Source organism: Micromonospora sp. NPDC005324 (assembly GCF_040607155.1).
GTDB classification, from domain to species: Bacteria; Actinomycetota; Actinomycetes; order Mycobacteriales; family Micromonosporaceae; genus Micromonospora; species Micromonospora trifolii.
This window is the reverse complement of record NZ_JBEXGE010000022.1, coordinates 1-57671: the sequence shown is the minus strand read 5'-3', so window position 1 is coordinate 57671 and position 57671 is coordinate 1. Positions and strand designations below refer to the sequence as shown.

The window sequence follows — 57671 nt, the reverse complement described above, 5'->3', positions numbered from 1 at the left end:
CCGGACGCCGAGCCGGGGCAGCGGGCCGAGGATCAGATCATCGCCGGCAACACCATCCTGTACGGGGCCACGGCGGGGGAGGTCTTCCTGCGTGGCCGGGTGGGGGAGCGGTTCGCGGTGCGTAACTCCGGCGCGATCGCCGTGGTCGAGGGCGTCGGCGACCATGGCTGCGAGTACATGACCGGCGGCACTGTGGTGGTGCTCGGCGCGACCGGCCGGAACTTCGCGGCCGGCATGTCCGGCGGTACGGCCTACGTGCACCACCTGGACCGGGCCCGGGTCAACGCGGAGCTGGTCGACCTGTTGCCGCTGGGCGAGCAGGAGCAGTCGCTGCTGCACGAGCTGGTCCAACGGCACGTGGCCGAGACCGGGTCGGCGGTCGCCGAGGAGCTGCTCAAGCGGTGGCCGGAGGCGGTGGCCGAGTTCACCGCTGTGGTACCCAGCGACTACCGCCGGGTGCTGGAGATCATGCGGGCCGCCGAAGCAGCCGGCCGCGACGTCGACGACGCGGTGATGGGCGCGCTCAGCGCCACCGCCGCGCCGGTGCCGCCCGCCCCGCGGGTGGCTGCCCAGGAGGTGGCACGTGCCTGACCCGAACGGTTTCCTGCGCTACGACCGGCAACTGCCGGCCCGCCGCCCGGTGCCGGTGCGGATCAGTGACTGGCGGGAGGTGTACCCGCCGGCCGGCGAGGAGTTGGTCCGTGAGCAGGCCACCCGATGCATGGACTGCGGCATCCCGTTCTGTCACGACGGCTGCCCGCTGGGCAACCGCATCCCGGACTGGAACGACCTGGTGCGTACCGGCAACTGGGACGCCGCTGTGGAGTCGCTGCACGCCACCAACAACTTCCCGGAGTTCACCGGCCGGCTCTGCCCGGCGCCCTGCGAGGCGGCCTGCGTGCTCGGCATCTCCGGCGGTCAACCGGTGACCATCAAGCAGGTCGAGGTGGAGATCGCCGACGCCGCCGCGGCGCGCGGGTTCACCCCCCGCCCGGTGCCGGCGCCGTCGGGCCGGTCGGTCGCCGTCGTCGGCTCCGGGCCCGCCGGCCTCGCCGCCGCGCAGCAGTTGGCCCGCGCCGGTCACGCGGTGACGGTGTACGAACGCGACGACGCGATCGGTGGCCTGCTCCGGTACGGCATTCCCGACTTCAAGTTGGAGAAGCGACACATCGACGCCCGGCTGACCCAGCTCACCGCCGAGGGGGTGCGCTTCCGCACCGGTGTGAACGTCGGGGTGGACGTCACCGCCGAGCAGTTGCGCGCCGAGCACGACGCGGTGCTGCTGGCCGCTGGGGCGTTGCAGGGCCGGGACACCCCGGAGACCCCGGGGCGGGCGCTTCGGGGCGTACACCAGGCGATGGCGCACCTGGTCGCGGCGAATCGCGCGGTCGCCACCGCGGCCACCGACCAGGCCGGCGTGGTGGCCACCGGTGAGCGCCGGCTGGCGCGGGCGGTGTTGCCGGACGGCACCCCGATCGACGCCGCCGGCAAGCACGTGCTGATCATCGGTGGCGGTGACACGGCGGCCGACTGTCTCGGCGTCGCGCACCGCCAGGGCGCCGCGGGCGTGCACCAGCTCGACCTGTACCCGCAGCCGCCGCAGGAGCGCGACGAGGCTCGGGACCCGTGGCCGACCTGGCCGTGGGTGCTGCGCAGCTACCCGGCGCACGAGGAGGGTGGCGAGCGGGTCTTCGCCGTGGCGGTGCAGGAGTTCGTGGACGACGGCACCGGCCAGGTGCGGGCGGTGCGGATCGCCGAGGTGACAGTGGAGAAGCGCGACGGCCGGCGGGTCGTCACTGTGGTGCCGGGCTCCGAGCGGGAGCTGCCGGCCGATCTGGTGCTGCTGGCGATCGGCTTCGAGGGCACCGAGCAGCAGCCGCTGCTGGCCCAGTTCGGCGTGGCCCGCAACCCTCGGGGCGCCATCGACGCCCGCGACGACTGGCAGACCGACGCCGACGGGGTGTTCGTGGCCGGTGACATGCACCGGGGCGCCTCGTTGATCGTCTGGGCCATCGCCGAGGGGCGGGCGGTCGCCGCCGCCATCCACGGCTATCTGGGCGGTGTTGGTGCGTTGCCGGCCCCGGTGGGCCCGGCCGCGCAGGCCCTCGCCGCTCGCTGAGGTGCGGGCGTCCGGGGTCCGGCTCCGGGAGCCCCGCCCCCGCGCGCCCCGCCGCCCCGCGCCGGTCGATCATGAAGTTGTGGTGGGCGGAAGCTGCGCCCTCGCCCGATATGTGGGGCACCACAACTCCATGATCGACGCGGGTGGGTGGGGGCTAGTGCGACATCAGGTCATGCGACTCGCGGATCTTGGCCCAGGACTTCGGCTCCGTTGGCGGGGCGGCCTTACGGGCGGCGCTGGCCACATCGGGTCGGCCGGCGGTGAACAGCCAGGTGGTGAAGAGGTCGTCCAGGTCCAGCCCGGAGATCCGCTCGGCCAGCGCCTGGAACTGCTCGATGGTGCCGTTGCCGTAGCGGCGCTCGGCAGTCCAGGTCGGCAGGATCTCGAAGAACGCGTCGTCGCCGACGGCCAGCCGCAGCTGGTGCAGGGTCATCGCGCCCCGGTCGTAGACGGCGTTGTCGAAGACCCGAGCGGCACCCGGGTCACCGGGCAGCACCTGCCAGAACTCGTCGTCAGCCGGGTAGCTGGCGTAGGTGAAGTCGAAGACCTCCTGGGCGGTGCCCTCGCCCTGCTCCTCCGACCAGAGCCACTCGGCGTACGAGGCGAAGCCCTCGTTGAGCCAGATGTTGCGCCAGTCGGCCACCGAGACCGAGTCGCCGAACCACTGGTGGGCAAGCTCGTGCGTCACCACGTAGGTGTTGGCGCCACGTCGCCAGAAGCCCGGCCCGTACACCGGTCGGGTCTGCGTCTCCAGGGCGAAGCCGATGCCGTCGATCGGCCCGGCCACGCCGCCCTGCGCCTCGAACGGGTACGGGCCGAAGATCCCGCTCTCCCAGTCGACGATCTCGGCGGTCCGCTCGATGCTGGCCCGCGCGGCCGGCCCGAGGGCGCCCAGCGAGGTGCTGTAAGCGTTGATCACCGGCTGGCCGCTCGGCGTGGTGTCGGTGACGATGTCGTACTGGCCGATGGCCATGAAGGCCAGGTAGGTGGCGGTGGGAGAGGTGGTCCGCCAGATCCACCGGGTGCGGTTGCCGGCCTCGGCCAGCGGCGGCCTCGGCTGCACACCGTTGCTGATCACCTCGACGCCGGTGGGCACCGACACCGAGATGTCGTAGGTGGCCTTGTCCAGTGGGTGGTCGTTGCTCGGGAACCACCACCACGCCGACTCGGGCTCGTTGACGGCGAGGGCGCCGTCGTCGGTACGCGTCCAGCCGGTGTAACCGTTGACCAGGGCCTCCGACGGGACACCGGAGTAGCGCACGACGATGGTGATCTGCTGGCCCCGGGTCACAGTGCGGGCCGGGGTGACCACCAACTCGTGCGCCCCCGCCGTGCTGGTGCTCGCCGCCCAACCGTTGACCCGCACCGACTCGACGTCGAGCAGGAAGTCCAGATTGAACGTCGAGAGGTCCTGGGTGGCGGTGGCGAGGATGGTGGTGGTGCCGGTGAGCAGGTCGGTGGCCGGTTCGTAGCGCAGCCGGACGTCGTAGTGCTCGACGTCGTAGCCGCCGTTGCCGTAGTCGGGGAAGTAACTGTCGCCCAGTCCGGGCGCGCCGGGTTGCGGCGCGGCGGAGACGACCGGACGGCCCCAGCCCGTCGGGGCGGCCTGGCCGGGGGTGCCGGCGAGCATGGTGCCGGCGGTGGTGAGGGTCAGGGCGGTGGTGGCCGCCGTGAGGACTCGTCGCACGGGGTGGACTCCCTCCATCGGGTGTTCGCCAGGCAAACCTAATCGACAACTGTGAACGTCGCCGGCCCGCCACACCCATCGGCGGTCGTCGCCCTCTGGCGCGCCTTGCACCGCAAGGTCACACTGTGTTGATCGGAGGTGACACGTGCGGCGCTCGGAGTTGCCCAAGCGGGAATTGATCGGCCAACGGCAGTCCACAGCGGGCCGGGAACGGCTACCGGCCGGCGGCTTGGAGTTGTTCGCGCTGCTCGCCCGGCTGCTGCGGCGACCCCGCCGCGGCGACCGCCGGCTGCCGCTGCTGTGGCTGGTCCGCTCCGACAGAGCGGATCTGATGGTGCCGCTGCGCCGGTTCCTCGGCCAGGGCCCCCGGCGGCGGGTCCCGCACGCCGTGCTCGACGCCGACCTGGCGCCCGGCGCCGGGGACGTGCCGGCGCTGCTGCGCGAACTGCACAGGCAGCTCTCCCTGGAGGCGTTCGGCGCCGCCCGACTGCGCTTCCGGCACTACCCGCTCGCCGACTGGCTGATGCAGCAGAGCCTCAGCCCTGGCGTCGACGCCGACGACAGCCGCGCCGCCCTGGTCCGCCGGCTGCGTGACCGCAAGGGCCCACGCACGCCGGAGGCGTTGCCGTCCGGCGGCGACGCGGTGAGCATCGTCTCGCAGGTGCTGCTCTGGCTGGTCCGTCGCGCGGTGCCGGGGGTGGTCTTCCGGGCTGCCGTCTCCGGTCGGGTGCCGGTGCTCGGGCGGCACTACAACTGGTTCATGCGTCAGCAGTATCTGGCGCCCCGGCAGTCGGTCACCTTCCTCGGCTTCGCCGAGCGCCTCACCGCGGGCTGGCGCGACGGGGAACAACCCGACCAGGTCAACAAGCTGCTGCTGCACGCGTTCCTGGAGGACCTGCGGCAGGCGTACCGGCGTCGGCCGTGGCGTCCGTCGGACTGGCGGCGCACCGCGTATCCGGCGCTGCTGATCGATCACGTCGCCCCCGGCAACGTCGGCGGTGAACTGGTCCGCCTGATCGGCGACGTCCGCACCGAGACCGGCCGCAACGACCCGCTGCTCATCATCGCGTCCGGCGTGCAGCCCCCGCCGGAACTGCCCGAACCGCACCCGTTGACCGAGGCCGACGAGGCGTTCGACGAGTGGGTTGAGGCGTTGCCGGAGATGCGCCGCCTGCGCCGCCCGGCCGCCTGGCTCGTGGCGCTGCGCCCCGACGACACCGACACCGGCCCACCCTCCCGTGCCGGTGTGCGGCCGTTCTCCGCGCCCGACCCGCCCTGGTGGTCGCGGCGCTTCCTGCCGACCGCGCTGTGCCTGGTGCTGGTGGCGACGCTCGGCCTGTGGGTGGCGAGCCGGTGGGGGCCGGGCTGTCACCCCTCGCTCACCGGCCAGGTGTCGGTCGAGGTGGCCGCGAGCGGCGAGTGTGTCGGCTACAGCGACAGCGCCGCGCAGGTGTTCAACAACGACCCCGGCCAGGAGGGGCTGCGGACCGTCCAGCGGCGCATCTTCGCCCAGAACCGCGCCGCCGAGGAGGTCTGGCAGCGCAGCGACCGACGTCGGCCCTTCCTCACACTGGTCTACCTCGGCACCCTCACCGGCAACCTGACCCGCGCGGACGAGGAGTCGTACGTCTCCGAGCGGGAGGAACTGGAAGGCATGGCCACCGCCCAGTACGCGCTGCTGAAGGAGTCGGCCGGCGCCAACGGCGCGGCGCTGCTGCGGATCGTGGTGGCCAACGGCGGTAAACAGATGATCTACGCTGACCGGGCCGTGGCGATGCTGGCCGAGCTGGCCCGGGAGGACCCCACGGTGCTCGGGGTGGTCGGGCTGGTGGAGAGCCGCACCAGCACCGCCCGCGCGCTGCGCGAGCTGAACCAGGTCGGGCTGCCGGTGCTGGCGCCCACCCTCTCCGCCGACAAGATGGACGCCAACTCCCGCCTCTACCTCCAGATCTCCGCCCCGAACAAGGACCAGGTGAAGCTGGTCGACGCGTACGCCAAACAGGTGCTGAAGGTCAACGAGGCACACGTCTTCTACACCACACTGGAGGGCAGCTCGCTCACCGAGGATCTCTACGTGGGCACCCTCGTCGACGGGCTCCGACAACAGTTCGGCCCCCGGATCACCCGCCTCGACGAGTGGCGCAACGGGCAGCGGCTGGTCGACGAGTGCGGCTACACCGGGATGCTCTTCTACGCCGGCCGTTGGTCGGAGTTCGACGGTTTCCTGCGGGCGCTGCGCGAGTGTGGCGGCAACCCGCCCCGACACCTCGTCGCCGACGACTCGGCCAACCGGTACATGGCCAACCCGGGGCTGCGCGCCGCCGCGCCCGGCAACCTGCCCGTCACGTACGTCTCCAAGGCGGCCCTGGCCACCTGCGCGGCGCTGCGGGCCGCCCAGGACCGGCGCGACGACGCACGGGCCAGCTTCCTGTCCTGGATCCAGGCCGACGACCTGCTCGACCCGCCGCGCTGCCGGCCCGGCTCGGAGGAGCAGGTCGGCGAGCGGGTCAGCCTCGCCTACGACGCGTCGATGATGCTGGTCCGGGCGGTGGAGAGCCTCGCCGCCCGGCTGCACCACGCCGACCCCCGGCAACGCTGGGAGCCGAATTCGGTCAACCCGGTGGGCGTGCACGCGGAGGTGCTCCGGCAGAACGCCGGACAGGGCTACCCGGGAGTGGCCGGGCTGATCCGCTTCACGCCCGACTCGGGGGAGCCGGTCGACAAGCGGCTGGCCCTGATGCGGGTGGAGCAGGTGCCCGACGTGGCGAGGGCGCCGGTGGAGGTGTTCCGCTGCGGGGCGGCCGACGCGTCCGGCCCGGCGGCGTGCGGCCCCGCCTGACCGGTCCGGCGTGACACGTCCTCGCAGGACTGTCCGGGTGCCGTCGGTGTCCGTTAGGGTTCCTGGGACCAGGCGGCCGTGGCGTTGGGGGCAGAGGGTGGGCAGGCTCGCGTCGGCGTACGGGCAGGCGGTCAACTCCCACCGGGCGGCTCGGGCGCATCTGGACAGTGCCCGCAGCGTCCTGGGGGCGGCGCCGACCTTCGTCGCGCCTTTCGGCGCCGACGACCTGGTGGCCCGCCTCGCCCGCGTCGGCGGCGCCCTGGCCACCCCCGCCCCGGGCGTCACGCCGCTGACCGACGAGCCGGCCGCGGTGCGGATCGGCGAGGCGTCCACAGCGGACGGCACCTTTCCGGTGCTGGTTCCGCTGGGCGGCGGCCACCACCTCGCAGTGGACACCGACGCCCGGGACCCGCAGGTCGCCGGGCTGCTGCGGGCGCTGGTGCTACGGCTGGTCGCCACCGCGCCGCCCGGTCAGGTCCGCGTCGCCGGCATCGACACCGCAGCGCTCGGCGCCACCTTCGGCCCGCTGCGACCACTGCTCGACGCCGGGGTGCTCGACCCGCCGGCCACCGGCGAGGCCGAGGTGGCCGCGCTGCTGGACTCCGCCGAGCAGCACGCCCGCGCGGCGCAGCACGGTCAGCCCGCCGCCCGCCGCCTGCTGGTGGTGGTCGCCACCGCCGCGCCACCGCCGCGCGAGCTGGCCCGGCTCGCCGCGCTCACCCACGCCGGCCCGGCCGCCGCCGTGTGCGTGCTGCTCGCCGGCCACCCGTCCCGGCTGCCCGGCGAGACCGCGCCTCCGCTGGGCGGCACCACAGCGGTGCGGCTCAGCCAGGGGTACGCGCACGTCGGCGACCCACCCGGCGCCCCGTTCAGCGCCGACGGCAGCGGGCTCGCCGCACCCGTCCTGCTCGACGGCGACCCGCCGCCCGCCTCGGTACGCGCGCTCGCCGAGCACCTCGGCACCGTCACCCGCCGCGCCGACGCGCTGCCCTTCACCGATCTGCTGCCCGAACGGCGCTGGGCCGAGTCCGCCGGCAACGGCCTGCGTACGGTGATCGGCCGGGCCGGCGGCGGCGCAGCCCTCGGCGCCGCGCTGACGCTCGCCTTCGACGACGCCACCCCGCACTGGCTGGTCGGCGGGCGCACCGGCGCCGGCAAGACCGTCTTCCTCCTCGACGTCCTCTACGGGCTGGCCGCCCGCTACCCGCCGGCCGAGTTGCAGCTCTACCTGCTCGACTTCAAGGAGGGCGTGAGCTTCACCGAGTTCGTGCCCACCGGCCGGGACCCGTCCTGGCTGCCGCACGCCCGCGCCGTCGGCATCGAATCCGACCGCGAGTACGGTCTCGCCGTGCTGCGCGAGCTGCGCCGGGAGGCGCAGCGCCGGGCCACAGCACTCAAACGGCACGGCGTCACCAAGCTCGCCGACCTGCCCCCTGACAATCCGCTGCCGCGCATCGTGACGGTCATCGACGAGTTCCACGTGCTGCTCGCCGGTAACGACGCGCTGGCCCGCGAATCCGTCGACCTGCTGGAGGAGTTGGCCCGCAAGGGCCGCTCGTACGGCATCCACCTGGTGCTCGCCAGCCAGAGCATGACCGGCATCGAAGCCCTCTACGGGCGGGCCGAGGCGATCTTCGGGCAGTTCGCGTTGCGGGTGGCGCTGCCCGGCGGCGGTGGGGTGCTCGACCAGCTCAACGACGCCGCCGCGGCCCTGCCGGTCGGCTCCGCCGTGGTCAACACCGCCGCCGGCGCGGTCGGCGCCGACACAGTGCTGCGCTTCCCCGACGCGCACGCCGCCGCGGCGGACCTCGCCGCCCTGCGCCACGACCTGTGGCAGGCCCGCCCGCCGGGCTCGCGGGCGCCTGCGGTCTTCAAGGGGTACGAAGCCGCGCGGATCGAGGACGACCCGACGTTCGCCGGGTTGCGCCCCGGTGGTCGACGCCCGATGGCCCTGGTCGGCCGAACCGTCGACGTGCACGGCACCACAGCACTGTTCCTGATGGACACCACCCCCGGTCGGCACCTCGCCGTGGTGGGCACCGCACCGACCGGCGCGGACGTGCTGCGCGCCGCGACGCTCAGCCTGGCCCGCCAGCACACCCCCGGCGACGCCCGCTTCCACCTGGCCTGCCTGGTCACCGTCGCCGACCCGGTCGCCGACGACACCGAGGCGATTCTGCGGGCCGCCAGCCACCCGGTGCGGCGCCTCGACGCGGCCGGGCTGCGCGACCGGATCGCCGCGCTGGCCGCCGAGCCCACCGGCCGCGAATACGTGGTGGTGTTCGGCATGGACGCCGCCGCGCCCGTCCTCGGGGCCAGCGACCCCGGCACGTTCCGCTCCGGCCTGGACGACCTGCGTACCGTCCTGCGTCAGGGCCCCGGGCAGGGCGTGCACCTGCTCGGCTGGTGGCGGGGGCTACGTCGGCTCGCCGACGACCTCGGCGGCACCCAGAACCGCGACGACGTCGCCTGCCTGGTCGCGCTCAACGTGCCCGGCGCCGAACTGGCCCTGCACCTCGGAGCGCACGACCTGGCCTACACGCCCCGCCCCGACCGGGCGCTGCTCATCGACCGGCACGACCAGCGCACCCGGCTGATCGTCCCGTTCGTCGGCGACGGGCACGAGCCGGACGGGGAGCGGTGACAGTGTCCTTCGAGGAGTTCGCCGCGCTGGCCCGACAACTCTCCGCCCAGCACCGTGCGGGGGAACAGCACGCCGCCGCCGAGTCCGCCCGCCGCCGGGACCTGCACGCCGCCGTCGACTACCTCCAGCAGCGGCTGAACGCCCAGGGGCAGCGCCTCGACCAGCTCGGCCGAGCCATCGGCGTCGACCAGCCACCCCCTGCCACTACTGCTGCCCCCGACTCAGGCCCAGTGGCGCAGGGTGAGACCGCCGCCTGGCCCGGCCCACCGTCCGGCGCCGGGTCGCCCTCGGCTCCCGGCTCCGGCTCGCCCTCCGTTCCCGGCGCACCTACCGCACCCGGAACCGGGGACGGGGAATCTGTCGGCGCAGCCGGCGCGCCGGGGCGGGCGGGGGTCGGGGCGTACCCCCAGCTGCCGGCGGGGGAGGCGCGGCTGGCGCTGCCGACGGCGGTGAGCCCGGCGGGCGGCGGTGTGCCCGCGCAGCGCGCGGCGGCGGCCGACCCGGCGGTGGAGTTGGAGCTGGCCCGGCGGATGGCCGACGAGGCCGACCGGCACGGGCAGCAGGCGGAGTTGCTGGCCCAGCGGCCGGCGCTGCTGCCGACGTGGTCGCCGCTGGCCCGGGCGGTCGCCGTCTACGCCGGGTGCGGCGCGGCGGCCGGGGTGCTCGTGCTGATGCTGGTGCTCGCCTCCGGGGTCGGTCTGGTGGACGGGTTCACCCTCGGCGCGTGGATCTGCGCGGGGTTGCCGGCGGTGGCGTTCTTCGGCGGGTACCTGGTGCTGGGCCGGTGGGGGCGGCCCGCGATGGTCGCCGGCACCCCGCCGCGGTACCTGCCGCTCGGGTTCCTGATCTGTTTCCTGGTGGTGCCGATGGCCTACTGCGCCTACCTGCTGATGGTCCGCGGCCTGCGCTGACTGTGTGGTTGGCCGGGTCGGCTGCGACGGCTCCTCCCGCGTGATCCACTCCGCCGTCGACTGGCTAGTCCAGGTGGTAGGTGATGCTGCCGGCGTCGCTGAACCTCTGCTCGGCGCCGCTGTTCGACGGGCTGAAGACGCGGCAGGAACAGCCGTCGGCGGGCTGCCCCGCTGACGCCTCGGCGTAGTACCAGACCTGACCCAGCTGGGCCTTGAACGTGCGACTGGTTCGCGCCGGCACCTCGATCGCCCGGTGCGGTTCACACTGAGCGTCGAAGAGCCACAGCACGTACGGCTCACTGGCCGTCGAGGCGGTGCCCCGCAGCGGTTCTCCCCACCGGCCCTCGGGGATGTCCCGTTGGAAGTACGCCACCGCATCCTGGCCCTTGGTCTTGGCGATGCAGGCCCGGTCGGCGGGTGCCCGAGATTCCGGGGTCGGACTGGGCGCGCCTGGTGCCGACGACGATGACTGGAGGCTGCTGAGGATGCTCTGCCCGTCACCGGTCGCGACGGTGACGACGAGCAGGAGAGCGAGGATCCCGAGGAGACCGCCGGACAGCCCGATGAGATGGGCCCGGCGACCACGGCCGGCCGTGTCTGTGCCTGTCTGCCGAGACGTCAACCCGCATCACTCCCTCAGCCACCTGGCCGGCCCCTGTCAAATGGTTGAGGAGGTCGGTACCACTCCTTTTCCGACCAACGAGTCTATGAGGTTTCGTGCTCGGGCATTGCCCCCAAACCTGCCGTGGTGGCCTGCACCCGACCACTCCACTCCGTGCCACATTGCCGGGAGCGCCTCGGTCTCTCCGGCCACCTGGACGCAGGAGATGCCGCCATCCATTGTGTTCGCCTCGGTGCCGTAGTCTCGCGCCCCGAGCGCTGTCGGTACGCAATCCGCTCGCCGGGGCTCCGGATCGTCACACCTCGGCGTCTCCTGAGCGGTAGGTCGGTCGAAAGGTTGGTCAGGGAATTGCAGGGACACACGTCCACCCAGGTTGAGCCGATGCGGGCAGGGGGCGGGCTTGCCGTTTCGTCGCCGGTCAACGCCGATGCGGCGACGCCTCGCTCCGAACAGGAGTCAGGGCTGTCGGTCGTCGCGGCATTACAGCAGGCCGGTCCGAGCGTGGTGGTCGCCGGCTTCGGGCTGATCGCCGTCGGCGCGGTCGGGGGTTGGCTGATCTGGCGCAGCGGCGCCTCCGCGGCGAAGATCCAGCCCGAGGACACCACCGGTGTCTTCCTCACCCTGTTGGTCTTCGCCGCAGCGGTCGAGCGGATCCTGGAACCGTTCTCGCGGTGGCTGCCCGGACGCGCCGCCGAGGCCGCGCTGTCCCGAACGGTGGCCGACGTGACCAGCCGGGTCGACGGCCCCACCGAGTCTGACCGCGCGGCGGTCGCCGTGGCCACCGCCAAGGTCGCGCGGGCGAAGGCGATCCGCACCATCGTCGCGTGGGGTCTCGCCAGCGGGTTGGCCACCGTGGCGTCCAGCGCCGGCGGGTTCTACGTGCTGCACGCGGTCGCCGGCGGCGACTGGAACGGAGTGGCAGTCTGGGTCGATGCCGTAGTGACCGGTGTGATGGTCGGCAGCGGCACCAAGCCGCTGCACGATCTGATCACCCGGGCCCAGAACGGCCCGCCGTCCCCGTAGCGCGCCGCCGGGCGGGCCGAGCTCCCCGACGGGCATGATCCACTCGGTTTCACGGAAGTCGGGGTATCCGTGCCAGCGGGATACCCCGACTTCAGCAACCTCGTGTCGATCTTAGGCTGGCTCAGCGTCGGTCGGACTCGAGTGGTGCGCCTACCTGCTGGGGATCCGCGCCGTGCGCCGAGTCGTCGGCGGTGTGTGCGGCGGCCACCAGAATTTCGTCGAGTTCGCGGTCGGTGAGACCTTCGTCTTCGAGCAGGCCGAGCAGCAGCACCGTCCGCGCGACGATCGCCGCCACGTTGTGGGGCACGGGCGGACGCTCACCGAGCGCCGCCCACACCAGCGCCTCGGCCAGCACCGGGTCAACGTCGCGCCCGGTCGCGTCGTAGCGTTCCCGAGCGGACGCCACGAACCGGATCACCGGCGCGCGATCCTGCCCCGCGACGAACCGCCGCCGTACCGCCACCAACAGCGCACCGGCGAGCAGATCCGCGTACCGCAGCCAGTCCGACTCGGCGAACCGGCCCAGCCGGCGCTCGTGGCCGCGCAGCCGCCCGGTCAGCAGGCCGCGCAGCGCCGCGTGCGGATCGGTCACCATCGTCGCTCCTTGATCATCGTGAATGCCCTCCGGTGTGCGCGTTGCCTGGTCAGTCGATGCCGCCTGGTAACCAGCGCGCTCGCCGCCCGGCAACCGCGGGCGATCACTTCGGCACTGCCGGCGTCGCTGGCCCTGTCGGCGCCGCTGGCCCTGTCGTGGTCGGCGTCGTTGTCGTTGTCGTGGTCGGCGGGCCGGGGCGGTGCTGCGGGCTCTCCGTCCGGTGCTGCCACCGAATGGCAGGCAGGTGCTGCCATTGAGTGGCCCGTCAGTGCCGCCACCGAACGCTCGATCCGGCAGCCGCCGACCGCGAGCCGGGCGACGACCAGGTCCAACCGGGTGATCGCCGCCGCGAAGTGCCGGGCCGCGACCACGTCCGCCACCTTCCGGGTACGCCGCAGCCGGTCCTCGGTCGCGATCAACCGCCAACGGACACGGGCAGCCAGCGCGGCGGCCCGGTCCGCGTCGATCCGAGCAGCGTGCAGACCGACGAGCAGGTCCCCGACCGAGCCTCCCGGTGACTGCCGATCGGCGGCCAAGCCGGCGTAGACCAGGCTCAACGCCCGCCAGCACTCCGTGACCGCGTCCTGCCAGGGCAGCCGCCGGCCGGGTGGACCTGTCCCGTGCAACTGCGCACCGGCCCGGTCGGCAGCGGAGATGGTCGCCAGCCAGGCGGCACGTAGATCGTCCAGACTGTCGGTGCTCATTCGTCCGCCTCGGCATTGGATTTGACCAGGAGAGCGAAGCGAACCTCGGCACAGGGGTAGTCGACGCCGCACTCGCAGAGCCAGCGACGCACCACGCGGGGCGGATGGGCGAAGAGAACATCGTCGGCGTCCTCGACGTCCTGATCGGACATAAGGCGGTGGCGTTGCTCGGCTGGGGCTGGGGCTGGGGCTGGGGCTGGGGCTGGTGGATCGGTGGGGGATTCGTCAGGTCGATCGGGCATCCAGGGCTCCCGTCGCGTCGTCCTAGCTGCTCACGGCTCTTGCGTCGGGGCGGCGTGCGGGCACGCCCCGGCACGCCCGGCCGAACGGGGGGACCGACCGACCGGGCGCTTCCTGCGCGGTGGGAACGAGCCAGCTCCTCGGGTGCTGACCAGGGAACTCGCTCAGTTCGGAGCCTAGGATAACAAGCTATCGCAGTCAAGCTATCACTTGCGATAACAAGGTGAAGAGTGGTCGAATGGCGGTGCTGACCAGGGAGTACCGCCATGCCACCAAGCCCCAAGTGGGTTGAGCTTGCCGAGCACATCCGCAAGCAGATCGCCTCGGGCGAGTTGTCGCCCGGCGACAAGCTGCCCTCGACCACGCAGCTCTGTCAGATTCACGGCGTCTCCGCGATCGTCGTGCGCAATGCGATGCTCACCCTGAAGGCTGAAGGACTCGTGGTTGGTGTGCCCGGCGTGGGCGTGTACGTCGCGGAGCGTTGAGTAGCTAGGGCCAATCCGCATTCCACGCCTCTCGGCGGCCGAAGCTGCAAGATCGGCCCAGCGGCGCGTTCCTGGAGTAGCGAACCTGGTGCCGGGAGCGATCACGCGGTCGCGCTGGGTGCGCGAATCTCGTACGCTCCCATGTGGTCTCTGCCGGTGCGATGGCGGAGGCGATGGTCCATCACGGGGAGGTGCGCGTGAGCGCAGCACAGATCATCGCGAGGTTGGCGGCGGCGTCGCAGAAGCTGGACGAGGCGAAGGCCAAGACCGCAGCGGCAGCACAGGACGCGGCCGAGGCGCGGGCACTCGTCGCCGGTGCGCTGGAGGGTGTAGCCGCCGGTCCGCTGGTCGGCATGATCGATTCGTACCGTCAGGCGCTCGCGCAGGCGTCCCAGGGTGGCGACCCTGCCAAGCAGCACGTGCAGGAGACGATCGCCAAGGTTCGAGCGCTGGGAAACTGACCACGGGTGGTGGTAGCACAACCCGCCATCCACCCGTGCGACCTGCGGTTCCACCGCGCGAGCCGGCGGTTGATCGGCCAGCTCGCCCTGCGCCTGAGGCTCTTCAACCACGCGAGCGGGAATCGGAAGCGCCCCGATGGGAGCGCCGCGTGGACGCTCTTGTCGCCTATTCACCGCAGGGGGTTGGGTTGACCAGCGGCGTGCTTGGTGTCTTGGTGGCACCGAACAAGATCGTGGGTGTTGGACTCGTGATACTCGGCTCCACTGTTGACACGGTTACGACATGGTGGGACAGGCGCCAGAGACGGAGGGACAGCAATGCGGGTTGACGGACGCGTGGAGGAGGCGGTGCGGGAGGCTTACCGAGCCGTCATTGCGAAGGATGGTGATCGCCTTGTGGCAGCGCTCGCCGGACTCGACGAGCGCGAAGCCGAGACGGCCTTTCGCTACTCGGTTTTCGTCGTCGGCTTCATTGTCAAAGACGTGTTCCGCAATGGTGCGGCCGAAGCCGAGCTACTGGGACTGGCCGACAAAATCGTTGCCAGCGAGTCCTCCTGGGTAAATCTCGGTCCTCGTGAGGACTTGGGCAGGCTGCTGGCGGCAGCGGCCAGCGGTGATATCGCCGCCAGTTCGACCGACCGCGCTGATGTCGTGGGTAACACCTTCGTGGTCGGTGGCTTCTTGCTCACTAGCTTCCGACTCAATGACCAGCGCTGGTGGAACTACCTCGACGAGATCTGGACCGCCATGGAGTCGGCGGGGTGACCGGCGTGCCACACCCGGTAGTCCGGGACGGCGGCGAGCTGGACGGTTTCCGCATCGGCTATCTACCGCCGGACGTTGGTGACCTGGTTTCGGACTTCGCCTCCGAGTGGGAGGACGTCAGTTTCGCCACCCGCGTCTGGGAACGCCAGGTCGAGGAGGGCGACCAAGTGGACCTGCGGGTGCACGTGCTCCGAGGCGATCGGCTGGGCGCCCTCGCCGAGCTACGCGACTTCCTGGCCGAGTATCACGAGCACGATCTCGACGACTGGGCCTTCAGCGATTTCCAGCACGTCGAGGGCCCTGGGCTGATCGGTGCCGTCGAGGCGTTTTGGCTGGTCGCACCCGGTGTGGCCGTGAATGTGTTGACGGGCCCGGAGGGCTTGACCGGGGACAGCCTGCGGGCGGTTGCGCGGAAAGTCACTGCGACACAGACAGGCAATCCCGCCTTTCCGGATGCAGGTCATGAACTCACCTGCGGCTGAGGTACGGACCTCGCGTCCCTTCGCTTCGGGATGAGCTTTCAGATCGGCGCGAGGCCGCAGAAGAGCGCCTTCTACCACCGGCGGCGTCAACTCAACCGGCGGACGACCGGACGCAGGACCGTCACAAGCATGCTCTTGTCTGTGGTGGCCAGGTGTTCGTGGCACGCTGCGATGTTGTCAGCTTCGTTCAGCTCCGACCAGTCAAGCAAAAAGCCCGCGGCGGCGCCGAGTTGCCGGAGGAACGATCGGACCGTTCGGCCGTTGCCCTCACGGAAGGGGTGACAGACGTTCAACTCGCCGTAGTAGTGAGCGAGTGTCTCGACGAACGCTTCGTGCTTCAGGCCAAGAAGAAAGCCGTCCTTGCTGAGCCCGCTAAGGATCGTGCTCACTTGGTCGTCGATGTATCGCCAGTGACAGAAGCGTGCTCCTGGCTTACTGATGTCGACGGTCCTGGTCTGCCCGGCCCAGTCGTAAAGATCGCCGAACAGCTTCCGATGGAACGCCTGTAGGTGGTCAAGGCCATAGCTGCCCGGGATCATCATTCGGGATGCTTGAACCTCACGAATCGAGGTCAAGCGGAACTCCGCCTCCCGAAGGATGTCGGGATCCGTGATTCCTAACTTGTTCTTGAGGCAGGCGATCCCTGGCCAACAGTACGGATCATGCACCCTTGAGGCGAGCAATCTCTTGAGAGACCAGCTCGTCCGCGCTGATCAGACCCGATGCCACATCGCGGAGCTTGTCCTGCCAGTCCTGGTCGAACTCTTTGCCTTCCAGGGCGGCGTTCGCAGTGGCTAGACCGACAGCAGTCTCCGTATTCGCGATCTGCCGCGCATAGTACGTCCGCATGAGGTCGGTGCTTATCCTTGCCGATGAGCTGGCTGACTCGGGGAGCGCACCTCGGGCGGCTCTCCAGGGCAGCTCGTTGTGCGTCATGAGGGACAGCTCGCTTGCCGAGAACTTGCCGTACTCATCAGTGACCCACTGGACGGTCCTGTGTTGATCTGGCGTCAGGTGTGAGGCCTCCCCGTGTGGCCACTCGGACACGGTGAGCTGCCTACGGTGGTGACGGTAGAGGGGTGGGACGACGGGGCCCTCCCGCCAAGCTTCGATCGGCTCGGGGAACAACAAGGCTCCCTCGCGTGCCAGATGCCACCCCTGGCAGTAGTACACGAGCTTTTCCAGCTTCATCGCGGTGACACTGCCGAGTTTGCTGAGCACTGCCGCTGCGACATCGTGAGCGGTAGCCATCTGGTAACACCCCCTGCCCTGGCCTGGCTTCGAGACTAGCGATCGGCCGGAGATTTCGCTGACTCTGGGCTGGTGTCGAGTCGACTTCGATCCTATCTGCCGTGGCGAACCAGGCGGTAGAACGTATGTTCGAGAAGGGTTGTTGCTGCTGTCGGAAAGCTGTCACCGCGCGTGGTGCGGGCTGTGCAAAGCGGTGATCGTCCCTATCCTGACGTGTTCACCGCAGGCTAGCCACGTGGAGTGTCGTGGATCCTCGACAGGTACGACGTCTGGCAGAGCAGTCTGCCAACTTCGGGTTCCTCAAGGAACATTCGCTACTGGTTTGGTACGGCGCGGGCGCTGAGCTGCTCGTCTATGTCGATGCCCAGGCCGCGATGTTCAAGATCCGCGCCTTCGGCGACGAGATGGCCAAGGATCTCGTCAGGCGCACCGGTGCGAAGCCGCAGAAGAACGACTTCTACCACCGGGTTCAGGCCCTGTATGGCGATGGCACGCTCGTGGCGGAGACCTACCACGCCTTCGACCGTCTCCGGGATCAGGGCAACAAGGCCGTACACGATCACCTGGGTGAGGTGCGTGCGGCGCTGGACATGCTGCGGACCTGCTTCGAGCTTGGGGTCTGGTTTCACAGGGCGCTGACGGGCGACCGCACCCCGCTCGGCTTCGTGCCACCGTCCCCGCCGCCTCAGCAGGTGTCGCAGAGCAATGCCGACGGGCTCCAGGCCGAGATCCAGCGCTACAAGGACGAGCTGGCGCAGACCAAGCTCTTGCTCGAAGGCAAGGCGTCGCTGGCGCAGGCCCAGGCGGATGCGATGGTCGCCGCGGATCGCGCCGTTCGCGATGCCGACGCTCGCCGCGATCAGGCCGCTGCGCTGGTAGCGAGCCTCAAGTCAGCGGCCGAGGCCGAGCAGGCTGCGTTGGACAGCAAGGCGACGGCCAAGGTCTCGGCCGCTCGACGCGAGGAGTTCATCGCCCGCGCCCGTCGTGCCTCCCACGAACCGCTCAACGAGATCCAGACCCGAGTCGAGATCGACCGGCAGTTGCGCGCGGCCGGCTGGGTCGTCCAGGACGAGAGCCAGATCAACCTCTGGGCCGGCACCGGCATCGCCGTGCGGGAGGTGACCCTGGCGACCGGCCGGGCCGACTACCTGCTCTACGTCAACCAGCGGCTGATCGGCGTGATCGAAGCCAAACGGGAGGGGACCGCGCCGCGCGGGGTCGAGGCGCAGCTCGACCGCTACCTTAATGGGCTCACCGCCGAGCAGAAGCTCGCCGCATGGCGCCGGGACGATCCGCTGCCCTTCGGCTACGTCGCCACGGGCACCGAGACCGCCTTCGTCAACCGGCTCGACCCGTTCCCGCGTACCCGCGAGGTCTTTGCCTTCCATCGGCCCGAGACGTTCGCGCGGTGGATGCGGGAGGCCGACGACGACCGGTCGGCGCCGACGTTGCGGGCCCGGCTGCGGCGGATGCCGGCGCTGGACCGGCTCGGCCTGCGGCCCGCCCAGGTGGACGCTATCGACGGGCTGGAACGCTCACTCGCCGAGGACCGCCCGCGGTCGCTGATCCAGATGGCCACCGGCGCTGGCAAGACGTTCACGGCGGTCACCAGTAGCTACCGGCTGCTGAAGCACGCCCGCGCCGCGCGGATCCTGTTCCTGGTCGACCGCAACAACCTCGGCAAGCAGACCCTGCGGGAGTACGCGGGCTACCAGACCCCGGACGACGGGCGGAAGTTCACCGAGCTGTACAACGTCGACCGGCTTTCCGGTGCCGGGATGCTCGACTCCTCGAACGTGGTCATCTCCACGATCCAGCGCCTCCACGGCGCGCTGCGCGGCGACGACTTGCCGGACGTGGATCTCGACGACCGCGCGTACGACGATTACGAGTTGGACCAGCCGGCCGAAGTTGCCTACAACCGGCACCTTCCGCCGGAGACGTTCGACCTGATTGTGGTCGACGAGTGCCACCGCTCGATCTATGGCAAGTGGCGGGCCGTCATCGAGTACTTCGACGCGTTCGTGGTCGGGCTGACGGCCACGCCTGTCAAGCAGACGCTGGGCTTCTTTCAGCAGAACCTGGTCTCCGAGTACACCTACGAGCAGGCGGTCGCCGACGGCGTGAACGTCAGCTTCGACGTGTACCGGATCAAGACGGAGATCACCGAGAAGGGCGCTGACATCGAGGCCGGCACCGTCGTGCCGCTGCGAGACCGCCGCACCCGGGCCGAGCGCTACCAGGAGCTGGAAGACGACTTTACGTACGGCGGCAGCCAAGTCGGCCGGTCGGTCATCTCGAAGGGGCAGCTCAAACTGGTGCTCGAGACGTTCCGGGAAAAGCTCTTCACCGAGATCTTCCCCGGTCGGTCGACCGTGCCGAAGACGCTGATCTTCGCGCGGGACGACAACCACGCCGAAGAGATCGTGCAGATGGTCCGGGTCGTCTTCGGGCGGGGCAACGACTTCGCCGCGAAGATCACCTACGCCTCCCGCAAAGGTGGCGACAACCCGGACACCCTCATCCAGGCGTTCCGCAACAGCCCCGAGCTGCGGATCGCGGTGACCGTCGACATGATCGCTACCGGCACCGACGTCCGGCCTCTGGAGTGTGTGTTCTTCCTGCGGCCGGTGCGCAGCGCCACGTACTTCGAGCAGATGAAGGGCCGTGGCGCCCGCACCATCGACGCGGCGGAGTTCCAGGCCGTCACGCCCGACGCCGAGGTCAAGGACCGGTTCGTCATCGTAGATGCAGTCGGCGTCACCGAAGCCGACCTGGACGAGGCCGTGCCCCTGCAACGACACACCGAACGGCAGATCTCGCTGCGCGACCTGCTCAAAAAGGCCGGCACGTTGACCGCCGACTCCGACGAGGTGGCCACGCTCGCCGCCCGGCTGGCCAGGCTGGAGCAGCAGCTGACCGACGACGAGCGCGCCGAACTGGCCGACCTTGCCGACCAGCCGCTGACCGGCATCGTGCGGGGCCTGGTCGACGCGGTCGCCCCCGAACAGCTCAATCCGGCCAAGGAAGCTGGCCCAGACGCCGTACGCGACCTGTTGGCCGGCGCGCTGCGCCCGCTCGCCGCGAACCCGGCGCTGCGCGAACGCATCCTGGAGATCAGGCGGGCGCACGACATCACCATCGACGAGGTGAACGCCGACAAGCTGATCTCGGCAGCCGGCGTGCCGCCCGAGGAACGCGCCCAGGTCACCGTGAAGAGTTGGCACGACTATCTGGAGGAGCACCGCGACGAGATCACCGCGTTGCAGGTCTTCTTCGAGGGGCGGGGTCGGGTGGGCTACGACCAGCTCAACGAACTCGCGAAGCGGATTGCTCGGCCGCCGCAGGCGTGGACGCCGGAGTCGCTGTGGAAGTCCTACGTGCTGCTCGGCCGCACCGCGGAGGCACCCGGCAGCAGGGGAGTGACCGATCTTGTCAGCCTCATCCGGTATGAGTTGGGGCTCGATCAGGAGCTGCGCCCGTACCGCAGTCTCGTCGAGGAGCGCTTCCGTGGGTGGCTGCTCCAGCAGGAACAGGCGGGCGCTACGTTCACTGCCGATCAGGCGTGGTGGCTGGAGAGGATCAAGGACGTGATAGCGGTCAGCGTGGAGATCACCCCAGACGACCTGGAGGGGGCACCATTCAGCGAGCGCGGCGGCATCGACGGGTTCGCGGGCGTGTTCGGCAAGCGCGCCGAGCCGCTGCTCAACGAACTGAACCAGGAGCTGTGCGCGTGACCGACTTGCCCCCCGGTTGGGCCGTTGCAACTCTTGCCGAACTGGTAGACCCCGATGGCGTCTTCGTCGACGGCGACTGGGTCGAGAGTAAGGATCAAGACCCTGACGGCGAGGTGCGCCTTGTTCAACTCGCGGATGTCGGTGAGGGGGAGTTCCGTGATCGGAGTAACCGATCACTCACCCAGTCGAAGGCCACAGAACTCAGGTGTACCTTCCTGGCACCTGGTGACGTGCTGATTGCGCGGATGCCAGATCCGCTTGGGCGGGCATGCATCTATCCGGGCACGGGCAGGCCGGCAGTGACAGTCGTGGACGTTTGCATTATTCGGGCTACAACTATTGACCACCAATGGTTGATGTGGGCACTTAACTCACCGCAAGTGCGCGGGCAGATTCTCGAATTCCAATCAGGTACCACTCGGAAACGAATTTCACGGGGAAATCTCGCAAAAGTGAAACTGTTCGTTCCCCCACTCGCTGAGCAACTCCGCATCGTGGCCTCGCTTGACGAAGGCTTGGCTGGGGTGGCAAGGGCGAGCGTGGCTGCGGGTCGAGCGGAGGTGCTGGCCCGGCATCTGGACAAGTCGTTGCTTGAGGCGGTAGCGGACGGATCTTTAATGCCTGGATCGTCCACCTGGCCAGTTGTGAGCATCGGAGAACATGCCCTAGTTCAGGGCGGTATCCAGAAGCAGCCCAAACGTCGACCGGTGCTCAATAAGTTCCCCTTCCTTCGAGTCGCCAACGTCCTGCGCGGGACTCTCAACCTCTCAGAAATTCAAGAAACGGAACTTTTCGAGGGTGAACTCGAGAGGTATTCTCTTTCTGATGGAGATCTGTTGGTGGTCGAGGGGAACGGAAGCTTTGAGCAGATCGGTCGGGCTGCGCGTTGGCGCGGCGAAGTTGTTGATTGTGTTCATCAAAACCACTTGATTAGAGTCAGGCCCTCGACAACGCTTGACCCTGCCTTCCTTGAACTTGTTTGGAATTCGCCAGTCGTTATTCGGCAGCTTCGGCAGGTTGCGAGTTCCACGAGCGGGCTTCACACCTTGAACACCGCCAAAATTAGAGCGATACGGATCCCATTGCCGCCGCTGCCCCTGCAGGCGTCACTTGTCAAGGAGGCGGAGCAATTGCGTAGTCATCTGGAGGCGGCTGTAGTCAGCGCCAAGTCAGCGATGATCAGATCCGCGAGACTGCGTAGGCGATTGCTCTCTGATGCTTCTGCAGGTCGGCTTGTGGAGCAGGATCCGAACGATGAGCCGGCGTCGGAACTGTTGGTCCGAATCGCAGCCAAACGGGCAGCCGCCTTGCCGAAGCAGCAGGCGCGGTCCCGGCGTGCACAAGAAGAGCTGGCGGCTCCGCTGACCAGGGTGACCGGCGACAACTACCAGCAGGAGGCACTGCCGCTGTGAGCACTGTGGATTCGCGCCGGTTGGTGCAGAAGCTGTGGAACTACTGCGACGTGCTGCGCGACGACGGCGTCTCGACCATCGACTACGTCGAGCAGTTGACGTTCCTGCTCTTCCTCAAGATGGCCGACGAGCGGGCCAATCGGTCGATTCGACCTGAGCAGATCGTGCCCGACGAGCTGAGCTGGCAGACGCTGCTCAACGCCGAGGGTGATGCCCTGGAGGTGCAGTACCGGCACATCCTCACCGGCCTGGCCCGGGAGGGCGGCACCCTGGGCACGATCTTCCGTAAGGCGCAGAACAAGATCCAGGATCCGGCAAAGCTCAAGCGGCTGATCGTCGACCTGATTGACAAGGAGCAGTGGTCGCAGGCCGGCGTCGACGTCAAGGGTGACGCCTATGAGGAGCTGCTCGCCAAGGGTGCCGAAGACGCCAAGTCCGGTGCCGGCCAGTACTTCACCCCGCGAGCGTTGACCGCCGCGATGGTCGATTGCATGCAGCCCAACCCCGATGACACCATCACCGACCCGGCCTGCGGCACGGGCGGCTTCCTGCTCGCCGCGTTCGACCACATTCAGCGGCACCACGGCAGTGACCTGACCCCGGATCAGCGACGCCGCCTCGCCAACGGTGCGATCACCGGCACTGAGCTGGTCGACGGCACTGCCCGGCTGGCCGCAATGAACATGCTGCTGCACGGCATCGGCACGCCCAGCGGTGACTCCCTGATCGCGATCAGGGACGCGCTCGGCAAGGAGCCGGACCGCCGCTACAGCCTGGTCCTCGCGAACCCGCCGTTCGGCCGCAGCTCCTCAATCCGGATGGTCGGCGAAGACGGCCGCTCCACCCGCGAGGAGCGGGAGATCGAGCGGAACGACTTTTGGGCCACCACCGCCAACAAGCAGCTCAACTTCGTCCAGCACATCGCCTCGCTGCTGGAGATCGACGGCCGGGCCGCGGTCGTCCTGCCGGACAACGTGCTCTTCGAGGGCGGCGCGGGGGAGACGATCCGCCGCCGGCTGCTCAAGCAGTACGACCTGCACACCATGCTGCGCCTGCCCACCGGCATCTTCTATGCCGGTGGGGTGAAGGCCAACGTGCTCTTCTTCGAGCGCAAGCGCGCCCGCGAGGAGCCGTGGACCCAAAAACTCTGGGTGTACGACTTCCGCACCAACCAGCACTTCACGCTCAAGCAGAACCCGCTGCGTCGCGAACACCTCCAGGATTTCGTCGACTGCTACCTGCCGGGCAAGGACCGCGCCGAGCGGGTGGAGACCGAACGGTTCCGGCCCTTCTCCTACGAGGAGCTGATCGCCCGAGACAAGGTGAACCTCGACATCACTTGGCTCAAGGACGCCTCCCTGGAGGACGCCGACGCGCTGCTGCCGCCGGAAGTCATCGCGCAGGAGATCGTCGAGGACCTGGAGGCGGCGCTGCGCGAATTCGCCGCCATCGCGGACGCCTTGTCATCCCGTGCCGCCCAGCCCAAGGACACCTGAGGGGAGGTGACTCCGCGTGTCGCGTCGGATCGGTGGTGCGATCCGATAGGCTCTCTGGTATGACCGGATCGGTGAGCAAGAAGTCGTTCTCGCTTCCGCAGGACGTGGCGGAGCGCTTGGAGCGTGAGCCCAACGCCAGCGCGTACGTAGTCGACACGATCCGGGCACGGATGCGTGCCGAGGATCTCGACGCCGAGTTGGCCCGCCGGGGCATGACCGTGACGGCGGCGGGGCAGGCTCGCGCCAGGGCTCAGCGCGCGCAGGTCGAGCAGGAATGGTCGCCTGGTCGACGTGCCGCGTTGCGGGACCGTTCCCGCCGTGCGGCAGCGGAAATGCTCGACGGCTCCGGCAGCCAGGCTCCGGCGGCATGACGACTCCCGACGCGCCGTCGGTCCGGCTGATACTGGACCGCTCAGCGCTGCTCGCCTACGTGGCCGGTTCCATGGATGTCGCCGAACCCATCCACGAGGTGGCCCACGACGGGGTCCGTTTCGGTGTGCCGGCCGTTGTCGCGGCCGAGGTGCTGGCTGTTGTGGACGATCCGGGCGATCGAGCGATGCTGCACCGACTGCTCGAACGTCCCGCCTGCGCGGTGCTGCCGACCTGGGGTGAGGACTGGCAGGAGTTGGCGTACTGGCGCGTCGTCACCGGTCGGGTTGACCTCGCCGCGGCCGTGATAGCGGTTCTTGAGCACGACGCCTCGGTGCTGACCAGCGAGGGTAAGGCGTACGGCGATGGCGGCGACCTTCCGGTCATCCGCTTTCCTGGCTAGAGCGCTCGACGGCTCAGCGGACGCGGACCGTGTTGTTGAAGTCCAGGTAGTTATCAATCGATGGCGGGTTCGCGTTCGATGACGACGACCGGGATCTCGCGGTCGGTCTCCTTTGCGTAGCGGGCGTACGTCGGGAAGACCTTCGTCATGACCGGCCACAGCCGGACACGCTCCTCGCCGGTCGCGGTCCGGGCCCGCCCGACGATCCGCTCCGCGCCGACCTGGATCTCGACCGCCGGGTCGGCGCTCAGGTTGAGGTACCAGGCGGGGTGTTTGGCCGCGCCGCCGTTGGACGCCACCAGCAGGTAGTTGTCGCCGTCGCGGCCGTACATGAGGGCCGTGCGGCGCAGCTGGCCCGATCGGCGTCCGCGGGTGGTGAGCAGCAGCGAGGGTACGCCGTGGAAGGTGCCCCCGTCCGCGCCGTCGGTCCGCACGTAGCGCCGGATGTGGCTGGCGACCCAGCCGACCGGACTGTCCTCGACCGTCTCGTCCTGCTCGTGTGTGGTCACGCCATCGCCTTCATCGTCGAGTCGAACGGTCGAGTGGGGTGTCGATCATACGCGGGGCTTACGCGGTGGCCGGGGCTGAGGAGGGTGCCGGCGGTTGTGGTCGAACGTGATGCCTGTGAGTCATCGTGATGACTCACAGGCATCAGGCTCCCAAGGGATATGGCTTCCCGGGGCCGTGGGACCAGGCCGGCGGGGAACGATCAGGCGCGCGAGCGCGGCAGACAGCACTTCTTGTACTTGGCGCCGGACCCGCACCAGCAGGTGTCGTTGCGGCCGGGCGGCCAGGCTGTCACGCCCGACTCGTCGAGGCTGTCGGCGTACTCGTCGAGGGTCTCCTCGCTGGTGGGGTCGCTGCCGGTGCGTTCGACGAAGGCCGCCAGGTCGGCGACCGTACCGACGACCACGCCCAGGTCGACGCCGCCCATTCCGGAGGCGTCGACGAGGGCGCGTTCGGACTGGGCGCGGTGCTCGTCCCAGGTGACGGGGTAGCTGTCGACGAGAGCTGGCCACCGCAGCAGCAGCGCGTCGAACTCCGCCTTCGGCCAGAACAGCAGCGTCGCCGGGCCGTCGTCGACGGCGTCGAGCGCGTGGGTGCTGGCGGCGCGCAGCCGGTCGGCGAGGTCGTCGAACTCGTCGTGGGGTAGGCCCATCTCCTCGCGCAGGTTGTGCCGCCGCTGGGCCAGGCCGTAGATCATGGCCGCGGCCTCGTCCTGGGCGTCCTCGGATTCGTGCTGCTGGGCGCGGGTCCGCTCCAGGATGGCGTCCAGTGCCCCGGTGAGCCACTCCAACGCCGTGTCGGTGTGGCCGGACTCGGCCAGCTCGTCGATCAGGTACGTGGCCGCGGGGTCGGTCTCCAGCAGCGGACGCAGGGCGGTCAGCTCGGCCATGCCGTCGTCCGAGCGGTCGAGGCGCAGCAGCAGACCGCCGCGCACCGCTCGGGCGTACGCGTTGTCGTCCGGCTGCTCGGCGATGGCGCGGGTGGCCAGGGCGAGCGCGTCGGCCAGGTCACCGGCCTGTTCCAGGATGTCCGCGGCGACCAGCAGGGCGTAGCCGGTGTCGGCGGGGTCTTCGACCCGCCCCTCGTCGACGGCGCCCACCAGCTCGGCGACGAACGCGGCCGGGTCGGGGCTCTTGAGGCCGAGGGCGCCGATCTCGTCGATGCGGTCGGCGGTCAGCAACTCGGACATGGGCGCATCCTGAGGAACGACGGACAGGGAGCGGCCAGCGTACTCCGGAATGCGCCGCAGCCCGGGCGGCGAACCGCCCGGGCTGCGACACGTTCCCTCAGCGGGTTGCCGGCATGGTGGCGAACTCGCCGGCTAGCTCCGACTCGACGATCGTCGCGGCGGACGGCCGGCGACCGGCCGACGCCCGCCGGGCGGACGGGACGGCGAGGGCCGCGAGCGCGGCGGCCAGGGCGATCGCCGTGAGGACGAGAAACCCCATCGTGAAGCCGGCTTCCCGGGGCAGGCCGTTGGCCTGCGGGTTGGCGGTGATCACGCCGCTGACCACTGCGGCGCCGATCGCGCCGCCGATGGTGCGGATGTTGGCGTTCATGCCGGTCGCCACGCCGGTCTGGCTGGCGGGCACGCTGGCGACGATCAGGTTGGCCATCGACGCGAAGGCCAGGCCGATGCCGAGGCCGACCAGGCCACCGGCGATGGCGACCTCCCAACGGGTGTCGTGAGCGAGGGCCAGCATGGCGGACGCGGCCACGTTGAACGTGGCACCGGTGGCGAGCTGCGCCTTGGCGCTGAAGACGGCCTGGAGTCGCCCGGCGATGATGCCGGCGACGAACATCGCGCTGACCATCGGGAGCATGAGCAGACCGGCCTGGCTGATGCTGGCGCCGAAGCCGTAACCGGCGGCGGTCGGGGTCTGCAGGAACTGCGGGAGGAACGCGTACACGGAGAACATCGACGCGCCGTAGAGCAGGGCGACCAGGTTGGTGGTCCAGACTCCGGGCAGGCGCATCATCCGCATGTCGATCAGCGGGTTGCTGGACCGCAGTTCGGTGACCAGCCAGCCGACCAGCAGCACCACGGCGAGCGCCAGCAGACCGAGCACCCGGCCGGAGGTCCAGCCCCAGGTGGCGCCCTGGCTGATCGGCAGCAGCAACGCGACCAGCCAGCCGGAGAGCAGCAGTGTGGCGCGCCAGTCGATGCGACCGGGGGTGCGGACCGGTGACTCGGGCACGAACAGGTGCGCGGCCACGGCGGTCAGCCCGACCACGACCATCGGGATCCAGAACAGCCAGCGGTAGTCCAGCGTGCTGACGATCGGGCCGGCCAGCACGATGCCCAGGCCACCGCCGACGGCGACGATCGCCGAGATGGCGGCCACCGCGGTGGAGACCCGTGCGGCCGGGAACTCGTCGCGGATGATGCCGAACGACAGCGGGAAGACCGCTCCGCCGATGCCCTGCACGACCCGGGCGAGGATGAGGACGCCGATGTTCGGCGCGATGGCGGCCAGCAGGCAGCCGAGGGCGAGGGCGGCGAGCGAGACGACGAGCATCCGCTCCTTGCCGACCATGTCGCCGACGCGTCCGAGGATCGGCGTGAAGATCGACGCGCTGAGCAGGTAGGCGGTCAGGACCCAGGTCACGGTGTTCTGGGAGGTGTGCAGGTCCTGCTGGATGGTCGGCAGCACCGGGGTGATGAGCGACTGGAGCATCGCGAAGAACCCGGCGCCGGCCGCGAGCACGGTGAAGGTGAGCCGACGCGAGCTGCGTCGGGAGGTCACTGCCACGAGAGAAAACTCCCTGATTACGTACGGGAAGGAAGGCTTGTCGCCCGTCGTCTGTGACGGGAGGTCTGTCGGGGTCCGGGCGATCGGGGTGGCCAGGCGACGATCGGGCGGGTCCCGAGGTAGAGTAACCGGAGGCAGGCCTCCGGGATTCCGGAGGGGTGCCTCCACTAAGCTAGCGGAGGGCTTCCTCCGGATGCAACCAGGGTGAGGTGACGCACGTCATGACCAGCGCGGGGCAGGCGCCCGAGGTCTTCGCCCAGCGGCCCAAGCGGGCCGACGCGCGGCGTAACTACGACGCCCTGATCACGGCGGCGCGCGAGGCGTTCGCCGAGAACGGCGCCGCCGCCTCGCTGGAGGACGTGGCCCGCCGGGCCGGCGTGGGCATCGGCACGCTCTACCGCAACTTCCCGACCCGGCGGCACCTCTTCGAGGCCGTCTACGTCGAGGAGGTCCGGGCGCTGTGTCACTCCGCCGAGGGTCTGGCCGAGCTGCCACCCTGGGACGCGCTGGTCGCCTGGCTGCACCGCTTCGTCGCGTACGTCGCCACCAAGCGGGCGCTCGCCGAGCAGTTGCTGCACGACTCGGAGATCTTCGCCAGTTGCCGGACGGAGATCTTCTCCGCCGGTGAGCCGCTGATGCGTCGCGCGCAGGCCGCCGGTGTGGTCCGGAACGACATCGGCTTCGACGACGTGGTGCGCCTGATCAGCGGTCTCACCATGGCCCAGTTCCCGTCACCCGAGCAGCGCGACCGCGTGCTCGGCGTGGCCCTGGACGGCCTGCGCCCGCCAGCCGCGTCGCGCTGACGACCCAGCCCGCCGCGTCGCGTCGGCGCCCATCCGACCGGTCAGCGGTCGACCAGCAGCAGCCACTCGTCGTCGAGGCGTTCCACAGTCGTGCCGGCGGGCCACGCGTGATTGCCGCTGGCCGCTGCTCGCGCCTGGTCGACCTGCGGCGGTTGGCTGAACTCGGCACCGTCGAACCTGCCCGCACCCTGGAACCGGGCCCGGCCGAAGTTTGACGGGCCTTCGAAGCGGGTCTGTTCGAAGCACGCCTCGGTGGCGAACACCGCCCAGCGAAAGAGCGCCATGTCCGCGAAGCGGACCGAGCGGAACCCGGCGTACCCGGCGAACTCGGTGCGCTCCATCGACAGGCCACTGAGGAAGGTGGCTGCCCGGAACCTGGTCCCGTCACCGAAGTGGGTCGCGTCGAAGCTGGTGGGCTGATCGAAGACCGCCCGGTGGAATGACGTCGGGCCGGCGAAGCGCGACCGCCGGCAGGACAGGCCGCCGGCGAATCCGGCTCTGTCGAAGCTAACCTGACCCTCGAAGCGGGCGTCGTTGAGGACGACCTCCGCCTCGGCGGTGACGTCGTCGAAGACCACCTCGTCGAAGGTCGCCGCCCCGAGTAGGAGCCGCCCCCGCGCCGTCGCGCCCGCGAAGGTGGTCGTGCCGGTGAACACCGCCTCGGTGAAGTTCGCGTCGACGAGCGTGCAGCCGGCCGCGTCGAAGTCGACAAGCGTGGCGCCGGCCAGGTCGAGCGTCAGTTCCGGCCAGTGGGCCGCGTCGTCCGCACGCAGGTGCCGGGTGAGCACACGCTGCGCGCTGCGTCGGACCTCCGTCTCGCGCGGCTCGCCGTCCGGCGCCGGCATTCGCAGGTACGCGCAGAGCACCGCCGCGATTGTCAGGCGCTGCCCCGGGTTGTCCTGACCGAGGCGCTCCAGCGCGTGCAGGCCGCCGAGGCGTACCGCCGCGCTGTCGTTGCCGAGCAGTTCGACCGCCCTGGTGTAGAGCTCGGTCAGTCGACGCTCCGCCGCGTCGTGCTCGGCGGCCCCGGACTGCCGCTCCTGGTGGCGCTGCGCGGCCTCGGCCACCGCCTCGGCGTGCGCCTGCACCCGGTCGCGGTGCACCTGGTCCCGCGCGGCGACGCCTTCCTGGTGCCGCTGCGCGCGTTCGGCGATCCACTGGCGCCGGGCGGCGAGCAGGAGCGCGAGCCCTCCGCCGGTGCCGGCGACGACGGTCAGGCCGGTGCGGATCGCGTCGATGCGCAGCGTGGCGCGGGTGTCCGGTTGGCTGGCGCGGTCGGCCTCGGTGAGCAGCAGGTCCAGCACCAGCCAGCCCAGGGCGATGGCGACCAGCAGGCCGATCAGGACCAGCCACCACGGCATCACCCGCAGCTCGCGCTCGGTGGGTTTGTCGGCAGCCACGGCAACAGCATGCCAGCCACCTTCGGCGTCCGATATGGAGCGCGGCGGTTTGACCGTTTGCACCCCCGCCGGAACAACTGGTTACCGGCGCGTAACAAGTCATTGACGTTTCTGAATTGTTGCGGGGATGATCGTCGCACGGTCGACCGGACAACCCCCCACCCACCTGCCCGGTTCGCCGGGTGCCTCCCCCGGAGGTGCAGCGATGCTGCTCCGAAAGACCGCCCTCGTCCTGGCCCTCGCCACCGCCGCGCTGCTCGCGTCCGCCGCCACGGCGACGGCCGCCCCCGCCCCGGCCGCCGCCGCTCCCACGACACCCTTCGCCGCCGCCGCGGCGGCCAACCCCGTCATCGTGGTCGGCGGGCTCAGCGGCGTCGCCGTCGCGTACGAGCCGATCGCCGCCCGCCTGCGCGCCGACGGCTACCGCACCTTCATCTACCAACTGCCCGGGCTGGGCCTCGGCGACATCCCCACCTCGGCCCGCGCGTTGGCCGGCTACGTGAACCAGGTACGCGCCAGCACCGGCGCGGCGGCGGTGGACGTCGTCGCCCACTCCGAAGGGGGGCTGGTCAGCCGGTACTACCTCAAGCGGCTCGGCGGCACCGCCACCGTCGGCCGGTACGTCAGCCTGGGCACACCGCAGTACGGCACGTACGTCGCCAACATCGTGGCGTTCCTGGGCCTGGGCAGCTGCGCCGGCGTCGTGGCCTGCCAACAGATGACCATCGGCTCAACGTTCCTGGCCGACCTCAACGCCGGCGACGACACGCCGGGCGCGGTGCGCTACACCACCATCCGCACGTTGCAGGACGAGCTGGTCCGGCCGACCGGAAACGCCGCCGTCAACGACGGTGCGACGAACGTGCTGGTCCAGGCGTACTGCCCGCTGCGGGTGGTGGGGCACCTCGGTCTGGTGCTCGACGGCACTGCGTACACCATCGTGCGTGGCGCCCTCGTCGACGGCCCGGTGCGACCCAACTGCCTCGCGCTCTGACCAGATCGCCGGGGGTGGTCCCGTGCGAGCCACCCCCGGCGTGTGCGACGGAGTTTGACCGGTGGGTCAGCTCGCCTTGGCGAGCGCCTCGAACTCGTCGTCGGTGAGCCGCACGTCGGCCGCGCCCACGTTCTCCTCCAGGTGCGCCACCGAGGACGTGCCGGGGATCGGCAGCATCACCGGCGAGCGGCGCAGCAGCCAGGCCAGCGCGAGCTGCGCGGGCGACGCGCCGTGCGCGCTGGAGATGGCGTCCAGCGGGCCGCCCGGGCGGGCCAGCTCACCGGTCGCGATCGGGTACCACGGGATGAACGCGAGGTCGTTGCGCTCGCAGAACTCCAGCACGTCCTCGGCGCTGCGGTTGGCGAGGTTGTACAGGTTCTGCACCGACGCGATAGTGGTGATCGCCCGGGACTCCTCGATCTGCGCGACGCTCACCTCGGACAGCCCGATGTGCTGGATCTTGCCCTCCTCCCGCAGCAGCGCCAGCTCACCGAGCTGGTCGGCGAGCGGCACCTTCGGGTCGATCCGGTGCAGCTGGTACAGCGGGATGCTGTCCAGGCCGAGGTGGCGCAGGCTCAGCTCGCACTGCTGGCGCAGGTACTCCGGGCGGCCCACCGCGCGCCAGTCGCCCGGCCCGGAGCGGGTGAACCCACCCTTCGTCGCGATCACCAGGTCGTCGGCGTACGGGTGCAGCGCCTCCCGGATCAGCAGCTCCGAGACGAACGGCCCGTACGAGTCGGCGGTGTCGATGAACGTCACGCCCAGCTCGACCGCACGGCGCAGCACACGAACCGCCTCGGCCGGGTCCTTCGGGTCACCCCAGACACCCGGGCCGGTGATCTGCATGGCCCCGTAGCCGAGCCGGTTGACGGTGACGTCGCCACCGATCCGGTACGTGCCGGACGCCTTCGCGGGCTGCTCACTGATATTTGTCGACATTGCCCGATCCCCAATCGTCTCGTCGTGGCGGGCGTGGACAGCGCGGGCGTGAAGAGCCCACCCGCCACCGATGGATCATCCCCCGGAACCCCGCCGACATGCCGCCGGTCGGCCGAGTGTGGGCGCGGACACGCCGTCAACGCGCCGAGCCGAGTTGCCGGGAAGCGCCCGGTACGACAGGGGTGTCCGTGCGACGCTGGCCGGAGCCGGTGCGTTCCGGCGCGACGGCGGAGGGAGCACCCATGGGAGTGCCGCAGGTCAACTTCGCGCTCGACACGTACGAGTGCATCGTGATCTATCCCGGCGCGGCCGGGCGGGCCCTGCCCGCGGAGACCGTGCAGCGGTTGCAGGCCGAGCACGCCGAACACATGCAGGCGTTGCAGCGAAGCGGCATCGTCCTGGTCGCCGGCTCAGTGGACGGGCCGGCGCGCGAGCCGGATCCGCCGATCGGCTTCGGGCTGGCCCGCACCGGCAGCGTCGACGACGTCCGCAGCGTGCTGGAGGCCGACCCGGCGGTGCAGGCCGGGCTCTACCGGGTGGAGGTGCTGACCTTCCTCTGCCCGGCCGGTTCCCTGGAGTTCCCGCTGGTCAAGACGGACAGCTGAGCCTCCGTCCATCGGTGGCTGTCGTGATGGTGACGGCGCTCGCCCGCCAGGCGGTGCTACGGTCGCGCCCAGCGCGGGCCGCCGCCGGGGCGTACCCGGTGTCGTGGGTCGGCCCCGGTCGAGGAGTCGCCATGATCTCCGCCGCCACCCCCGATGTCGCGTCGGCCACCGCCCGACTGCGCGCCCTGCTCGGCGACCGGCTGCACGAGCCGGGCGATCCCGGTTACGCCGCCACCACCCGACTCTGGAACGGCGCTGTGGCGCGCACTCCCGCGCTGGTGGCCCAGTGTGCGGACGCCGACGAGGTGGCCGAGGCGGTCCGCGTCGCCACCCGCTGCCACCTGCCCCTCTCGGTCCGCTCCGGAGGGCACGACTGGGCCGGCCGGGCACTGCGCGACGGCGCCCTGGTGCTCGACCTGACCGGGCTGCGCGCCGTGCGGGTCGACCCGGAGGCGGCCACGGTGACCATCGGCGGCGGCGCCACGGCGGCTGAGCTGCTCGCCGCCGCCCGCCCGTACGACCTGGTGGTCCCCACCGGCGTCGTCGACGCCGTGGGGATGGCCGGGCTCACCCTCGCCGGCGGGTACGGCCCGCTGTGCGGCCGGTTCGGTCTGGCAGTGGACAGCCTGCTCGGCGCTGAGGTGGTTCTCGCCGACGGTCGCCGGGTCACCGCCGACCCCCGGCACGACGCCGAGCTGTACTGGGCGCTGCGCGGCGGCGGTGGGAACCTCGGCATCGTCACCGAGCTGCGTTTCCGCGCGCACCGGCTGCCCGGCGTACTGGCCGGCATGATCATGTTTGCGCTCTCCGAGGCGCCGGCCGTGTTGCGCGGCTACGGCGCGCTGGTCGCCGAGGCACCGGACGAGCTGACCGTGATGGCCGGTTTCCTGCCCGGCCCGGCGGGCGAGCCGGTGATCTTCGTCTGCCCGTTCTACAGCGGCCCGGACCTGGCCGCCGGGGCGCCGTGGCTGGACCGGCTGCGCGCGCTGGGCACTCCGCTGGTCGACCAGATCGGCCCGATGCCGTACGCGGACGCGCTGCGGATGTTCGACGGCGGGATGGTCGACGGCAACCACTACCTGCTGCGGACCCGGTGGTTGCCAGCGCTCACCGACGGCACCGTGGACACGCTCGTCGACGCCGCCCGGCAGGTCACCTCGCCGTTCTCCGCGCTGGCCGTGCACCACTTCCACGGCGCGGCCACCCGGGTCCGCCCCGCCGACACGGCGTTCGGGCTGCGCACCGATCACCTGATGACCGAGATCATCGCGGTCTGGGCGCCCGGCGACCAGGCCGGCCCGCACCGCGAGTGGGCCGAGCGAACCTCGGCGGCACTCGCCCCGCACGCCCTGCCCGGCGGTTACCCCAACCTGCTCGCCCCGGAGGAGACCGACCGGGTCCGGCTCGCCTACGGCGCGAACTGGGCGCGGCTGCGCCACGCCAAGCGCCGCTACGACCCCCGCGACCTGCTGCACGCGGTGCCCACCCTGCCGCCCTCCGAGCGCCCGCGGTGAGTCGCCGCCGGGAGCACCCCGACAGCGCACGCCAACAGAGGCGTACGATTCCCGGCGCGCGGTCGCTGATGCCCGTCGCCACAACGTTCCCGGTGTGGTTCCGCCCGCCGGCCCGACGCGCGCCGCGCGTCGTTGGACAACTGTTCCGCTGCCTGCAAGGGGTCGGCCCCGAGTCCGACCTGAAGGAGAGACTAGCCTGATGGGCGTGACACGCCGCGTAAAGATCGTCTGCACTCTGGGTCCCGCCACCTCGTCCCCGGAGCGCATCCGGGGTCTTGTCGAGGCCGGCATGAACGTGGCGAGGCTCAACTTCAGCCACGGCAGCCACGCCGACCACGAGGCGGTCTACCGACTGGTCCGGGAGGCGTCGGAGGCAACGGGTAAGCCGGTCGCCGTGCTTGCCGACCTGCAGGGCCCCAAGATCCGGCTCGGTCGGTTCGCCGACGGCCCGCACGAGTGGCGCACCGGTGACTCGGTCGTGATCACCGGCGACGACGTCATCGGCACCAAGGAGCGGGTCTCCTGCACCTACACAAAGCTGCCGCACGAGGTGAAGCCCGGCGACCGGCTGCTGATCGACGACGGTCGAGTCGCCGTCGAGGTCACCGACGTCACCGGCAACGACATCCGCTGCCTCGTCACCGAGGGCGGCCCGGTCTCCAACAACAAGGGCGTGTCGCTGCCCAACGTGGCGGTCAGCGTGCCCGCCATGTCGGACAAGGACGCCGAGGACCTGCGCTTCTCCCTGGGTCTGGGCGTCGACCTGGTGGCGCTCTCCTTCGTCCGCTCCGCCGAGGACATCAAGCTCGTTCACAACATCATGGCCGAGGAGGGCGTGTTCCGGCCGGTGCTCGCCAAGGTCGAGAAGCCGGAGGCCGTGGAGCACCTGGAGGCCATCGTGCTGGCCTTCGACGGCGTCATGGTCGCCCGCGGTGACCTCGGTGTCGAGATGCCGCTGGACGAGGTCCCGCTGGTGCAGAAGCGCGCTGTGCAGCTGTGCCGGGAGAACGCCAAGCCCGTCATCGTGGCCACCCAGATGCTCGACTCCATGATCGAGAATTCCCGCCCCACCCGGGCGGAGGCCTCCGACGTCGCCAACGCGGTGCTCGACGGCGCCGACGCGGTGATGCTCTCCGGCGAGACCAGCGTCGGCAAGTATCCGGTGCTCACCGTCAGCACCATGGCCAAGATCGTGACGACCACCGAGGCCGGTTCCATCGGGGTGCCGCGGTTGCAGCACGACCCGCGTACCCACGGTGGCGCCCTCACCGTCGCCGCCTCGTCGATCGCCCGGGCCATCAACGCCAAGGCGCTCGTCGCGTTCTCACAGACCGGTGACACCGTGCGACGGCTGTCCCGCCTGCACTGCGACCTGCCGCTGCTGGCCTTCACGCCGGTCCCCGAGGTGCGCGACCAGCTCGCCCTCACCTGGGGCGTGGAGACCTTCCTGATGCCGTTCGTGCAGCACACCGACGACATGTTCCGCCAGGTCGACCAGGCGCTGCTCGGCCTCGACCGGGCCAACCCCGGTGACTACGTGGTGATCGTCGCGGGTAGCCCGCCCGGCACCCCCGGCTCGACCAACACGCTGCGCGTACACCAGCTCGGCTCGCTGGTCGACGCCGCGTCGGCGCGGGCCCTGCAGTGAGCGACGGTCGGGTCGCGGTCGGCCAGGCGGCGGTGGACCAGCTGCTCGAAGTGCTCGACCTCGACCCGACCGGGGAGATGACCTTCCGGGGGATGAGCCCCCCGGTCGGCCCACAACGGGTGTACGGCGGCCAGGTTGCCGGTCAGGCCCTGGTCGCCGCCGGCCGCACCGTCGACCCGGAGCGGTTCGTGCACTCGCTGCACGGCTACTTCGTCCGCCCCGGCGACCCGGTCGAGCCGATCGTGTACCAGGTGGAGAACATCCGCGACGGCCGGTCCTTCTCGGTCCGCCGCGCGGTCGCCCTCCAGCACGACAAGCCGATCTTCTTCATGTCGGCGTCGTTCCAGCGGGCCGAGGAGGGGCTGGACCACCAGGCCACGTCCCCGCTGGACGTGCCCCCGCCGCAGGACGTGCCGACGATGACCGACCGGCTCTCCCGCTACCCGGAGCGGCTGGGCATCTGGGGTCAGATCCCGCGACCGATCGACGTGCGCTACGTGGGTGAGCCCGGCTGGGTCCGCCCCGGCGACCGGCCCGCCGACCCGCACCAGCGCGTCTGGATGCGCATCGACGGCAAACTGCCCGACGACCCCCTGCTGCACGCCTGCGCGCTCACCTACGCCTCGGACCTCACCCTGCTGGACTCGGTGCTCTCCGCGCACGGCGAGGTGTGGGGGCCGGGCGGGTTGGTCGGCGCGAGCCTGGACCACGCGCTCTGGTTCCACCGGCCGTTCCGGGCCGACGAGTGGTTCCTCTACGACTGCCTGAGCCCGTCGGCGTCCGGCGCGCGTGGGCTGGCCACCGGCCGGATGTTCACCACAGACGGCCGGCAGATCGCCAGCGCCGTCCAGGAGGGTCTGCTGCGCCGCGTGGGCGCCTGACGCTCTGGCGGCTCATCCCCGCCGGGTAGTTGTCGCTCATCCCCGCCAGGCAACTGGCGGGATGATGTGGTTCAGGCCTGGTAGATGGCCTCGCCGGCGATCTCGATCTGCACCGTCTTGCCGACCAACACCCCGCCGCTCTCCAGGACCACATTCCAGAGCAGGCCGTAGTCCTCGCGGTTCATCTCGGCCGTCGCGCTGAATCCGAAGATGTTCTGCCCGTACGGATCCTGACGAGCACCACCAAAATTCACCTCCAGGTCCACGGCCCGGGTGATCCCCTTCACTGTCAACTCACCGGTGAGGACGAATCGTCCGGGAATACCGTCGGACTGCGGCGGAACAATGTGACTCCGGCCTCGTCCGCCCAACCGGTGGTTGCGCAGACGCGCCCACTGGAATATGGGGTCCTCGTTGCCCTGCCAGGTGATACCGGTGCTTCGATATTCGATTGTGGGAAAACGCTCCACGTCGAGGAAGTCGGCACTCTTCAGATGCGTGTCCCGATCGGCACTCCCGGTGGTGATGCTGGCCGACATGATGGTGGCCGTCACCGAGGAGAGCAGCGGGTCCTCCGCCACGAAGATCTGCGCTGTCGCCTCGGCGAACTCGCCGCGCACCGGGCTCACCATCATGTGCCGGGACAGGAAACCGATCCGCTTGTGCGCCTGATCGAGAAGATAGGTGCCGGCCACCGGGATGGTCATGCCGTCCCAGGTGCGTGTGGCGATATCGGTCATCGTGTTGCCTTCCCCCCGAGCACACCCGGGTGTTTATCAATATGTTGCTGGCGGCCGCGTAAACGGCCAGACATTCGTACTCCCGCCCAGCATAGGGACGCTCCGAATCGGCATTTCCGCCGCCACCATACGGTGGATCATGACGTACTTCACCGGTCCCTACCGGCGACCCGGACGCGCGCCAGCGGCGCTACTTTCCATCGATGCGTGGCCGATCGGCCGAGGGTCGCCCGCCCGCCCGGTTGACCAGCGACTAACCTTGCCGACATGCGCCTCTCCGCCCGGGTCGACTATGCCCTCCGCGCGGCCGCCGAGCTTGCCGCGACGGCCAGCGGCCCCGGGCGCGGCCGGCCGGTCACGGCCGACCAGATCGCCCGCGCCCAGGAGATCCCGCCGAAGTTCCTGGAGAGCATCCTTCTCCAGCTGCGCCGGGGCGGCATCGTGCACGCCCAGCGCGGCCCGGAGGGCGGCTACTGGCTGGCCCGCCCCGCCGAGGAGATCTCGCTCGCCGAGGTCATCCGGGTGATCGACGGGCCCCTCGCCCACGTACGCGGGCAACGCCCCGAGCAGCTCGGCTACCACGGCCCGGCGCACGCCCTCCAGGAAGTCTGGATCGCGCTACGGGCAAGCGAGCGGGAGATCCTGGAGCTGGTCAGCATCGCCGATGTGGCCGCCGGCACGCTGCCCGCGCGGGTCACCGAGCTGGCCGCCGACCCACGCGCCTGGATCTGAGCGCCGGCTCGCCTCCAGCTTCATGCGATCGGGGGCTTGACCCTGGCTGCCCCATCCCGCATTGTCGACCAAGTCGATAGGAGATGCCGAAAAGTCTGGGGGCGCTCGTGCGCAAGCTGTTGGTCCTCGCTCTGGTCGGGCTCGTCGCGCAACTGATCGATGGTTCGCTCGGCATGGCGTACGGCTTGACATCGTCCACTCTGCTGCTGGTCGCCGGGGTCGCCCCGGCCGCCGCCTCGGCCTCGGTGCACCTGGCCGAGATCGGCACGACGCTCGCCGCCGGGGTCGCGCACTGGCGGTTCGGCAACGTCGACTGGCGGGTGGTGACCCGTATCGCCCTGCCCGGCGCGATCGGCGCCTTCGCCGGCGCCACACTGCTCAGCTCAATCTCCACAGAGGCCGCCGCACCGTGGATGGCCGGCATTCTCTTCACGCTCGGCGCGTACCTCCTGATCCGCTTCGCCCGACCACTGCGCACCGACCGGATCGGCGGACGGCTCCGCGGTCGTTTCCTCGGCCCCCTGGGCCTGGTCGCCGGCTTCGTCGACGCGACCGGCGGCGGCGGGTGGGGCCCGGTGGCCACCCCCGCGCTGCTGGTCTCCGGCCGCATGGAGCCCCGCAAGGTGATCGGTTCCGTGGACACCGCCGAGTTCGTCGTGGCCGGCGCGGCCAGCATCGGCTTCCTGATCGGGCTGGGCTCGGAGGGATTCCTGCTCCCCACCGTCGCCGCACTGCTCATCGGCGGGCTCATCGCCGCCCCGCTGGCCGCCTGGCTGGTGCGAATCGTGCCCGCCCAACTGCTCGGCGCGGCAGTCGGCGGCGTGATCGTGCTGACCAACGCCCGCACCCTGATGCGTTCCGCCGAACTGGACGGTCCGGCCCGCCCTGCCCTGTACGCCCTGCTCGCCGCCGGCTGGCTGGCCGCGCTGGTGTTGGCCGTGCGCGCCCTACGCCGTACCCGCCGCGCCCGCGCCGAAGCCGCGAGCGCTTCACCCACGGCCGCTGCCGTCGCGCCCGCTGAGGCCCCCGACGCTGCATCCGCCGGCGAGGTCCCGGCCGATCTGGCCGCAACGGGTACGCCCAACCCGCGCTGAACCCCGCCCCGCCCGCCCGCCGGCCCGCGGGATGCGGGGCGACGGGCGGGTCAGGGGGTGAGCAGGGTGTTGGCTGCCGCGGAGAGCAGGGTCCAGGCTTCGTCGATGTGCCCTTCGGTGGTCTGGGGTGAGCCGACCGCCAGTCGCAGCGTGTAGCGGCCGGCGACCCGGGTGTGCGTGAGGTGCACCCGTCCGGTGGCGTTCGCCGAGGCCAGCAGCGCCGCGTTGGTGTCGTCGTCGGCGCGCAGTCGGAAGCAGACCAGTGAGAACGGGTGCGCCGCCACCACCTCGAACCGGTCGTCGGTGCGGACCCGCTCGGCGAACCGTTCGGCCAGCGCCACCCCGGAGCGGATGTGCGCCCGCAGCCCTTCGACGCCGTACCAGCGCAGCACGAACCACAGCTTGAGGGACCGGAACCGCCGACCCAGCGGCACCTGCCAGTCCCGGTAGTCGATCACCGCGCCGGATTCGGAGGCCGCGTTGCGGAGAAACTCCGGCAGGACGGTCAGCGCCTCGATCAGTTCGGCCCGGTCGGCCACCCAGAACGCGTCGCAGTCGAAGCCGGTGAGCAGCCACTTGTGCGGGTCGAAGCAGTAGGAATCGGCGTACTCCAGGCCGGCGTGCGTCCACCGCAGCTCGGGGCAGACGGCGGCGGCGCCCGCGTACGCGGCGTCCACGTGCAGCCAGATCCCGTACTCGGCGCAGATGGCCCCGATTTCCGGCAGCGGGTCGACGGCGGTGGTGGAGGTGGTGCCGATGGTCGCCACCACGATGGCCGGTACGTCACCGACGGCCAGGTCGGCCTCGATGGCGGCCCGCAGCGCGTCCGGCAGCATCGCCTGGGTGTCCGGGTCCACGTCGATGGACCGGATTCCGTCGCTGCCCAGCCCGGCGATCCGTACCGCCTTCTCGATGGACGAGTGCCCGTGGATGGAGGTGTAGGCGCGGTAGCGCCGGTCGATGCCGGTGTGCCGCCAGCTCCCGCCGCTGGCCCGGTGCAGTGCGGCCAGGGTGGCCACCAGCGTCGCCGAGGACGCCGAGTCCTGGATGACCCCACCGCCGGCGCCGGTGGAGCGGAACCGCTGTGGCAGGTCCAGCAGGTGGGCCAACCAGTCCATCATCACCGTCTCCAGCTCGGTGCAGGCCGGGCTGGAGGCCCAGAGCATGCCCTGGACGCCGAGACCGGAGCTGACCAGGTCGCCGAGCACGCTCGGGCCGGAGGTGTTGCCGGGGAAGTAGCCGAAGAAGCCCGGGTGCTGCCAGTGGGTCAGCCCCGGTAGGACGATCGAGTCCAGGTCGGTGAGGATCGCCTCGACCGGTTCGCCGCCGGTGGTGGGCGGTTCGGTGGGCAGGGCGTCGGCCACGGTGCCGGGCGGGTCGGCCGGGGCGACCGGTCGTTGCTCCACTGTCGCCCAGTAGTCGGCAATCCAGTCGACGACGGCGTGGCCGGCGCGACGGAATTCGGCGGGGTCCATGTGGTGAGCGCTCACCCGGACGAGTTGATCAGGCATCGATCACCGAGGCAAGAGCGGGATCCGCAAGCAAGCGATGGTGGTCGATGTTGCGTAGCGGAAAGCGCTTGCCTTACGATGCGCGGTGAGTCGGATCCGTGAGTTCCAGGGCGTTTCACCCCCGATCAGATCGCCGTCCGCCGCCGTCGCGGTGGGTTCGGTCCACCGTGCTTCCCGGGCAGGGCAGGTGGGTCGTAGCGATCATCACCGGATCCCCGGAGGCAGTGCATGCACCCGTCCAGACATCGGCTGATCCTGCTCGCCGCCACGACGGCGGCCACCGTCGTGGCCGGCACCCTCGGCACGGTCGTCGCCTCGGCCGCCGCCGTCGGCTGCCGGGTCGACTATCAGATCACCAACCAGTGGCAGGGCGGCTTCGGCGCCAACATCGCAGTCACCAACCTCGGCGACCCGGTCAGTGGGTGGGCGCTCACCTGGTCGTACGCAGCGGGCCAGCAGGTCACCCAGGCGTGGAACGCCGTCGTCGCCCAGTCCGGCGCCCAGGTGACCGCGCGCAACGTCGACCACAACGTCGCCATCGCCACGAACGGCAGCGCCTCGTTCGGCTTCAACGGTTCGTGGACCGGCAGCAACCCGGTGCCGGGTGGCTTCGCCCTCAACGGCACCACCTGCACCGGCGCCCCACCCACCGACGGGCCGACCACCCCGCCACCCACCACCCCGCCCCCGACGTCGGCCGGGGTGGTGCAGATGGAGGACCTGGACCGAGGGCTGGTCAGCGTCCGTTCCGGCAGCGGCAACCTGGTCTCCTGGCGGCTGCTCGGCACCGAGACCTCCGGGGTGGCGTTCAACCTCTACCGGGGATCCACCAGGGTCAACGCCAGCCCGATCACCGGCGCCACCAACCACCTCGACAGCGGCGCGGCGGCCGGCTCGGCGTACACGGTGCGGGCCGTGGTGGGCGGCGCCGAGCAGGCGGCGTCGGCGCCGGCGTTGCAGTTCGGCGCGGGCTACCTGGACGTGCCGTTGCAGGTCCCGGCCGGGGGCAGCACCCCCAGCGGCGAGAGCTACTCGTACAGCGCCAGCGACGCCTCCGTCGGTGACCTCAACGGCGACGGCAGCTACGAGATCGTGCTCAAGTGGGAACCGTCGAACGCCAAGGACAACTCGCAGTCCGGCTACACCGGCAACGTCTACGTCGACGCGTACACCCTCACCGGCACCCGGTTGTGGCGGGTCGACCTGGGCCGCAACATCCGGGCGGGCGCCCACTACACCCAGTTCCAGGTGTACGACTACGACGGCGACGGCCGCGCCGAGGTGGCCATGAAGACCGCCGACGGCACCCGCTCCGGCACCGGTCAGCTCATCGGTTCGTCGTCGGCGGACCACCGCAACTCCAGCGGTTACGTGTTGTCCGGCCCGGAGTACCTGACCATGTTCAACGGGCAGACCGGCGCGATCGCCTCCACCGTCACCTACGACCCGCCGCGCGGCACCGTGTCGTCCTGGGGCGACTCGTACGGCAACCGGGTGGACCGGTTCCTCGCCGGCACCGCGTACCTGGACGGGCAGCGCCCCTCGCTGATCATGGCCCGGGGCTACTACACCCGCGCGGTGATCGCCGCCTGGGACTTCCGCAACGGCACGCTGACCAGGCGCTGGACGTTCGACTCGAACTCCTCTGGCAACGGCGCCGCCGCCGGTCAGGGCAACCACCAGCTCTCCGTGGCCGACGTCGACGCCGACGGTCGCCAGGAGATCGTGTACGGGGCCGCCACCATCGACGACAACGGCCGGCTGCTCCACTCGACGGGCAACGGCCACGGCGACGCCCTGCACGTGGGGGACCTGGACCCGGGCCGCGCCGGCCTGGAGGTGTTCAAGGTCGACGAGGACGCCAGCAGGCCCAGCTCGTACTTCGCCGACGCCCGTACCGGTCAGGTCCTCTGGTCCACGCCGGCGTCCGGCGACAACGGCCGGGGTGTCTCCGCGGACATCTGGGCGGGCAGCCCCGGCGCGGAGTCGTGGTCGTCAGCGGTCGCCGGACTGGCCAACACCAGGGGGCAGAACGTGGGCCGCAAGCCGTCCTCGGCCAACTTCCTCGCCTGGTGGGACGGCGACCCGGTGCGGGAACTGCTCGACGGCACGAAGATCGACAAGTACGGCACCGGCGGTGAGACCCGGCTGCTCGACGGCAGCGGGGTGGCGTCCAACAACGGCACCAAGTCCACGCCGGCGCTCTCCGGCGACATCCTGGGCGACTGGCGCGAGGAGGTGATCTGGCGGACCACCGACAGCCGGGCGCTGCGCATCTACAGCACACCCACCCCGACCAGCACCCGGATCTACACCCTGATGCACGACCCGCAGTATCGGGTGGCGATCGCGTGGCAGAACACCGCCTACAACCAACCGCCACACCCGGGGTTCTTCATCGGCAGTGCAATGGGCACCCCACCCACGCCGGACATCCATCTACGTTGATGCAACCCCTGGCGGTCCCGAGCGGGGTCGCCTAGGGTGGCAGGCACCGGGCCGCAGCCGCGGAATCCGCTCAGCTCCGGCCCGGTGCGCCACACCGCGGCATTCCCAACCCGTCCCGACCGGGAATGCCGTACCACCACCGGCACCAACATTAGGCACCGTCCGGGTCGGCGGGGTGACGCTGACGTGAAGATCGTGTTTCACGCGCTCTGGCGTAGACCGCCCACCACCTGCTCGGCGATCAATTCGTACGACCGCACCCGGTCCTGCACGTCGTACACCAGCGTGGTCAGCATCAGCTCGTCCGCGCCGGTGCGCTCCAGCAGCTCGGTCAGCTGTCGACGCACCGTCTCCGGCGAGCCCATCGCCTGACCGTCACGGCGCGCCACGACGAACTCCCGCTCGATCTCCGAGTACGGGTACGCCGCCGCCTCGTCGGGCGTCGACAGCGGCTCCGGCCGCCCGGAGCGCAACTTCAAAAACGACAGGGCGCTCGGCCCGGCCAACCATTCGGCCCGCTCGTCGGTCTCCGCGCACACCGCGTTGACCGCCACCATCGCGTACGGCTCGTCCAGCCACTGCGACGGCCGGAAGTTCTGCCGGTACAGGGCCAGCGCCGGCAACGTGTTCTGCGAGCTGAAGTGGTGCGCGAACGAGAACGGCAGACCGAGCAGACCGGCGAGCTGGGCGCTGAAACCGCTGGAGCCCAACAGCCACACGGCCGGCTGCTCACCACGGCCCGGCGTGGCGATGATCTGCCCCGGCTTCTCCCCGCTGAAGTAGTTCATCAGGTCTGTCAGCTCGCGCGGAAAACCCTCCGCCGACAGGCCCTCCATGGTGCGCCGCAACGCCAGCGCGGTCACCTGGTCGGTGCCCGGCGCCCGCCCGATGCCCAGGTCGATCCGACCGGGGTGCAGCGCCTCCAGGGTGCCGAACTGCTCGGCCACCACCAGCGGCGCGTGGTTGGGCAGCATCACCCCGCCCGACCCCAGCCGGATCGTCGAGGTGTTCGCCGCCAGGTGCGCCAGCAGCACCGCGGGGGCGGAGCTGGCGATCGCCGGCATGTTGTGGTGCTCGGCCACCCAGAACCGGTGGTAGCCCAACTCCTCGGTGCGGCGGGCCAACTCGGTGGTGGCCTGCAACGCCTGGCCAGCGGTGGTGCCCTTGGCGACCGGGGCAAGATCAAGAACAGACAACGGTACGGTGATCACACGCTCAGCCAACCCGTCACCGGCCGGTTTTGTTCCGGCATACGGGTTTTCGTCGGCCACCTCACCCCGCCGCTCAACCCATCCCGCGCGCCTGCTCGAAGATCAGACTGGTCTGCGTGTGCTGCACCACCGGGTCCACCGCCAGGTGGTCCAGCACGAAGTCCCGCAACGCGTCGCCGGACGCCGCCCGCACATGCAGCACGTAGTCCTCCGCGCCGGCCACGTGGAACACCGACACCACCCCCGGCAGCCGCACCGACCGGGCCCGGAACGCGTCCACCGCCGCCCGCTCGTGCGCTGTCAACCGCACCGACACCAACGCCTGCAACGGCAGACCGAGCGCCGCCGGATCCACCTCGGCGTGAAAACCACGGATCGCACCGCGCTCGCGCAGCGCCCGCGTACGCGTCAGACACGTCGACGGCGCCACGCCCACCCGCTCGGCGAGGGCGTTGTTCGGCAGTCGACCATCCGCCGCCAGCTCGGTCAGGATCGCGCGGTCCACCTCATCCAGGGCCGGATACGGCCGCACATCATTCGGCTCAGGGGGCATTCCGCCATCCTCACCCGAACTCAACACGGAAACCAACCCGGAACGCAGAATGATCTGCCGAACAGTTGCCCACCAGCCGCCAGATGTTCGACGCTACCGCCATGACAACGATGGACACCCGGGCCGTACACGCCGGCCGCGACGACCTCCGCACCCTCGGCGTGCACGTACCACCCATCGACCTGTCCACCACCAACCCACTGCCCTCCGTCGACGACGGCGGCGCCGCGTACGAACAACTCGCCACCGGCGGCACCCTCCCCGCCGACGGCAGCGCCGTCTACCAACGGCTCTGGAACCCCACAGTCGCCCGCTTCGAAACCGCCCTCGCCGAACTGGAGGGCACCGCCCAGGCCGTCGCCTTCGCCAGCGGAATGGCCGCCCTCACCGCCACCCTGCTCGCCGCCGCCCGCGACGTCCGCCGGCACGTCGTCGCCGTCCGACCTCTCTACGGCGGCACCGACCACGTCCTCGCCACCGGCCTGCTCGGCACCACAGTCACCTGGACCCGCCCCGACGAGGTCGCCGCCGCCATCCGCCCCGACACCGCACTGGTCATCGTCGAGACACCCGCCAACCCCACAGTCGACCTGGTCGACATCGCCGCCCTCGCCGCCGCGGCCGGCGACATCCCGCTACTTGTCGACAACACCGTCGCCACCCCCGTCCTGCAACAACCCGCCCGCCACGGCGCCACCCTCGTCCTGCACAGCGCCACCAAGAGCATCGGCGGACACGGCGACGTCCTCGCCGGCGTCGTCGCCTGCGACGACACCTGGGCCGTACGCCTACGCCAGGTCCGCGCGGTCACCGGCGCGATCCTGCACCCCCTCGGCGGTTACCTGCTGCACCGCGGCCTGCAAACCCTGCCGCTGCGGGTCCGCGCCCAACAGGCCACCGCCGAGAAACTCGCCGGCTGGCTCGCCGAGCACCCCGCCGTACACCGGGTGCACCACCCCTCGGTGGACGACCCGGCGGCGCTGGTCGGGCGGCAGATGTCCGGACCCGGCAGCCTGCTCGCCTTCGAGGTACGCGGCGGCGCGCCCGCCGCGGCCGCCGTCGCCGACGCCTGCCGCCTCATCACCCACGCGGTGTCCCTCGGCGGCGTGGACACCCTCATCCAGCACCCCGCCTCACTCACCCACCGGCCGGTCGAGGGCGACGCCAAACCCGCCGCCGCCCTGCTGCGCCTCTCGGTCGGCCTCGAGGACCCCGAGGACCTGCGCGCCGACCTCGCCCACGCCCTCGACACGATCGCCTGACCGACCCGTCCTCAGGTCAGGTCGCGGCCGGCCAGGACCCGCCTCGGCGAACCCACCCGGGCAACCCGCAGCATCGCCCGGCCGAGCCGGTCGGTGCTGGTCACGTACGCCGGGAAGAGTCGGCTCAGCACCGGGTACAGCGGGTTGGTCACCGCATAGAGCCACCGGTACCAGCGGGTGCGGGACGCCGCGCCATGCGTCGGCTGGATGAAGCCGGGCCGTGCCGCATAGCCGTTGGGCAGCAGATCGAGCACCGCGTTCTCGGCGCGACCCTTGACCCGTGCCCACATCACCCGACCGTGCCCAGTGGAGTCGGTGCCGACCCCCGAGACGTAGACGAAGGTGGCGTTCGGGCCCACCTCCGCCAGCAACCGCGCCGCCGCGAGGGGATATTCGTAGCTGATCCGGGTGTACGCGGCCTCGTCCATGCCCACCGATGAGACGCCCAGGCAGTAGAAGCAGGCGTCCACGCCGGTCAGCTCTGCACGGACGTCGTCAAGCTCGCCGACGTCGGCGACGGTGAGCTCGCGCAGTTTCGGATGCCGCTGCTTGGTCGGGCGCCGGCCGATCGTCAGCACCTCCCGCACGTCCGGCGCGAGCAGGCTCTCACGCAGCACGCCCTGGCCGACCATGCCCGTCGCGCCGAAGATGACCACCCGCATCAATTGCACCCCTGTCGCCGACCTGCCAACAAACATCCCGCCGTCTACCGGCCAGGTTAGGTGACCAACTGATCCGCCGCCGACATGATCGTCGCTGGTGTCAGGACTTCGGGCCAACGTGTCGATCCAACGCGGCGACCGCCTCGCGCCGCGACCACTGGCACAGCGCCATGATGTCGACGGACCTGTTCGAGAACATGTAGCGCGGGTAGACATACTCCTTGCCCCGGACGGTGACCCGGTTGGCGCACCGGCAGCCGTCGGAGTGGAACAGGCCGCGCAGGAAGTCGCCGGGGTGCTCGGTGACGATGACCCGCTGCCAGTCGGCGAGAATGATCGGCCGTTCGTGCTTCTTGCCGGGACCGTGCTGTGGCAGCAGGCACGGCCAATGCACACCACTGCTCTCGACCGAGATGCAGCCTTGCTTGGGGATCCTCTGCACACGCGCGGCGAGCACTGCGAGCATGGCCACCTCGCAGGCGTCCGTGAGGTTCGGATAGATCGCCGTGCAGGCTATCCGAAGCACCGGCACCTTCGGTGAGACGGCCAGATGGCCGTCTCCCAGGTAGAGACCGAGCAGGTAGGAGTAGGCAGCGGGGTCGGTCGGATTCTCGACATCCGGCAGGCACCGGAAGCACCGTAGCTCTGTGCCGAGCCTCGCCCGTTCGGGTCGATCGACGCACCAGTGCCAGACAGTGGCGTAGGGCAGTGAGAGCGTGCGAGCTGCTGAGTGGATGGTGTGTCCGCGAGCACGGAGTGCGCGGGCCTGTGAGCGCAGTTCAGGTGGATGCACACGACGATTTTGGAACAGCCGTACGACACCTCTTGGTGCCCCCGGTGGGAGTCGAACCCACACTGTCGGAGGTTTGAGCTCCGCTTCTCTGCCGGTTGGAATACGGGGACGCTTGGCCGAATGCTCTGGTGGCCTCCCATAGGTTACCTACTACGCTGAGGGCGGCGACACCCGGTCGGGTTGGTGTCGGCTTATGACTGGTGGGGGTAGGGCTGGTGGCTGAGATGCCGACGGATGCCGAGCGCAGGCGCGTACTGATCGCCGAGGACGAGGCGCTGATCCGGCTGGACCTCGCCGAGATGCTGGTCGAAGAGGGTTACGAGGTGGTGGGGGAGGCCGGTGACGGCGAGACAGCCGTCCGCCTCGCCGAGGAGTTGAAGCCCGACCTCGTCATCCTCGACATCAAGATGCCGATCATGGACGGGCTGGCCGCCGCCGAGCGCATCGCCGGTGCCCGGATCGCCCCGGTGATCATCCTGACCGCGTTCAGCCAGCGTGACCTGGTGGAGCGGGCGCGGGCGGCGGGCGCAATGGCGTACCTGGTGAAGCCTTTCCAGAAGAGCGACCTGGTCCCGGCGGTGGAGATCGCGTTGTCGCGTTACTCGGAGGTCGCGGCGCTGGAGGCGGAGGTCGCGAGCCTGACCGACCGCCTGGAGATCCGTAAGTCGGTGGAGCGCGCCAAGGGCGCGCTGATGACCACGTACGGGATGACCGAGCCGCAGGCGTTCAAGTGGATCCAGCGCACGGCGATGGACCACCGGATGACCATGAAAGAGGTTGCCGAGCGGATCCTCGCGGAGACCGCCGGCGGCGAGGTGTCGCAGCAGCCGACCGTCTGAGCGTTCCTGGTGACAACGGGCTGCGCTGGGCCACCGTGCGCGGGGTCTGGTGGTTAGCATCGACGGGTGTCCGTCCGACGGGTGATCGCGGTGTTCGGCCTCTTCGCGCTGCTGCTCGCCGGGTGCGACGGGCCGGCCGCGCCGAGCGGCGCGGGGTCGACGACGGCCGCCGCGCCGGCGCTGCGGCCGGGTTGGCAGCCGTTGACGCTGCCGGCGCCGCCGGGTGGCCCGGGTCGTCCCCTGCTGCGGGACGCGACGTCGTGCGCGGGTCGGTGGTTCGTGGTCGGTGGTGTCCTGGCCGCCGACGGTGGCACGCGTCCGGCGGCCTGGACCAGCGTGGACGGTACGACGTGGACGGTGCTGCCGGTGCGTCCGGATTCCTTCTACGGGCGGCAGAACGTGTTCCTGTCGGCGGCCTGCCGCGATGGTCAGGTGGCGTTGATCGGCGCGAAGGTCGGCGGTGCGCACGGTTATCCGCGGGTGAGCACGTGGCGGCAGGTGGCCGATGGCGCGCTGGTCGAGGTGCAGGCGTCGTTCGAGACGTACGGCGGGCCGACGGCGGTGAACGTGTCCCGGCTGGCGGCCGGCCCGCAGGGTTGGTTGATCGTCGGTAACCGGTCGGCGGGTGCCGCGTCCTGGGTGGCGTCGCCGGCGGCGGCGGAGTTCGCGCTGGTCGAGGGCGCGCCGGAGCTGGCCAGTGACGCGGTGGGGGTGACCTGGGCGTTCGACGCGGTGGCGACGTCGTCGGGGTGGCTGACGGTGGGTGGTTTGTTGCCCGCTGGCCGGATCGACCGTGATCCGGCGGTGTGGTCCTCGCCGGACGGCCGGTCGTGGCGGCGCACCGTGTTGCCGGGTGGGTCGGAGTACGAGGAGATGCAGCGGGTGGTGCTGGTCGACGGCGTGCCGGTGGCGGTCGGGCTGCGCGGGGGGACGTTCGGCGCGTGGCGCCAGGAGGCGGCGGGTTGGGTGGCCGTCGGGACGTTCGGGCGGCGGGCTGGGCCCGGGGTGCCGGGGGTGGGGTCGCTGGTGTCGTCCGGTGGCAGTCTGTTCGCCGCGGTGACGGATGGGGCTCGGAATTCGGTGTGGGTGTCGACCGACCGGGGTGGTTCGTGGCGGGAGGCGACGATGCCGCTCGATGTGCCGGCGGGCGTCGACCGGGATGTGACGCTGGTGGCGGTGGGTGACCGGTGGTGGTTGGCGGCGGACGACGGCACCCGGGCCGGGTTGTGGTGGGCGGCCGGCGCGGGCGCCTGAACGTCGACGGAGCGGTGACACTTCCATCCGGTGCGCGGCCCGCGCGGACGTTTTCGCAGGTCAGTCGACTTTTTGTCAGGCGCGCGCGGTCCGGGTCGTTGCGGGTGGACTGCGACCGGGCGTGGGTTTTAAGGACCGTCTGGCGGGTTCACCTGTTACGGACATCGACATGATTGCCCACGTCTTCGTAACGGTTTCGCAGACCCAGCCTTCAGGCCTTCCGGGACGCTATGTCGTGTCGGTACGCTCCGCCATCACGAGCCGTAACGCAGGGGGTGTCCCTGCGGGGTGGGTGGAATTGCGAGTCTGCTGCTGTCGCCGTCGCTTCGGGTCAGCCGCGTCCGCATCTCGAGGAGGTCTGAAGCCGTGAGGCGAAGCTATGTACGGGCGCTGGGTACCGTGGCGCTCGCCGCGACCCTGGTGGTTGCGGCTGGTTGCCAGGATTCCGGTGGCGGCGACGGTGGGACCGCGTCTGGTGACTGCGGTGGCAAGATTGCGATCTTCGGTGCGTTCACCGGCGACAACGCGGGTCTGGTGATCCCGTCGCTGAACGGCGCGAAGCTCGCCGTGGAGCAGTTCACCGCGGCGAACCCGAACTGCAAGGTCACCATGCAGGAGTTCGACACCCAGGGTGACCCCGCGGTGGCGACCCCGTTCGCGAACCAGATCGCGGGGGACAACACGTTCCTCGGTGTCATCGGTGGTCACTTCTCCGGTGAGTCGGACGCGACGATGCCGATCTACCAGGCCGCCGGCCTGGCGATGGTCAGCCCGTCGGCGACCCGGACCGACCTGACCCAGAAGGGCAACACGTCCTTCTACCGCGTGGTCGGCAACGACAGCACGCAGGCCGGTGCCGTGGCCAGCTACCTGAAGACCCAGAACGCGCAGAAGGTCTTCATGGTCGACGACGCCAGCGCGTACGGCGCCGGCATCACCGACGAGCTGGGCAAGCAGCTCGGCCCGCTGGTCGTGAACAAGGACAAGATCCAGGAGCGGCAGACGCAGTTCGACGCCACCGTCTCCAAGATCAAGTCTTCGCAGGCCGACTTCGTCTTCTACGGCGGTTACACCCGTGAGGCTGCTCCGCTGGTGAAGCAGATGCGTGCCGCGGGCGTCAACGCCAAGTTCGTCGGCCCGGACGGTCTCTACGACACCGCGTTCCCGTCGGGTGCCTCCGGTGGCGCCGAGGGCGCGATCATCACCTGCCCGTGCCTCCCGGCCGACAAGGCCGGCGGCACCTTCTCCGCCGACTACCAGAAGAAGTTCGGCATCCCGCCGGGCTCCTACGGTGCGGAAGGCTTCGACGGCGCCACGGTCTACCTGGACGCCTTCAAGGCTGGCAAGAAGACCCGGGCGGACATCCTGGCGTTCGTGAAGGCGTACGACAAGCAGGGTGTGTCGAAGTACATCAAGTTCGATGCCAAGGGTGACGTCGACCCGTCGAAGGTTGTCATCTGGGCCTACCAGATCAAGGGCAACGCTATCGAGGCGCTGCAGGAGCTCAAGCTCAGCTGACGCCCACGCAATGGAGTGCGGCCGGGGTGCTTCACCCCGGCCGCTCTCGATTCAAGGAGACCCCCGGTGCATTTCGATGAACTGATCGGCCATCTCGGCCAGCACACGGTCGATGGCCTTTCCAAGGGCGCCATCTACGCCCTGATCGCCCTTGGTTACACCCTCGTCTATGGCGTCCTTCGCCTGATCAACTTTGCGCACTCCGAGGTGTTCATGGTCGGTACCTTCGCGGTGCTGATCCTGTGGACCCAGCTCGGTGTGCAAAATAACCCTCCTGTCGGCCAGGCGATCCTGTTCCTGGTGCTCGGTCTGGTCGTCGCGGCGGTCGCCTCGGGCGGTACGGCCCTGGCGCTCGAGCGAATCGCGTACCGGCCGTTGCGGCGCAAGAACGCGCCGCCGCTGATCTTCCTGATCACCGCTATCGGCCTGTCGCTGGTCTTCGTGGAGCTCTTCGGGCAGGTGCTGCCGAAGCTGCTCGGTACGGTGTTGCCGGAGGCGTTCGGCCGGCCCCGGCAGATCGTCGGTATGCCGACGATCATTCAGCAGGAAACCCTGTTCACCATCGGCAACACCGCGATCACGAACATCCAGCTGATCGTCTTCGTGGCTGCCGTGGCGATGATGGCCCTGCTGGACTGGTTCATCAACCGCACCCGGTACGGCCGTGGCGTGCGAGCGGTGGCCCAGAACCCGGAGACCGCCGCGCTGATGGGCGTCAACCAGGAGCGCGTGATCATGCTGATCTTCGTGCTCGGTGGCATCATGGCCGGCGCCGCCGCGCTGTTGTGGAGCATGCGGTTCGGCTTCACCCAGAACAGCATCGGCTTCGTGCTCGGCCTGAAGGCGTTCACCGCCGCCGTGCTGGGTGGCATCGGCAACCTGCGCGGAGCTCTGCTGGGTGGTCTCTTCCTCGGCGTCGTCGAGGTCTACGGCGCCACGCTCTTCGCGTCCAACTGGGAGGACGTCATCGCCTTCGTGGTGCTGATCGTGGTGCTGATGTTCCGGCCCACCGGCCTGTTGGGTGAGTCGCTCGGGAGGGCCCGCGCATGATCGACAAGATTCGCTCCGCAGACCGCCGTCGAATCGGCCTCCTGATCTCGGTCGGCGACCGTTGGAGGGCCCTGCCGAAGTGGCAGAAGGCCATCGGTGTGCTGGCTCTGCTCGTCTTCCTCTACCACCTGCCGTACCTGGGCAAGCTGCCCGGCGGTCTCATGATCCCCGGTCTGAACAACCTGCGTACCGACTCGATCGAGGGTGGCAACAACTGGGCGGGCGTGCTCTTCGTCTGCGCCATCTACGTGCTGGTCGCCATCGGGCTGAACGTGGTGGTCGGTCTCGCCGGCCTGCTCGACCTGGGCTACATCGGCTTCTTCGCCATCGGGGCGTACAGCGTGGCGCTGTTCGGCTCGGTGAACTCGCCTGTGGTGAAGTGGATCCAGCAGGAGTTCAACCTGCCGCCGACCTGGGCGGTGACCTGGGGCATCTGCCTCCTGCTCGCGATCGTGCTGACGATGATCTCCGGCGTGCTGCTGGGTTGGCCGACGCTTCGGTTGCGCGGTGACTACCTGGCCATCGTGACCCTCGGCTTCGGTGAGATCATCCGCATCGTCGCCCGCAACGCCACGGGTGTCACCAACGGTCCGGTCGGTATCTCGGCCATTCCGGGTCCGGAGGGTCCGCCGTCGGCGGACAACAAGGTCTTCGGTCTGATCGACGCGAAGCCCTGGTACTGGCTGGCGATCACCTTCGTGCTGTTGATGGTGGTCCTGGTTCGCCGACTGGAGCACAGCCGGGTCGGTCGCGCCTGGCTCGCGGTCCGTGAGGACGAGGACGCCGCCGCGGTGATGGGCGTGTACCCGTTCAAGTTCAAGCTGTGGGCGTTCGCCATGGGCGCGGCGCTCGGTGGCCTGTCGGGCTTCCTCTTCGGCAGCCGGAACGCGTTCATCGACCCGACCCAGTTCAACGCGAACCTCTCGATCCTCTTCGTCGCCATGGTCGTGGTCGGCGGTTCCGGCAACATGATCGGCGTCTCGCTCGGCGCCGTCCTGCTGGCGTACCTGCCGGAACGGTTCCGCGACTTCGCCGACTACCGGTGGCTGGTCTTCGGGTTGGCCATGGTGCTGGTGATGATCCTGCGTCCGCAGGGCCTGATCCCCAGCCGGCGGCGGGCCCGCGAGTTGAAGGACCGCGCGGCAGAGGCAGAGGAGGCGCCCGCTCATGTCTGACCTGACCACCAGCACGTCCGCGCCGAAGATCCCGGCCCAGCCGGGGCCCCGGTCGGTACTGCTCGAAGTCGACGACGTCACGCTCCGCTTCGGCGGCGTGGTCGCCCTCGACAAGATCAATTTCCAGATCTACGAGGGCGAGATCCTCGGTCTCATCGGTCCCAATGGCGCCGGCAAGACCACCAGCTTCAACGTGATGACCGGGGTCTACAAGCCGACCTCCGGAGCGGTCCGGTTCCGCGGCCAGAAGGTGACCGGCCGCAAGCCGCACCAGATCAGCCAGTTGGGCATCTCCCGGACGTTCCAGAACATCCGTCTCTTCCCGGAGATGACGGCGCTGGAGAACGTCATGGTCGGCACCGACTCCCGGCACAAGACCAGCGTGCCCGGGGCGCTCTTCCGGCTGCCTCGGCGCAAGCCGAAGCCGCACGAGTTGCCGCAGGTCACCGCCGCGTCCGGGATCGTCCGGACCTGGCAGCAGGTGCGCCGGACGTTCGCCAAGACGTTCGGCTTGTCCCGGCACATCCTCGAGGAGCGGGCCGCCGAGGCCAAGGCGCTCGAGCTGTTGCGCTTCGTCGGGATCGCCGACCGGGCCAACGACGAGGCGCGCAACCTGCCGTACGGCTACCAGCGCCGGTTGGAGATCGCCCGCGCGCTGGCCACCGAGCCGAAGCTGATCTGCCTGGACGAGCCGGCCGCCGGCTTCAACCCGGCGGAGAAGGAGGAGCTCCTCACCCTGATCCGCAACATCCGTGACATGGGGCTGACCGTGCTGCTCATCGAGCACGACATGCGGCTGGTCATGGGTGTCACCGACCGGATCGTGGTGCTGGAGTTCGGCCGCAAGATCGCCGAGGGTGCGCCCGCGGAGGTCAGCCGCGATCCGAGGGTGATCGCCGCGTACCTGGGGGAGCCCGCAGATGACGCTGCTTGAGCTGGAGAACGTCGCCGTCGCGTACGGCCGGATCGAGGCACTGCACGGGATCAGCCTCACCGTCAACGAGGGCGAGGTGGTGGCCCTGATCGGCGCGAACGGCGCCGGGAAGACCACCACCATGCGGGCCATCTCGGGGACCCGGTCGCTGGCCGAGGGGAAGATCACGTTCAACGGCGAGGACATCAGCAAGCTCCGGGCCGACCTGCGGGTGGTCCGGGGGCTGTGTCAGTCGCCCGAGGGACGGCAGATCTTCCCGGGTATGACCGTCATGGAGAACCTGGACATGGGGGCGTACACCCGGCGGGACTCCGCCGGCATAGCGGCCGACCTGGAACGGGTGCTGACCCTCTTCCCGCGGTTGGCCGAGCGGCGCAAGCAGGCCGGTGGCACCCTCTCCGGCGGCGAGCAGCAGATGCTCGCGGTCGGTCGGGCGCTGATGAGCCGACCGAAGCTGCTGCTGCTCGACGAGCCGTCGATGGGGCTGGCCCCGCTGGTGATCCGGCAGATCTTCGACATCATCACCGAGATCAACCAGCAGGGCACCACGATCCTGCTGGTCGAGCAGAACGCCCAGCAGGCGCTGTCGCGGGCACACCGCGGTTACGTGCTGGAGACCGGTCGGATCGTGAAGGAGGGGTCCGGTCAGGACCTGCTGCACGATCCGTCGGTCAAGGAGGCGTACCTCGGCGTGGCCTGAGCCACCCAGTTCGGCGGCCGGTCATCCCCTCGCGGGGGTGGCCGGCCGTCGGCGTTCGGCTCGGTGTCGCGGCACCCCGTGCCGAGCGCCAGGGATGTCGGTGCGACGGACTAGAGTCGCTGCCGTGACAGCTACGACACCGCGCCTGCTTCTCGTCGACGGACATTCCATGGCATACCGGGCGTTCTTCGCCCTTCCTGTGGAAAACTTCTCCACCACGACGGGTCAGCCGACCAACGCGGTGTACGGCTTCACCTCGATGCTGATCAACGTGCTGCGCGACGAGCAGCCCACCCACATCGTCGTGGCCTTCGACGTCTCCCGCCACTCCTTCCGCACCGACAGGTACGCGGAGTACAAGGCCGGCCGCAGCGAGACCCCGACCGACTTCAAGGGCCAGGTCAGCCTGGTCAAGGAGGTCCTGGCCGCGCTGCAGATCCCGGTGGTGGAGAAAGAGGGCTTCGAGGCCGACGACGTCATCGCCACGCTCGCCTGCCAGGCCCGCGACCAGGGCATGTCGGTGCTGATCAGCAGCGGTGACCGCGACGCGTTCCAGTTGGTCGACGACCAGATCACCGTCCTCTACCCGCGCAAGGGCGTCTCCGACCTGGCCCGGATGGACCCGGCGGCGATCGAGGCGAAGTACGGCGTTCCGCCACAGCAGTACCGGGACCTCGCCGCGCTGGTCGGCGAGACCAGCGACAACCTGCCCGGCGTCCCGGGTGTCGGCCCCAAGACCGCGGCCAAGTGGATCACCACGTACGGCGGGGTGGAGGGCGTGATCGCCCGCGCCGACGAGATCAAGGGCAAGGCCGGCGACAGCTTTCGGGAGCGGCTCGCCGACGTGATCCGCAACTACGAGATCAACCGCCTCGTCTCCGACCTGGAGCTGCCGCTGCGCCCGGAGGAGACCCGCTGGACGGGTTGGGACCGGGAAGCCGTGCACCAGGTCTTCGACACCCTGGAGTTCCGCATCCTGCGCGACCGTCTCTACCAGTACCTGGAGTCGGTCGAGCCGGAGGCCGAATCCGGCTTCGACCTCACCGGCGAGGTGCTCACCGAGCCCGGCGCGCTGGCCGGGTGGCTGACCACGCACGTCCCGACCGGCACCCCGGTCGGGTTGGCGGTCAAACTCGACACCGGCCCCAACCGCCGGCACACCGCCTCGATCAGCGGTCTGGCGTTGGCCACCGCCGGCGGCGCGGCTGCCTGGGTCGACCCGGCACGTCTCGATGCGACCGACGAGGGTGCCCTGGCCAGCTGGTTGGCCGACGCGCAGCGCCCCAAGGTTCTGCACGACAGCAAGCCGGCGGTGCTGGCCTGCGCCGCGCACGGCTGGCAGCTCGACGGCATCGTCCGGGACACCCAGATCGCCGCGTACCTGGCCCGTCCCGACCAGCGGTCCTACGACCTGACCGACCTGGCGCTGCGCTACCTGCACCGGGAGCTGCGGGTGGACGTCCCGGAGTCCGGCCAGCTCACCCTCGACGGCCTCGGCGACGAGGGGGTGGTCGAGCAGAACCTGATGCTCCAGGGCCGGGCCACCCTCGACCTGGCCGACGCGATCGACGCCGAGCTGTCCCGCGACGGTGAGCAGTCCGCCCGGTTGATGGCCGGCGTGGAGCTGCCGTTGATGCGGGTGCTGGCCACCATGGAGAGCACCGGCATCGCCGCCGACACCGACTATCTGTCCGAGCTGGAGGCCCACTTCGCCGCCGAGGTGAAGGCCGCAGCGCAGGGCGCGTACGAGGCGGTGGGCCGTGAGTTCAACCTCGGCTCGCCCAAGCAGTTGCAGGAGATCCTCTTCACCGAGCTGGGTCTGCCGAAGACCAAGAAGATCAAGACGGGCTACACCACCGACGCCGACGCCCTGCAGTGGCTCTACGCGCAGCAGCCGCACCCGGTGCTGGCCCACCTGCTGCGTCACCGGGACGTGGCCAAGCTCAAGTCGACAGTCGACGGGCTGCTCAAGTCGGTCTCCGACGACGGCCGGATCCACACCACCTTCAACCAGACCGTGGCGGCCACCGGTCGGCTCTCCTCCACCGAGCCCAACCTGCAGAACATCCCGATCCGCACCGAGGAGGGCCGGCGGATCCGGCGGGCCTTCGTGGTGGGAGACGGCTACGAGTGCCTGCTCACCGCCGACTACAGCCAGATCGAGATGCGCATCATGGCGCACCTCAGCTCGGACGACGCGCTGATCGACGCGTTCAACTCCGGCGCCGACTTCCACGCCGTCACCGCCTCGTCGGTCTTCGGGGTGCCGCTCGACGAGGTCTCTCCCGACCACCGGCGCAAGATCAAGGCCATGAACTACGGCCTGGCGTACGGGCTCAGCGCCTTCGGCCTGTCCCAACAGCTCAGCATCAGCACCGAGGAGGCGCGCGGTCTGATGGAGAACTACTTCGCCGGCTTCGGCGGGGTGCGCGACTACCTCCAGCAGGTGGTCGCCCGGGCCCGCCAGGACGGCTACACCTCCACCATCCTCGGTCGGCGCCGCTACCTGCCCGACCTGGTCAGCGACAACCGGCAGCGCCGTGACATCGCCGAGCGGATGGCGCTCAACGCCCCCATCCAGGGCTCCGCCGCCGACATCATCAAGGTGGCGATGCTGCACGTCGACACCGCGCTCGGCGAGGCCGGGCTGCGCTCGCGGATGCTGTTGCAGGTGCACGACGAGCTGGTCTTCGAGGTCGCCCCCGGTGAGCGGGAGGCCCTGGAGGCCCTGGTCCGGCGGGAGATGGGCGGGGCTTACCCGTTGTCCGTGCCGCTGGAGGTGTCCGTCGGCCTGGGCCGCGACTGGAACAGCGCCGATCACTGATCGGTTCTTGGTTGCGGTGTGGGGTTCCGGGGCAGCCCGACCCACTCCGGGCGGTCAGGCTTGATCCCTGCGTGGGTCGGGC

Annotated in this window: 51 protein-coding genes and 1 tRNA gene (1 of these 52 running past the window's edge); 33 read left to right on the top strand and 19 right to left on the bottom strand. The window is 70.2% G+C overall.

Features of this window, described 5'->3' with window-relative positions:
- Together gltB and ABZS40_RS22450 are read left to right on the top strand one after the other, a co-directional pair.
- A protein-coding gene (gltB, locus tag ABZS40_RS22455) for a glutamate synthase large subunit (RefSeq protein WP_354945277.1) crosses the window boundary here: on the top strand, positions 1 to 591 show its end. 4113 nt of this gene lie to the left of the window's left edge; 591 of the gene's 4704 nt are visible here — the last part of the coding sequence; the start codon falls outside the window, past its left edge; it ends in the stop codon at positions 589 to 591.
- Entirely contained in the window at positions 584 to 2119 is a 1536-nt protein-coding gene (locus tag ABZS40_RS22450) for a glutamate synthase subunit beta (protein WP_354945276.1), read from the top strand. Before gltB ends, ABZS40_RS22450 begins: the two co-directional genes overlap by 8 nt.
- Before the next feature lie 154 nt (positions 2120 to 2273).
- Here the strand turns inward: ABZS40_RS22450 and ABZS40_RS22445 are convergent, their stop codons facing one another.
- Positions 2274 to 3806, bottom strand: coding sequence for a M1 family metallopeptidase (locus ABZS40_RS22445; protein ID WP_354945275.1), 1533 nt, complete (start codon positions 3804 to 3806; stop codon positions 2274 to 2276).
- A gap of 145 nt (positions 3807 to 3951) precedes the next feature.
- Here ABZS40_RS22445 and ABZS40_RS22440 point away from each other — a divergent pair, with 145 nt between their 5' ends.
- The 3 genes from ABZS40_RS22440 to ABZS40_RS22430 all read left to right on the top strand — a co-directional run bounded on the left by ABZS40_RS22440 (position 3952) and on the right by ABZS40_RS22430 (position 10200).
- Positions 3952 to 6645: a hypothetical protein gene (locus ABZS40_RS22440; RefSeq protein WP_354945274.1), complete on the top strand. Its 2694-nt coding sequence runs from the start codon at positions 3952 to 3954 to the stop codon at positions 6643 to 6645.
- Positions 6646 to 6742: 97 nt separating this feature from the next.
- The gene (locus ABZS40_RS22435) at positions 6743 to 9289 is read left to right on the top strand and encodes an FtsK/SpoIIIE domain-containing protein (protein WP_354945273.1); all 2547 of its coding nucleotides are present in this window, start codon (positions 6743 to 6745) and stop codon (positions 9287 to 9289) included.
- A 2-nt stretch (positions 9290 to 9291) separates the two neighbouring features.
- On the top strand, positions 9292 to 10200 hold the full coding sequence (locus ABZS40_RS22430) for a hypothetical protein (protein ID WP_354945272.1): 909 nt from the start codon (positions 9292 to 9294) through the stop codon (positions 10198 to 10200).
- 64 nt (positions 10201 to 10264) lie between these two features.
- On the opposite strand, the gene ABZS40_RS22425 is transcribed toward ABZS40_RS22430, so the two are convergent.
- Positions 10265 to 10822 (bottom strand): hypothetical protein, encoded by a 558-nt coding sequence (locus ABZS40_RS22425; RefSeq protein WP_354945271.1) that lies wholly within the window; start codon positions 10820 to 10822, stop codon positions 10265 to 10267.
- A 381-nt stretch (positions 10823 to 11203) separates the two neighbouring features.
- Between ABZS40_RS22425 and ABZS40_RS22420 the strand changes: the two genes are divergently transcribed.
- Complete coding sequence (locus ABZS40_RS22420; protein WP_354945270.1) at positions 11204 to 11845, top strand: hypothetical protein; 642 nt, start codon at positions 11204 to 11206, stop codon at positions 11843 to 11845.
- A gap of 121 nt (positions 11846 to 11966) precedes the next feature.
- Here ABZS40_RS22420 and ABZS40_RS22415 read toward each other — a convergent pair whose 3' ends face one another.
- From ABZS40_RS22415 to ABZS40_RS22405, 3 genes are read right to left on the bottom strand one after another with little or no spacing between them, the layout of a single operon-like run.
- Positions 11967 to 12440 carry a hypothetical protein gene (locus ABZS40_RS22415; RefSeq protein WP_354945269.1) on the bottom strand — a complete coding sequence of 158 codons (474 nt, stop codon included), beginning with the start codon at positions 12438 to 12440 and terminating at the stop codon, positions 11967 to 11969.
- Positions 12434 to 13144, bottom strand: a complete 711-nt coding sequence (locus ABZS40_RS22410) for a hypothetical protein (RefSeq protein WP_354945268.1) — start codon at positions 13142 to 13144, stop codon at positions 12434 to 12436. Before ABZS40_RS22410 ends, ABZS40_RS22415 begins: the two co-directional genes overlap by 7 nt.
- Entirely contained in the window at positions 13141 to 13296 is a 156-nt protein-coding gene (locus ABZS40_RS22405) for a hypothetical protein (RefSeq protein ID WP_354945266.1), read from the bottom strand. Before ABZS40_RS22405 ends, ABZS40_RS22410 begins: the two co-directional genes overlap by 4 nt.
- 354 nt (positions 13297 to 13650) lie before the next feature.
- Here ABZS40_RS22405 and ABZS40_RS22400 point away from each other — a divergent pair, with 354 nt between their 5' ends.
- From ABZS40_RS22400 to ABZS40_RS22385, 4 genes are all read left to right on the top strand, one after another.
- The gene (locus ABZS40_RS22400) at positions 13651 to 13869 is read left to right on the top strand and encodes a winged helix-turn-helix domain-containing protein (RefSeq protein WP_252418405.1); all 219 of its coding nucleotides are present in this window, start codon (positions 13651 to 13653) and stop codon (positions 13867 to 13869) included.
- Between the two features lie 197 nt (positions 13870 to 14066).
- Positions 14067 to 14330: a DUF6244 family protein gene (locus ABZS40_RS22395; protein WP_030489032.1), complete on the top strand. Its 264-nt coding sequence runs from the start codon at positions 14067 to 14069 to the stop codon at positions 14328 to 14330.
- A gap of 336 nt (positions 14331 to 14666) precedes the next feature.
- Positions 14667 to 15095, top strand: a complete 429-nt coding sequence (locus tag ABZS40_RS22390) for a hypothetical protein (protein WP_354945264.1) — start codon at positions 14667 to 14669, stop codon at positions 15093 to 15095.
- Positions 15092 to 15577: a hypothetical protein gene (locus ABZS40_RS22385; protein WP_354945263.1), complete on the top strand. Its 486-nt coding sequence runs from the start codon at positions 15092 to 15094 to the stop codon at positions 15575 to 15577. The genes ABZS40_RS22390 and ABZS40_RS22385 overlap by 4 nt, the downstream gene beginning before the upstream one ends.
- An 86-nt stretch (positions 15578 to 15663) precedes the next feature.
- On the opposite strand, the gene ABZS40_RS22380 is transcribed toward ABZS40_RS22385, so the two are convergent.
- Both ABZS40_RS22380 and ABZS40_RS22375 read right to left on the bottom strand, forming a co-directional pair.
- Positions 15664 to 16152, bottom strand: a complete 489-nt coding sequence (locus ABZS40_RS22380) for a Fic family protein (protein ID WP_354945262.1) — start codon at positions 16150 to 16152, stop codon at positions 15664 to 15666.
- Between the two features lie 85 nt (positions 16153 to 16237).
- On the bottom strand, positions 16238 to 16828 hold the full coding sequence (locus ABZS40_RS22375) for a type II toxin-antitoxin system antitoxin SocA domain-containing protein (RefSeq protein WP_354945261.1): 591 nt from the start codon (positions 16826 to 16828) through the stop codon (positions 16238 to 16240).
- A gap of 245 nt (positions 16829 to 17073) precedes the next feature.
- Between ABZS40_RS22375 and ABZS40_RS22370 the strand changes: the two genes are divergently transcribed.
- From ABZS40_RS22370 to ABZS40_RS22350, 5 genes are read left to right on the top strand one after another with little or no spacing between them, the layout of a single operon-like run.
- Positions 17074 to 20565, top strand: coding sequence for a DEAD/DEAH box helicase family protein (locus ABZS40_RS22370; protein ID WP_354945260.1), 3492 nt, complete (start codon positions 17074 to 17076; stop codon positions 20563 to 20565).
- Positions 20562 to 21977, top strand: a complete 1416-nt coding sequence (locus tag ABZS40_RS22365) for a hypothetical protein (protein ID WP_354945259.1) — start codon at positions 20562 to 20564, stop codon at positions 21975 to 21977. Before ABZS40_RS22370 ends, ABZS40_RS22365 begins: the two co-directional genes overlap by 4 nt.
- Positions 21974 to 23473 (top strand): class I SAM-dependent DNA methyltransferase, encoded by a 1500-nt coding sequence (locus ABZS40_RS22360; RefSeq protein ID WP_354945258.1) that lies wholly within the window; start codon positions 21974 to 21976, stop codon positions 23471 to 23473. The genes ABZS40_RS22365 and ABZS40_RS22360 overlap by 4 nt, the downstream gene beginning before the upstream one ends.
- A gap of 59 nt (positions 23474 to 23532) precedes the next feature.
- Positions 23533 to 23844, top strand: a complete 312-nt coding sequence (locus ABZS40_RS22355) for a hypothetical protein (protein ID WP_354945257.1) — start codon at positions 23533 to 23535, stop codon at positions 23842 to 23844.
- Entirely contained in the window at positions 23841 to 24245 is a 405-nt protein-coding gene (locus ABZS40_RS22350; RefSeq protein ID WP_354945256.1) for a hypothetical protein, read from the top strand. Before ABZS40_RS22355 ends, ABZS40_RS22350 begins: the two co-directional genes overlap by 4 nt.
- Before the next feature lie 53 nt (positions 24246 to 24298).
- Here the strand turns inward: ABZS40_RS22350 and ABZS40_RS22345 are convergent, their stop codons facing one another.
- The 3 genes from ABZS40_RS22345 to ABZS40_RS22335 form a co-directional block, all read right to left on the bottom strand.
- A complete protein-coding gene (locus ABZS40_RS22345; RefSeq protein WP_354945255.1) occupies positions 24299 to 24754 on the bottom strand; it encodes a nitroreductase family deazaflavin-dependent oxidoreductase in 456 nt (151 codons plus the stop codon).
- A gap of 200 nt (positions 24755 to 24954) precedes the next feature.
- The gene (locus tag ABZS40_RS22340) at positions 24955 to 25941 is read right to left on the bottom strand and encodes an SEC-C metal-binding domain-containing protein (RefSeq protein WP_354945254.1); all 987 of its coding nucleotides are present in this window, start codon (positions 25939 to 25941) and stop codon (positions 24955 to 24957) included.
- 97 nt (positions 25942 to 26038) lie between these two features.
- Entirely contained in the window at positions 26039 to 27505 is a 1467-nt protein-coding gene (locus tag ABZS40_RS22335) for an MFS transporter (RefSeq protein WP_354945253.1), read from the bottom strand.
- Positions 27506 to 27726: 221 nt separating this feature from the next.
- On the opposite strand from ABZS40_RS22335, the gene ABZS40_RS22330 reads away from it, so the two are divergent.
- Complete coding sequence (locus ABZS40_RS22330) at positions 27727 to 28308, top strand: helix-turn-helix domain-containing protein (RefSeq protein WP_354945252.1); 582 nt, start codon at positions 27727 to 27729, stop codon at positions 28306 to 28308.
- 41 nt (positions 28309 to 28349) lie between these two features.
- Here ABZS40_RS22330 and ABZS40_RS22325 read toward each other — a convergent pair whose 3' ends face one another.
- Complete coding sequence (locus ABZS40_RS22325; RefSeq protein ID WP_354945251.1) at positions 28350 to 29708, bottom strand: pentapeptide repeat-containing protein; 1359 nt, start codon at positions 29706 to 29708, stop codon at positions 28350 to 28352.
- A gap of 205 nt (positions 29709 to 29913) precedes the next feature.
- Here ABZS40_RS22325 and ABZS40_RS22320 point away from each other — a divergent pair, with 205 nt between their 5' ends.
- The gene (locus ABZS40_RS22320) at positions 29914 to 30702 is read left to right on the top strand and encodes an alpha/beta fold hydrolase (RefSeq protein WP_354945250.1); all 789 of its coding nucleotides are present in this window, start codon (positions 29914 to 29916) and stop codon (positions 30700 to 30702) included.
- A gap of 66 nt (positions 30703 to 30768) precedes the next feature.
- Here ABZS40_RS22320 and ABZS40_RS22315 read toward each other — a convergent pair whose 3' ends face one another.
- Positions 30769 to 31641 (bottom strand): aldo/keto reductase, encoded by an 873-nt coding sequence (locus tag ABZS40_RS22315; RefSeq protein ID WP_354945249.1) that lies wholly within the window; start codon positions 31639 to 31641, stop codon positions 30769 to 30771.
- 242 nt (positions 31642 to 31883) lie between these two features.
- Between ABZS40_RS22315 and ABZS40_RS22310 the strand changes: the two genes are divergently transcribed.
- The 4 genes from ABZS40_RS22310 (at position 31884) to ABZS40_RS22295 (ending at position 36289) form a co-directional block, all read left to right on the top strand.
- Entirely contained in the window at positions 31884 to 32246 is a 363-nt protein-coding gene (locus ABZS40_RS22310) for a YciI family protein (RefSeq protein WP_354945248.1), read from the top strand.
- Positions 32247 to 32260: 14 nt separating this feature from the next.
- The gene (locus ABZS40_RS22305) at positions 32261 to 33760 is read left to right on the top strand and encodes an FAD-binding protein (protein ID WP_354945247.1); all 1500 of its coding nucleotides are present in this window, start codon (positions 32261 to 32263) and stop codon (positions 33758 to 33760) included.
- A gap of 199 nt (positions 33761 to 33959) precedes the next feature.
- The gene (gene pyk, locus ABZS40_RS22300; protein ID WP_238680212.1) at positions 33960 to 35408 is read left to right on the top strand and encodes a pyruvate kinase; all 1449 of its coding nucleotides are present in this window, start codon (positions 33960 to 33962) and stop codon (positions 35406 to 35408) included.
- Positions 35405 to 36289, top strand: a complete 885-nt coding sequence (locus tag ABZS40_RS22295) for an acyl-CoA thioesterase II (RefSeq protein WP_354945246.1) — start codon at positions 35405 to 35407, stop codon at positions 36287 to 36289. Before pyk ends, ABZS40_RS22295 begins: the two co-directional genes overlap by 4 nt.
- A 71-nt stretch (positions 36290 to 36360) precedes the next feature.
- Here the strand turns inward: ABZS40_RS22295 and ABZS40_RS22290 are convergent, their stop codons facing one another.
- Positions 36361 to 37029: a YceI family protein gene (locus tag ABZS40_RS22290; protein WP_354945245.1), complete on the bottom strand. Its 669-nt coding sequence runs from the start codon at positions 37027 to 37029 to the stop codon at positions 36361 to 36363.
- Positions 37030 to 37296: 267 nt separating this feature from the next.
- Here ABZS40_RS22290 and ABZS40_RS22285 point away from each other — a divergent pair, with 267 nt between their 5' ends.
- Positions 37297 to 37761, top strand: a complete 465-nt coding sequence (locus ABZS40_RS22285; protein WP_354945244.1) for an Rrf2 family transcriptional regulator — start codon at positions 37297 to 37299, stop codon at positions 37759 to 37761.
- A 107-nt stretch (positions 37762 to 37868) separates the two neighbouring features.
- Positions 37869 to 38855 (top strand): sulfite exporter TauE/SafE family protein, encoded by a 987-nt coding sequence (locus ABZS40_RS22280; protein WP_354945343.1) that lies wholly within the window; start codon positions 37869 to 37871, stop codon positions 38853 to 38855.
- 50 nt (positions 38856 to 38905) lie between these two features.
- Here ABZS40_RS22280 and ABZS40_RS22275 read toward each other — a convergent pair whose 3' ends face one another.
- Positions 38906 to 40366 (bottom strand): pyridoxal-dependent decarboxylase, encoded by a 1461-nt coding sequence (locus tag ABZS40_RS22275; protein WP_354945243.1) that lies wholly within the window; start codon positions 40364 to 40366, stop codon positions 38906 to 38908.
- A gap of 228 nt (positions 40367 to 40594) precedes the next feature.
- Between ABZS40_RS22275 and ABZS40_RS22270 the strand changes: the two genes are divergently transcribed.
- Positions 40595 to 42814 (top strand): cellulose binding domain-containing protein, encoded by a 2220-nt coding sequence (locus tag ABZS40_RS22270; protein ID WP_354945242.1) that lies wholly within the window; start codon positions 40595 to 40597, stop codon positions 42812 to 42814.
- 200 nt (positions 42815 to 43014) lie between these two features.
- On the opposite strand, the gene ABZS40_RS22265 is transcribed toward ABZS40_RS22270, so the two are convergent.
- Together ABZS40_RS22265 and ABZS40_RS22260 are read right to left on the bottom strand one after the other, a co-directional pair.
- On the bottom strand, positions 43015 to 44025 hold the full coding sequence (locus ABZS40_RS22265; RefSeq protein WP_354945241.1) for an LLM class flavin-dependent oxidoreductase: 1011 nt from the start codon (positions 44023 to 44025) through the stop codon (positions 43015 to 43017).
- A 73-nt stretch (positions 44026 to 44098) separates the two neighbouring features.
- On the bottom strand, positions 44099 to 44578 hold the full coding sequence (locus tag ABZS40_RS22260; protein ID WP_030334356.1) for an Lrp/AsnC family transcriptional regulator: 480 nt from the start codon (positions 44576 to 44578) through the stop codon (positions 44099 to 44101).
- An 83-nt stretch (positions 44579 to 44661) separates the two neighbouring features.
- Between ABZS40_RS22260 and ABZS40_RS22255 the strand changes: the two genes are divergently transcribed.
- On the top strand, positions 44662 to 45840 hold the full coding sequence (locus ABZS40_RS22255; RefSeq protein WP_354945240.1) for an aminotransferase class I/II-fold pyridoxal phosphate-dependent enzyme: 1179 nt from the start codon (positions 44662 to 44664) through the stop codon (positions 45838 to 45840).
- 11 nt (positions 45841 to 45851) lie between these two features.
- On the opposite strand, the gene ABZS40_RS22250 is transcribed toward ABZS40_RS22255, so the two are convergent.
- The 3 genes from ABZS40_RS22250 to ABZS40_RS22240 all read right to left on the bottom strand — a co-directional run bounded on the left by ABZS40_RS22250 (position 45852) and on the right by ABZS40_RS22240 (position 47405).
- Positions 45852 to 46502, bottom strand: a complete 651-nt coding sequence (locus tag ABZS40_RS22250) for an NAD-dependent epimerase/dehydratase family protein (protein WP_354945239.1) — start codon at positions 46500 to 46502, stop codon at positions 45852 to 45854.
- Positions 46503 to 46602: 100 nt separating this feature from the next.
- The gene (locus ABZS40_RS22245) at positions 46603 to 47295 is read right to left on the bottom strand and encodes a transcriptional regulator (protein WP_354945238.1); all 693 of its coding nucleotides are present in this window, start codon (positions 47293 to 47295) and stop codon (positions 46603 to 46605) included.
- Positions 47296 to 47328: 33 nt separating this feature from the next.
- Positions 47329 to 47405, bottom strand: a tRNA-Leu gene (locus ABZS40_RS22240).
- Between the two features lie 105 nt (positions 47406 to 47510).
- On the opposite strand from ABZS40_RS22240, the gene ABZS40_RS22235 reads away from it, so the two are divergent.
- From ABZS40_RS22235 to polA, 8 genes are all read left to right on the top strand, one after another.
- The gene (locus tag ABZS40_RS22235; RefSeq protein WP_130402813.1) at positions 47511 to 48134 is read left to right on the top strand and encodes a response regulator; all 624 of its coding nucleotides are present in this window, start codon (positions 47511 to 47513) and stop codon (positions 48132 to 48134) included.
- Between the two features lie 66 nt (positions 48135 to 48200).
- Positions 48201 to 49388, top strand: coding sequence for a hypothetical protein (locus ABZS40_RS22230; RefSeq protein ID WP_354945237.1), 1188 nt, complete (start codon positions 48201 to 48203; stop codon positions 49386 to 49388).
- A gap of 366 nt (positions 49389 to 49754) precedes the next feature.
- On the top strand, positions 49755 to 50906 hold the full coding sequence (locus ABZS40_RS22225; RefSeq protein ID WP_354945236.1) for a branched-chain amino acid ABC transporter substrate-binding protein: 1152 nt from the start codon (positions 49755 to 49757) through the stop codon (positions 50904 to 50906).
- 66 nt (positions 50907 to 50972) lie between these two features.
- Positions 50973 to 51956, top strand: a complete 984-nt coding sequence (locus tag ABZS40_RS22220; RefSeq protein ID WP_238680225.1) for a branched-chain amino acid ABC transporter permease — start codon at positions 50973 to 50975, stop codon at positions 51954 to 51956.
- Positions 51953 to 53131, top strand: a complete 1179-nt coding sequence (locus ABZS40_RS22215; RefSeq protein WP_354945235.1) for a branched-chain amino acid ABC transporter permease — start codon at positions 51953 to 51955, stop codon at positions 53129 to 53131. Before ABZS40_RS22220 ends, ABZS40_RS22215 begins: the two co-directional genes overlap by 4 nt.
- Complete coding sequence (locus tag ABZS40_RS22210) at positions 53124 to 54065, top strand: ABC transporter ATP-binding protein (protein ID WP_354945234.1); 942 nt, start codon at positions 53124 to 53126, stop codon at positions 54063 to 54065. Before ABZS40_RS22215 ends, ABZS40_RS22210 begins: the two co-directional genes overlap by 8 nt.
- The gene (locus ABZS40_RS22205) at positions 54052 to 54765 is read left to right on the top strand and encodes an ABC transporter ATP-binding protein (protein WP_354945233.1); all 714 of its coding nucleotides are present in this window, start codon (positions 54052 to 54054) and stop codon (positions 54763 to 54765) included. Before ABZS40_RS22210 ends, ABZS40_RS22205 begins: the two co-directional genes overlap by 14 nt.
- 124 nt (positions 54766 to 54889) lie before the next feature.
- On the top strand, positions 54890 to 57589 hold the full coding sequence (polA, locus tag ABZS40_RS22200) for a DNA polymerase I (RefSeq protein ID WP_354945232.1): 2700 nt from the start codon (positions 54890 to 54892) through the stop codon (positions 57587 to 57589).
- Positions 57590 to 57671 lie beyond the last annotated feature (82 nt).

Excerpts from the sequence above, each read along its gene's own strand:
- ABZS40_RS22420 (WP_354945270.1), top strand. The coding sequence starts at position 11,204 with ATGCGGGCAGGGGGCGGGCTTGCCGTTTCGTCGCCGGTCAACGCCGAT.
- ABZS40_RS22415 (WP_354945269.1), bottom strand. The coding sequence starts at position 12,440 with ATGGTGACCGATCCGCACGCGGCGCTGCGCGGCCTGCTGACCGGGCGG.
- ABZS40_RS22410 (WP_354945268.1), bottom strand. The coding sequence starts at position 13,144 with ATGAGCACCGACAGTCTGGACGATCTACGTGCCGCCTGGCTGGCGACC.
- ABZS40_RS22405 (WP_354945266.1), bottom strand. The coding sequence starts at position 13,296 with ATGTCCGATCAGGACGTCGAGGACGCCGACGATGTTCTCTTCGCCCAT.
- ABZS40_RS22400 (WP_252418405.1), top strand. The coding sequence starts at position 13,651 with ATGCCACCAAGCCCCAAGTGGGTTGAGCTTGCCGAGCACATCCGCAAG.
- ABZS40_RS22375 (WP_354945261.1), bottom strand. The coding sequence starts at position 16,828 with ATGGCTACCGCTCACGATGTCGCAGCGGCAGTGCTCAGCAAACTCGGC.
- ABZS40_RS22355 (WP_354945257.1), top strand. The coding sequence starts at position 23,533 with ATGACCGGATCGGTGAGCAAGAAGTCGTTCTCGCTTCCGCAGGACGTG.
- ABZS40_RS22350 (WP_354945256.1), top strand. The coding sequence starts at position 23,841 with ATGACGACTCCCGACGCGCCGTCGGTCCGGCTGATACTGGACCGCTCA.
- ABZS40_RS22340 (WP_354945254.1), bottom strand. The coding sequence starts at position 25,941 with ATGTCCGAGTTGCTGACCGCCGACCGCATCGACGAGATCGGCGCCCTC.
- ABZS40_RS22330 (WP_354945252.1), top strand. The coding sequence starts at position 27,727 with ATGACCAGCGCGGGGCAGGCGCCCGAGGTCTTCGCCCAGCGGCCCAAG.
- ABZS40_RS22320 (WP_354945250.1), top strand. The coding sequence starts at position 29,914 with ATGCTGCTCCGAAAGACCGCCCTCGTCCTGGCCCTCGCCACCGCCGCG.
- ABZS40_RS22315 (WP_354945249.1), bottom strand. The coding sequence starts at position 31,641 with ATGTCGACAAATATCAGTGAGCAGCCCGCGAAGGCGTCCGGCACGTAC.
- ABZS40_RS22310 (WP_354945248.1), top strand. The coding sequence starts at position 31,884 with ATGGGAGTGCCGCAGGTCAACTTCGCGCTCGACACGTACGAGTGCATC.
- pyk (WP_238680212.1), top strand. The coding sequence starts at position 33,960 with ATGGGCGTGACACGCCGCGTAAAGATCGTCTGCACTCTGGGTCCCGCC.
- ABZS40_RS22290 (WP_354945245.1), bottom strand. The coding sequence starts at position 37,029 with ATGACCGATATCGCCACACGCACCTGGGACGGCATGACCATCCCGGTG.
- ABZS40_RS22285 (WP_354945244.1), top strand. The coding sequence starts at position 37,297 with ATGCGCCTCTCCGCCCGGGTCGACTATGCCCTCCGCGCGGCCGCCGAG.
- ABZS40_RS22275 (WP_354945243.1), bottom strand. The coding sequence starts at position 40,366 with ATGCCTGATCAACTCGTCCGGGTGAGCGCTCACCACATGGACCCCGCC.
- ABZS40_RS22270 (WP_354945242.1), top strand. The coding sequence starts at position 40,595 with ATGCACCCGTCCAGACATCGGCTGATCCTGCTCGCCGCCACGACGGCG.
- ABZS40_RS22260 (WP_030334356.1), bottom strand. The coding sequence starts at position 44,578 with ATGCCCCCTGAGCCGAATGATGTGCGGCCGTATCCGGCCCTGGATGAG.
- ABZS40_RS22255 (WP_354945240.1), top strand. The coding sequence starts at position 44,662 with ATGTTCGACGCTACCGCCATGACAACGATGGACACCCGGGCCGTACAC.
- ABZS40_RS22250 (WP_354945239.1), bottom strand. The coding sequence starts at position 46,502 with ATGCGGGTGGTCATCTTCGGCGCGACGGGCATGGTCGGCCAGGGCGTG.
- ABZS40_RS22215 (WP_354945235.1), top strand. The coding sequence starts at position 51,953 with ATGATCGACAAGATTCGCTCCGCAGACCGCCGTCGAATCGGCCTCCTG.
- ABZS40_RS22210 (WP_354945234.1), top strand. The coding sequence starts at position 53,124 with ATGTCTGACCTGACCACCAGCACGTCCGCGCCGAAGATCCCGGCCCAG.
- ABZS40_RS22205 (WP_354945233.1), top strand. The coding sequence starts at position 54,052 with ATGACGCTGCTTGAGCTGGAGAACGTCGCCGTCGCGTACGGCCGGATC.